The 57,052-nt window shown below is 61.4% G+C and carries 52 protein-coding genes; 29 read left to right on the forward strand and 23 right to left on the reverse strand.

Annotated elements, in window-relative coordinates:
* Positions 1-253: 253 nt before the first annotated feature.
* The 4 genes from RCCGE510_RS17335 to RCCGE510_RS17350 all read left to right on the forward strand — a co-directional run bounded on the left by RCCGE510_RS17335 (position 254) and on the right by RCCGE510_RS17350 (position 5,662).
* Entirely contained in the window at positions 254-1,201 is a 948-nt protein-coding gene (locus RCCGE510_RS17335; protein WP_007632016.1) for an ornithine cyclodeaminase family protein, read from the forward strand.
* The gene (gene hrpB / locus RCCGE510_RS17340; protein ID WP_007632018.1) at positions 1,198-3,663 is read left to right on the forward strand and encodes an ATP-dependent helicase HrpB; all 2,466 of its coding nucleotides are present in this window, start codon (positions 1,198-1,200) and stop codon (positions 3,661-3,663) included. The genes RCCGE510_RS17335 and hrpB overlap by 4 nt, the downstream gene beginning before the upstream one ends.
* A 23-nt stretch (positions 3,664-3,686) precedes the next feature.
* Complete coding sequence (locus tag RCCGE510_RS17345; RefSeq protein ID WP_007632020.1) at positions 3,687-5,015, forward strand: ActS/PrrB/RegB family redox-sensitive histidine kinase; 1,329 nt, start codon at positions 3,687-3,689, stop codon at positions 5,013-5,015.
* A gap of 68 nt (positions 5,016-5,083) precedes the next feature.
* The gene (locus RCCGE510_RS17350; protein WP_007632021.1) at positions 5,084-5,662 is read left to right on the forward strand and encodes an ActR/PrrA/RegA family redox response regulator transcription factor; all 579 of its coding nucleotides are present in this window, start codon (positions 5,084-5,086) and stop codon (positions 5,660-5,662) included.
* Positions 5,663-5,717: 55 nt separating this feature from the next.
* Here the strand turns inward: RCCGE510_RS17350 and RCCGE510_RS17355 are convergent, their stop codons facing one another.
* Positions 5,718-6,212 (reverse strand): MmcB family DNA repair protein, encoded by a 495-nt coding sequence (locus tag RCCGE510_RS17355; RefSeq protein ID WP_007632022.1) that lies wholly within the window; start codon positions 6,210-6,212, stop codon positions 5,718-5,720.
* 179 nt (positions 6,213-6,391) lie between these two features.
* Here RCCGE510_RS17355 and RCCGE510_RS17360 point away from each other — a divergent pair, with 179 nt between their 5' ends.
* The gene (locus RCCGE510_RS17360) at positions 6,392-7,075 is read left to right on the forward strand and encodes a L,D-transpeptidase (protein ID WP_007632025.1); all 684 of its coding nucleotides are present in this window, start codon (positions 6,392-6,394) and stop codon (positions 7,073-7,075) included.
* 77 nt (positions 7,076-7,152) lie between these two features.
* Here the strand turns inward: RCCGE510_RS17360 and RCCGE510_RS17365 are convergent, their stop codons facing one another.
* From RCCGE510_RS17365 to hslV, 5 genes are all read right to left on the reverse strand, one after another.
* Positions 7,153-9,324, reverse strand: coding sequence for a malate synthase G (locus tag RCCGE510_RS17365; protein WP_007632038.1), 2,172 nt, complete (start codon positions 9,322-9,324; stop codon positions 7,153-7,155).
* An 84-nt stretch (positions 9,325-9,408) separates the two neighbouring features.
* Positions 9,409-10,821, reverse strand: a complete 1,413-nt coding sequence (locus tag RCCGE510_RS17370) for a cytochrome P450 (RefSeq protein WP_007632040.1) — start codon at positions 10,819-10,821, stop codon at positions 9,409-9,411.
* 47 nt (positions 10,822-10,868) lie between these two features.
* Complete coding sequence (locus RCCGE510_RS17375) at positions 10,869-11,816, reverse strand: DUF1402 family protein (protein WP_007632041.1); 948 nt, start codon at positions 11,814-11,816, stop codon at positions 10,869-10,871.
* Between the two features lie 190 nt (positions 11,817-12,006).
* On the reverse strand, positions 12,007-13,314 hold the full coding sequence (gene hslU, locus RCCGE510_RS17380; protein ID WP_007632042.1) for an ATP-dependent protease ATPase subunit HslU: 1,308 nt from the start codon (positions 13,312-13,314) through the stop codon (positions 12,007-12,009).
* A gap of 91 nt (positions 13,315-13,405) precedes the next feature.
* Positions 13,406-13,933: an ATP-dependent protease subunit HslV gene (hslV, locus tag RCCGE510_RS17385; RefSeq protein WP_007632043.1), complete on the reverse strand. Its 528-nt coding sequence runs from the start codon at positions 13,931-13,933 to the stop codon at positions 13,406-13,408.
* A 176-nt stretch (positions 13,934-14,109) separates the two neighbouring features.
* Between hslV and hisB the strand changes: the two genes are divergently transcribed.
* Genes hisB through coaA form a run of 9 tightly spaced genes read left to right on the forward strand, consistent with a single transcriptional unit; the run spans position 14,110 to position 19,542 of the window.
* A complete protein-coding gene (hisB, locus tag RCCGE510_RS17390) occupies positions 14,110-14,718 on the forward strand; it encodes an imidazoleglycerol-phosphate dehydratase HisB (RefSeq protein ID WP_007632044.1) in 609 nt (202 codons plus the stop codon).
* A gap of 21 nt (positions 14,719-14,739) precedes the next feature.
* Positions 14,740-15,225: a DUF2628 domain-containing protein gene (locus RCCGE510_RS17395; protein ID WP_007632045.1), complete on the forward strand. Its 486-nt coding sequence runs from the start codon at positions 14,740-14,742 to the stop codon at positions 15,223-15,225.
* A gap of 2 nt (positions 15,226-15,227) precedes the next feature.
* Positions 15,228-15,878 carry an imidazole glycerol phosphate synthase subunit HisH gene (hisH, locus tag RCCGE510_RS17400; protein ID WP_007632046.1) on the forward strand — a complete coding sequence of 217 codons (651 nt, stop codon included), beginning with the start codon at positions 15,228-15,230 and terminating at the stop codon, positions 15,876-15,878.
* 52 nt (positions 15,879-15,930) lie between these two features.
* Positions 15,931-16,113, forward strand: coding sequence for a hypothetical protein (locus tag RCCGE510_RS17405; RefSeq protein ID WP_037079141.1), 183 nt, complete (start codon positions 15,931-15,933; stop codon positions 16,111-16,113).
* Positions 16,110-16,667 carry a hypothetical protein gene (locus RCCGE510_RS17410; protein ID WP_007632048.1) on the forward strand — a complete coding sequence of 186 codons (558 nt, stop codon included), beginning with the start codon at positions 16,110-16,112 and terminating at the stop codon, positions 16,665-16,667. The genes RCCGE510_RS17405 and RCCGE510_RS17410 overlap by 4 nt, the downstream gene beginning before the upstream one ends.
* A 6-nt stretch (positions 16,668-16,673) precedes the next feature.
* Complete coding sequence (gene hisA, locus RCCGE510_RS17415; protein WP_007632049.1) at positions 16,674-17,420, forward strand: 1-(5-phosphoribosyl)-5-[(5-phosphoribosylamino)methylideneamino]imidazole-4-carboxamide isomerase; 747 nt, start codon at positions 16,674-16,676, stop codon at positions 17,418-17,420.
* On the forward strand, positions 17,421-18,209 hold the full coding sequence (gene hisF, locus RCCGE510_RS17420; RefSeq protein ID WP_007632050.1) for an imidazole glycerol phosphate synthase subunit HisF: 789 nt from the start codon (positions 17,421-17,423) through the stop codon (positions 18,207-18,209).
* A 17-nt stretch (positions 18,210-18,226) separates the two neighbouring features.
* Entirely contained in the window at positions 18,227-18,550 is a 324-nt protein-coding gene (locus RCCGE510_RS17425; RefSeq protein ID WP_007632051.1) for a phosphoribosyl-ATP diphosphatase, read from the forward strand.
* Positions 18,547-19,542, forward strand: coding sequence for a type I pantothenate kinase (coaA, locus tag RCCGE510_RS17430; RefSeq protein WP_007632052.1), 996 nt, complete (start codon positions 18,547-18,549; stop codon positions 19,540-19,542). The genes RCCGE510_RS17425 and coaA overlap by 4 nt, the downstream gene beginning before the upstream one ends.
* Positions 19,543-19,563: 21 nt before the next feature.
* Here coaA and RCCGE510_RS17435 read toward each other — a convergent pair whose 3' ends face one another.
* From RCCGE510_RS17435 to RCCGE510_RS17445, 3 genes are all read right to left on the reverse strand, one after another.
* Positions 19,564-20,181: an alpha-ketoglutarate-dependent dioxygenase AlkB gene (locus RCCGE510_RS17435; RefSeq protein WP_007632053.1), complete on the reverse strand. Its 618-nt coding sequence runs from the start codon at positions 20,179-20,181 to the stop codon at positions 19,564-19,566.
* Position 20,182: 1 nt separating this feature from the next.
* Positions 20,183-20,626, reverse strand: a complete 444-nt coding sequence (gene arfB / locus RCCGE510_RS17440; protein ID WP_007632054.1) for an alternative ribosome rescue aminoacyl-tRNA hydrolase ArfB — start codon at positions 20,624-20,626, stop codon at positions 20,183-20,185.
* 111 nt (positions 20,627-20,737) lie between these two features.
* A complete protein-coding gene (locus RCCGE510_RS17445) occupies positions 20,738-22,348 on the reverse strand; it encodes a phosphoenolpyruvate carboxykinase (RefSeq protein WP_007632056.1) in 1,611 nt (536 codons plus the stop codon).
* Positions 22,349-22,684: 336 nt separating this feature from the next.
* On the opposite strand from RCCGE510_RS17445, the gene RCCGE510_RS17450 reads away from it, so the two are divergent.
* The 12 genes from RCCGE510_RS17450 to trxA all read left to right on the forward strand — a co-directional run bounded on the left by RCCGE510_RS17450 (position 22,685) and on the right by trxA (position 40,513).
* Positions 22,685-23,419, forward strand: a complete 735-nt coding sequence (locus RCCGE510_RS17450; RefSeq protein WP_007632058.1) for a response regulator transcription factor — start codon at positions 22,685-22,687, stop codon at positions 23,417-23,419.
* A 167-nt stretch (positions 23,420-23,586) separates the two neighbouring features.
* Positions 23,587-25,377 (forward strand): sensor histidine kinase, encoded by a 1,791-nt coding sequence (locus RCCGE510_RS17455; protein WP_007632060.1) that lies wholly within the window; start codon positions 23,587-23,589, stop codon positions 25,375-25,377.
* A complete protein-coding gene (locus RCCGE510_RS17460; RefSeq protein WP_007632063.1) occupies positions 25,374-25,823 on the forward strand; it encodes an HPr kinase in 450 nt (149 codons plus the stop codon). The genes RCCGE510_RS17455 and RCCGE510_RS17460 overlap by 4 nt, the downstream gene beginning before the upstream one ends.
* A gap of 150 nt (positions 25,824-25,973) precedes the next feature.
* Positions 25,974-26,375 carry a PTS sugar transporter subunit IIA gene (locus RCCGE510_RS17465; protein ID WP_003544139.1) on the forward strand — a complete coding sequence of 134 codons (402 nt, stop codon included), beginning with the start codon at positions 25,974-25,976 and terminating at the stop codon, positions 26,373-26,375.
* A 9-nt stretch (positions 26,376-26,384) separates the two neighbouring features.
* Entirely contained in the window at positions 26,385-26,660 is a 276-nt protein-coding gene (locus RCCGE510_RS17470) for an HPr family phosphocarrier protein (RefSeq protein WP_007632068.1), read from the forward strand.
* Positions 26,661-26,937: 277 nt separating this feature from the next.
* Positions 26,938-28,338: an adenosylhomocysteinase gene (ahcY, locus tag RCCGE510_RS17475; RefSeq protein ID WP_007632071.1), complete on the forward strand. Its 1,401-nt coding sequence runs from the start codon at positions 26,938-26,940 to the stop codon at positions 28,336-28,338.
* A 203-nt stretch (positions 28,339-28,541) separates the two neighbouring features.
* Positions 28,542-31,127 carry a PAS domain-containing sensor histidine kinase gene (locus RCCGE510_RS17480; protein WP_007632074.1) on the forward strand — a complete coding sequence of 862 codons (2,586 nt, stop codon included), beginning with the start codon at positions 28,542-28,544 and terminating at the stop codon, positions 31,125-31,127.
* Positions 31,124-32,635 carry a bifunctional tRNA (adenosine(37)-N6)-threonylcarbamoyltransferase complex ATPase subunit type 1 TsaE/phosphotransferase gene (locus tag RCCGE510_RS17485; RefSeq protein ID WP_007632076.1) on the forward strand — a complete coding sequence of 504 codons (1,512 nt, stop codon included), beginning with the start codon at positions 31,124-31,126 and terminating at the stop codon, positions 32,633-32,635. Before RCCGE510_RS17480 ends, RCCGE510_RS17485 begins: the two co-directional genes overlap by 4 nt.
* 13 nt (positions 32,636-32,648) lie before the next feature.
* Positions 32,649-33,380 carry a nucleotidyltransferase family protein gene (locus tag RCCGE510_RS17490; protein ID WP_007632077.1) on the forward strand — a complete coding sequence of 244 codons (732 nt, stop codon included), beginning with the start codon at positions 32,649-32,651 and terminating at the stop codon, positions 33,378-33,380.
* 3 nt (positions 33,381-33,383) lie between these two features.
* Positions 33,384-36,578 (forward strand): double-strand break repair protein AddB, encoded by a 3,195-nt coding sequence (gene addB / locus RCCGE510_RS17495; RefSeq protein WP_007632078.1) that lies wholly within the window; start codon positions 33,384-33,386, stop codon positions 36,576-36,578.
* A complete protein-coding gene (gene addA / locus RCCGE510_RS17500) occupies positions 36,571-40,122 on the forward strand; it encodes a double-strand break repair helicase AddA (protein ID WP_007632079.1) in 3,552 nt (1,183 codons plus the stop codon). Before addB ends, addA begins: the two co-directional genes overlap by 8 nt.
* A 70-nt stretch (positions 40,123-40,192) precedes the next feature.
* A complete protein-coding gene (gene trxA, locus RCCGE510_RS17505; RefSeq protein WP_003544118.1) occupies positions 40,193-40,513 on the forward strand; it encodes a thioredoxin in 321 nt (106 codons plus the stop codon).
* A 68-nt stretch (positions 40,514-40,581) separates the two neighbouring features.
* Here the strand turns inward: trxA and RCCGE510_RS17510 are convergent, their stop codons facing one another.
* The 9 genes from RCCGE510_RS17510 to RCCGE510_RS17550 form a co-directional block, all read right to left on the reverse strand.
* Entirely contained in the window at positions 40,582-41,934 is a 1,353-nt protein-coding gene (locus RCCGE510_RS17510) for a folylpolyglutamate synthase/dihydrofolate synthase family protein (RefSeq protein ID WP_192815317.1), read from the reverse strand.
* Positions 41,935-41,961: 27 nt separating this feature from the next.
* Positions 41,962-42,867 carry an acetyl-CoA carboxylase, carboxyltransferase subunit beta gene (gene accD, locus RCCGE510_RS17515; protein ID WP_007632081.1) on the reverse strand — a complete coding sequence of 302 codons (906 nt, stop codon included), beginning with the start codon at positions 42,865-42,867 and terminating at the stop codon, positions 41,962-41,964.
* Between the two features lie 141 nt (positions 42,868-43,008).
* Complete coding sequence (gene trpA / locus RCCGE510_RS17520) at positions 43,009-43,848, reverse strand: tryptophan synthase subunit alpha (RefSeq protein ID WP_007632082.1); 840 nt, start codon at positions 43,846-43,848, stop codon at positions 43,009-43,011.
* Between the two features lie 3 nt (positions 43,849-43,851).
* Positions 43,852-45,072 (reverse strand): tryptophan synthase subunit beta, encoded by a 1,221-nt coding sequence (gene trpB, locus RCCGE510_RS17525; RefSeq protein ID WP_007632086.1) that lies wholly within the window; start codon positions 45,070-45,072, stop codon positions 43,852-43,854.
* Positions 45,073-45,074: 2 nt separating this feature from the next.
* Positions 45,075-45,743: a phosphoribosylanthranilate isomerase gene (locus RCCGE510_RS17530; protein WP_007632088.1), complete on the reverse strand. Its 669-nt coding sequence runs from the start codon at positions 45,741-45,743 to the stop codon at positions 45,075-45,077.
* 204 nt (positions 45,744-45,947) lie between these two features.
* The gene (locus tag RCCGE510_RS17535) at positions 45,948-46,706 is read right to left on the reverse strand and encodes a SprT family zinc-dependent metalloprotease (RefSeq protein WP_007632089.1); all 759 of its coding nucleotides are present in this window, start codon (positions 46,704-46,706) and stop codon (positions 45,948-45,950) included.
* Positions 46,707-46,792: 86 nt separating this feature from the next.
* Positions 46,793-47,227 carry a DUF2852 domain-containing protein gene (locus RCCGE510_RS17540; RefSeq protein WP_007632090.1) on the reverse strand — a complete coding sequence of 145 codons (435 nt, stop codon included), beginning with the start codon at positions 47,225-47,227 and terminating at the stop codon, positions 46,793-46,795.
* 145 nt (positions 47,228-47,372) lie between these two features.
* A complete protein-coding gene (gene phaZ, locus RCCGE510_RS17545) occupies positions 47,373-48,650 on the reverse strand; it encodes a polyhydroxyalkanoate depolymerase (protein WP_007632091.1) in 1,278 nt (425 codons plus the stop codon).
* Positions 48,651-48,855: 205 nt separating this feature from the next.
* Positions 48,856-49,698: a fumarylacetoacetate hydrolase family protein gene (locus tag RCCGE510_RS17550; protein ID WP_007632092.1), complete on the reverse strand. Its 843-nt coding sequence runs from the start codon at positions 49,696-49,698 to the stop codon at positions 48,856-48,858.
* A gap of 344 nt (positions 49,699-50,042) precedes the next feature.
* On the opposite strand from RCCGE510_RS17550, the gene RCCGE510_RS17555 reads away from it, so the two are divergent.
* Together RCCGE510_RS17555 and RCCGE510_RS17560 are read left to right on the forward strand one after the other, a co-directional pair.
* Positions 50,043-50,327: a DUF2218 domain-containing protein gene (locus RCCGE510_RS17555; protein WP_037079144.1), complete on the forward strand. Its 285-nt coding sequence runs from the start codon at positions 50,043-50,045 to the stop codon at positions 50,325-50,327.
* Between the two features lie 45 nt (positions 50,328-50,372).
* On the forward strand, positions 50,373-50,972 hold the full coding sequence (locus tag RCCGE510_RS17560) for a nitroreductase family protein (RefSeq protein WP_007632094.1): 600 nt from the start codon (positions 50,373-50,375) through the stop codon (positions 50,970-50,972).
* 63 nt (positions 50,973-51,035) lie between these two features.
* Here the strand turns inward: RCCGE510_RS17560 and gyrB are convergent, their stop codons facing one another.
* The 5 genes from gyrB to RCCGE510_RS17585 form a co-directional block, all read right to left on the reverse strand.
* The gene (gyrB, locus tag RCCGE510_RS17565) at positions 51,036-53,471 is read right to left on the reverse strand and encodes a DNA topoisomerase (ATP-hydrolyzing) subunit B (RefSeq protein ID WP_007632095.1); all 2,436 of its coding nucleotides are present in this window, start codon (positions 53,469-53,471) and stop codon (positions 51,036-51,038) included.
* A gap of 135 nt (positions 53,472-53,606) precedes the next feature.
* The gene (locus RCCGE510_RS17570) at positions 53,607-53,984 is read right to left on the reverse strand and encodes a helix-turn-helix transcriptional regulator (protein WP_007632096.1); all 378 of its coding nucleotides are present in this window, start codon (positions 53,982-53,984) and stop codon (positions 53,607-53,609) included.
* Positions 53,981-54,547 (reverse strand): Smr/MutS family protein, encoded by a 567-nt coding sequence (locus RCCGE510_RS17575; protein ID WP_007632097.1) that lies wholly within the window; start codon positions 54,545-54,547, stop codon positions 53,981-53,983. The genes RCCGE510_RS17570 and RCCGE510_RS17575 overlap by 4 nt, the downstream gene beginning before the upstream one ends.
* A complete protein-coding gene (locus RCCGE510_RS17580) occupies positions 54,547-55,677 on the reverse strand; it encodes a murein transglycosylase A (RefSeq protein ID WP_007632098.1) in 1,131 nt (376 codons plus the stop codon). The genes RCCGE510_RS17575 and RCCGE510_RS17580 overlap by 1 nt, the downstream gene beginning before the upstream one ends.
* Positions 55,670-56,374, reverse strand: a complete 705-nt coding sequence (locus tag RCCGE510_RS17585; RefSeq protein ID WP_007632099.1) for a Tim44/TimA family putative adaptor protein — start codon at positions 56,372-56,374, stop codon at positions 55,670-55,672. The genes RCCGE510_RS17580 and RCCGE510_RS17585 overlap by 8 nt, the downstream gene beginning before the upstream one ends.
* A gap of 131 nt (positions 56,375-56,505) precedes the next feature.
* Between RCCGE510_RS17585 and RCCGE510_RS17590 the strand changes: the two genes are divergently transcribed.
* Entirely contained in the window at positions 56,506-57,012 is a 507-nt protein-coding gene (locus tag RCCGE510_RS17590) for an FxsA family protein (protein WP_037079147.1), read from the forward strand.
* Positions 57,013-57,052 lie beyond the last annotated feature (40 nt).

Below are 57,052 nucleotides of genomic sequence, written 5' to 3' on the forward strand. Positions count from 1 at the left end.
CCATCCCAAAAGTTTTTTGACAATTTTGTAACAGGCTGAAAATGAAGGGTTTTTAGCGACGCTTTCCAAAAACGACGAAATCGACCGCCCAAATGGGCGGTTTTTGAGATTCGTTTTCGCCAAATCCCCAGGAATGGCTTCGGCGAGGGAGACAAGGTCCATATGGGAAGCCTGATGCGGAATTCCAGGTGCTTGCCTATAACGCGCCTCAGTCGCTAATTTGGCGACGATAGAAGATCCGGCGGAGTGAAGAATGCTTGTCCTCGATGAAGAACAGACGCGCGCGGCCCTGCCCTGGCCGGAACTGATCGAGGCGATTGCCCGCATGTTCCAAAGCGAATGCGTGATGCCGGTGCGCCATCACCATGAGATGGACGTGCCGGGTGAGGAGAGCGCCACGCTGCTTTTGATGCCTGCCTGGGTTCCCGGACATTATGCCGGGGTAAAGACCGTCTCGGTCTTCCCTGGCAATATGCGGCGCGGCCTGCCGGCGATCTTCGGAACCTATCTTCTTTCCTCCGGCGCTACCGGCGAGATGCTGGCAGCGATCGACGGCGGCGAACTGACTGCGCGGCGGACGGCGGCGGCATCGGCGCTGGCGGCCCGTTATCTCGCCCGTGCCGACGCGGAGGAACTGCTCGTCTGCGGGACCGGTCGGCTGTCTCTCAACCTGATGTTTGCCCACGGCACGACCCGGCCCATCAAGAAGTACCGGGTCTGGGGCCGCAACCGACAAGCTGCTGAAACGATCGCGGCCGAAGCGCGGGCACTGGGGCTGGATGCCGAGGCGGTCGCAGATGCTGAAGCCGCGGCGCAGAAGGCCGATATCATTTCCTGCTCCACGCTTTCCAGCGAGCCGTTGATATCAGGCGAATGGCTGAAGCCCGGCGCCCATCTCGATCTCGTCGGCGCCTTCAAGCCCAGCATGCGCGAAAGCGACGACGAGGCGATCCGCCGCGCTTCGGTCTATGTCGATACCCGCGCCGGCGCCATCAGCGAGGCGGGTGATATCGTCCAGCCGCTGAAAAGCGGTGTGCTTAGGGAAAGCGACATCAGGGCAGAGCTTGCGGAACTGGTCAGCGGCGCCCATGGCGGGCGAGCCCATGATGAGGAAATCACGCTGTTCAAATCGGTCGGCGCAGCGCTCGAGGATCTTGCCGGGGCAATTCTTGCCTATGAGACAGTGACGGGCCGAAAGTGACGATCAGCGCATCATTGCCGGAACTTCCGGTTTCACATGTCCTGCCGGCCGTCGGTGCGGCGTTGGCTGACGAGGGACGCGCCGTTCTTTCGGCGCCGCCCGGCGCCGGCAAGACGACGCTGGTGCCGCTTTACCTGCTTGACCAAGCCTGGCGCGGCGATGGCAAGATCATTCTGCTGGAGCCGCGGCGGCTGGCAGCGCGGGCGGCGGCAAGCCGGATGGCGTCATTAATCGGCGAACAGGTTGGCGGCACGGTCGGCTACCGCATGCGCCTCGACAACCGGATATCGGCAGCGACACGGATCGAGGTGGTGACCGAGGGCGTTTTCGCCCGGATGATCCTCGACGATCCGGAACTGACGGGCGTCTCTGTCGTCATCTTCGACGAATTCCACGAGCGTTCGCTCGATGCCGATTTCGGACTGGCGCTGGCGCTCGACGTCCAATCGGCTCTGCGCGAGGATCTGCGTATCCTGGTGATGTCGGCGACCCTCGACGTCGAACGTGTGGCGGCCCTGCTCGATCATCCGCCTGTGATCGAAAGTCTGGGGCGTAGCTTTCCGATCGATATCCGGTACCGGGATCGGCCGGGCGGCGAGCGCGTCGAGGATGCGGTCACGCGGGCGATACTCGATGCCCATGCCGATGAGGCCGGCTCGATCCTCGCTTTCCTGCCCGGACAGGCGGAAATCACCCGGACGGTGGAACGGCTGCAGGGACGATTCGGAGCCGAAACACTGATTGCGCCGCTCTATGGCAATCTCAGCCAGAAGGAGCAGGATGCGGCAATCCGACCGGCCTCCAAGGGAACACGCAAGATCGTACTGGCGACATCGATCGCCGAAACCTCGATCACCATCGACGGGGTCAGGATCGTGATCGACAGCGGGCTGCAGCGTCTGCCGGTGTTCGAGGCGTCGACCGGGATCACCCGATTGGAGACGGTGCGCGTGTCACGGGCTTCCGCCGATCAGCGGACGGGCCGTGCCGGACGAACGGAACCGGGTATCGCCGTCAGGCTATGGCACCAGGGACAGACAGCGGGCTTGCCTGCCTTCACGCCGCCGCAGATCCTTTCGAGCGATCTTTCCGGGCTGGTGCTTGATCTCGCCCATTGGGGCGTTCAGGATCCAGGATCGCTTGCCTTTGTCGACCAGCCGCCGGAAACGACACTCAGGGAAGCGCGGGTGCTGCTTGGCCAGCTCGGCGCGCTCGACAAGGATGGGGCGCTGACAGCCCGCGGCAAGGTGATGCGCGATCTCGCTTTGCCGCCGCGGCTTGCCGCCATGGTCGTTTCAGCAGGCGAATCAGGGCACGCCCGGGATGCGGCATTGATTGCCGTGCTTCTGACCGAACAGGGCCTGGGCGGAACGAACATCGATATCGAGGAGCGGCTGCGACGCTTCAAGGCTGAGCGCGGCGAAAGAGCAGAGGCCTCACGGCGACTGGCGGGGCGGCTGGCGAGCGGCCTCGACACCGTTACCGCAACGGCGCCAGCGCTTGCGGGCCAGCTGCTGCTGCATGCGTTCCCGGATCGGATCGCGCTTCAGCGCGGCGGGCGCGGCCGATTCGTGATGGCGAACGGTCGGGGCGCGGAGCTACCGGAAACCGAGAGGCTGGCCGGCAGCCAGATGCTTGTTATCGCCGATCTCACCGGGCGGGCAGCGCGGGGGCGGGTATTGGCGGCAGCCGAGGTAACACGCGGCGATATCGACGCCGAGCTGCCCGGCGAGATCAAAACCGGCGATCAGATCTTTTTCGACCGGCAAAGCCGACAGATACGGGCGCGGCGGGCTACCCGGCTCGGTGCGATTGTCTTCGAAGAGACGCCCTTGCCACGGCCTTCCGGGGCCGCGGTCACCCAGGCACTGGTGGAGGGCGTGCGCGAGCTGGGGCTCGATCATCTCGCCTTCTCGAAGGAGGCCGTGCAGCTTCGCGAGCGGATCGGATTCCTTCACAGGACGATCGGCGAGCCCTGGCCCGATGTCGGCGACGATGCCCTGCTTTCGCGGCTGGACGATTGGTTCGGCCCGTTTCAGACAGAGGCCCGCGGCCTTTCCGAGATTTCCGCAGCCGGGCTGTCGAACGGGCTGCTGTCGTTGGTGCCGCACGAGGTGCAACGCGACCTTAGCCGACTTGCGCCGACCCATTTCGAAGCGCCGACCGGCCAGAGGCACCCGATCCAATATGAGGGCGAGGAGCCGGTGTTGACGATCCGCGTGCAGGAGCTGTTCGGGCTGAAGCAGCACCCGGCCATTGCCGGCGGCCGTCTGCCGCTGCTGCTCGAACTGACCTCGCCGGCGCATCGGCCGATCCAGACGACCCGCGACCTGCCGGGCTTCTGGGCCGGCTCGTGGAGAGATGTGCGTGCCGATATGCGCGGACGTTATCCCCGGCATCCCTGGCCGGAGCGGCCGGAAGAGGCGTTGCCGACGACACGGGCGAAACCGCGTGGTACATGAGCGCCATCCAAGGAGACCCCGGCATGATCGACACGCCCGGCACGATTGACAAGACGCAAAGCCTCACGCTGGAGGACAGGTACAGCAGCCGCAGGCTACGCCTGCAGACGCTGGTGCGGCTGCGCTGGCTTGCCGTCTGCGGACAGGCGCTGACGGTGTTCATCGTGGCCTTCTGGCTGAAATTTTCCTTGCCGCTGATTGCCAGCTCTTCGCTGATCGCCGCCCTTGCCTGGGTGAATTTCTACCTGACGATCCGTTATCCGCCGACCCACCGGCTGGGACCGCCGGCCGCCTTTGCGCTGCTCGGCTTCGATCTTCTGCAGCTGTGCGCGCTGCTCTTCATCACCGGCGGCCTCGCCAACCCTTTCGCAGCGCTGGTCTGCGTGCCGGTCATCATTTCGTTTGCCTCGCAGCCGATCCGTTACAGCACAGCGCTGATCGGCTTTGCGATGGGGTGCATCACGGTGCTTGCCTTTTCGCCTTTTCCGCTGCCCTGGTTCGACGGTGTCGAGATCAACGTCCATAACGTCATGCAGTTCGGGGTCTGGTGCTCGATCGCCTCGACCATGGCCTTCGCCGCCTTCTATGCCTACCGTGTCTCGCTGGAAGCGAGCCAGCTTGCCGATGCGCTGGCTGCGACCGAACTGGTGCTGCAGCGGGAAAAACACCTTTCGCAGCTCGACGGGCTGGCGGCGGCGGCCGCCCACGAGCTCGGTACGCCGCTGGCGACGATCAGCGTCGTCGCCAAGGAAATGGAGCGGGAACTCAAGGACGACGATCGTTTCCGCGAGGACGTGATGCTGCTGCGCAGCCAGAGCGAACGCTGCCGTGACATCCTGCGGCGGCTGACGACACTGTCCTCCGAAGGCGAAGCGCATATGCGCCGGCTGCCGCTTTCCTCGATGATCGAGGAGGTAGTCGCACCACATCGGGAATTCGGCATCATCTTGGAGCTGATCGAAAAGAGCCCGCGCAAGGACGAACCGGTGACCGACCGCAATGCCGGCATCATGTACGGGCTCGGCAACCTTATCGAAAACGCCGTCGATTATGCGCGGGAGAAAGTGATCGTCACAGTCGAGCATGATCACGATAAAGTGCTGATCGTCATCGAGGATGACGGCAACGGCTATGCGCCGGATATCCTGACGCGGATCGGCGAACCCTACATGACCAAGCGGCAGAAAGAGGATACGGCGGGCGGGCTCGGCCTCGGGCTTTTCATCGCCAAGACGCTGCTGGAGCGCTCGGGGGCATCACTGATTTTCGAGAATCGCGACCCGGAAAGTGCGGGCGCGCGCATCCGGATCGAATGGCCGCGGATGCTGATCGACGCAAATTCGACAAAGTGACTTTGTCGGCATAAACAGGATATAAGCGGTTGACGCAGATCGGGCGCTCAAGCGCCAGGACCAAGACGATGACAGAACAAAATCACGAAAATTTCGCCGCGGCGGATGAAGACCATATCGGTCCTGATGCCAGCCTGCTGATCGTCGACGACGATGGGCCGTTCCTGCGCCGGCTGGCCCGGGCGATGGAGATGCGCGGCTTCCGGGTGGAGACGGCCGAATCAGTGGCGGAAGGGGTTGCGAAATCGAGAGGCAGACCGCCGAAATATGCGGTGGTCGATCTCCGGCTCGGCGACGGCAATGGGCTCGACGTCATCGAAGCTATCCGCCAGCGGCGCGACGATACCAGGATCATCGTGCTGACCGGCTACGGCAATATCGCAACAGCGGTCACCGCCGTGAAGCTCGGCGCCGTCGATTACCTGGCAAAGCCCGCGGATGCCGACGACGTCTTTTCGGCGTTGACGCAGCGGCCGGGTGAAAAGGCCGAGCTTCCGGAGAACCCGATGTCGGCCGACCGGGTGCGCTGGGAACATATCCAGCGGGTCTATGAAATGTGCGAGCGTAACGTCTCGGAAACGGCGCGCCGGCTCAACATGCACCGGCGGACGCTGCAGCGTATCCTTGCCAAACGGGCGCCGAAATAAACAAGCCTGGCCGTGGTCGTTATTTAGAATCACTGCACGCTTTTGTGCGGCATGCTTAGACATCATCGACGGTATACGGCTTTCCGTTGGCCCATTCGGCCATCATCAGCCTCTGCGCGGCGGCACGTGAGAAATTGAGCGTGACAGATTTTCGCGTGGCCGGGGCCAAACGGTGTTCCGGCGCCTCGCGAATCATATGAGCGCCATAACCATCCGAGAGGAAAAGCCCGCACTCCTCGGGAAAGATGTCGAGCGGCACACCTTCGTGAGTCGCGAAGAACAACCGGTCGCAATGCTGCCTGTATTCCGGCCATTTGCGATCCACCCTGAAATCCTCGATCGAGGTCTTGATTTCGATAATCCAGACCTCGCCCTTTTCCGAAACAGTGATCAAATCCGCACGGCGGCCGCTGGCGAGCGGCAGTTCGGGCAGCACGGCGTGGCGCATTTCATGCAGTAAAATCTGCGTTCCGCGCCGCACCATCATGGCTCTGTCCGATTGCCGGCCATCGATTAACGGATTGTTATTGTAAACGCTCAAAATCGTCATGGATAACCCTAGCAGGGGCTGGCGCGTTGTTGCAAAAAAACCATGCGCTTCTAATTTGCGCCGCAGATGGATTTGTCGCGCAGCAGTAGCCTTGCAAAGCGCAAGTTAATCGAAAATAAACCATAATCAACGATGGTCGAAAGACTGTTCTCCTTGCCCCAAAACTTCAAGAGTCATCTATGCGCATCCGCAATGCATTCCCGGTATTTGGCCTGCTGACAACGCTGGCACTGGCCGGTTGCTCCTCGACATCAGACAGCGCATCCGTCGACGACAAGGGCGCAGGCCCGACGGTACAGACAGCCCAGATCTTCAATGACGCCTATGGCGTGACCAAGGATGCCGGATACTCTCTGCCGGCGATCCCGATCGACCGGGTCAAGCCGCAGTTCCGCCGCCAGGTCGTCAGCTACGAGACCACCGAGCGTCCCGGTACGATCATCGTCAACACGCGCGAGCGCTTCCTCTATTACATCCTGGCCAACGGCAAGGCGATGCGCTACGGCATCGGCGTCGGCAAGCAGGGCTTCGCCTGGGCCGGCACCGCTTACGTCGCCTGGAAGCAGGAATGGCCGACCTGGCACCCGCCGAAGGAAATGGCCGCTCGCCGCCCTGACGTCGCCAAGTATGTCGAAGACGGCATGGGCCCGGGTCTCAGCAATCCGCTCGGCGCACGCGCCATGTATCTCTTCAACGATGACGGCAAGGACACGCTGTTCCGCCTGCACGGCACACCGGAATGGGCTTCGATCGGCACGGCTGCTTCCTCGGGCTGCATTCGCCTGATGAACCAGGACGTCATCGACCTCTATAGCCGCGTCCGTCCCGGCAAGGGCACGTCCAAGGTCGTCGTTATCCAGTAAGGTAGATAGCGAATTCGGTATAAAAAAGGCCGCCGGACTGTCGTTCCGGCGGCCTTTTCGTATTCTGATACCTACTCTCAACCGGCCTGTTTCGCCTTGAGTTCAAGGCGGCGGCGATGAAGCACCGGCTCGGTATAGCCGTTCGGCTGCTCCCTGCCCTTCAGGACGAGATCGAGGGCGGCCTGGAAGGCGATCGAGCCGTCGAAATTGCCGGCCATCGGCTGATAGGCGGGATCCTGTTCGTTCTGCCGGTCGACGACAGCGGCCATGCGCTGCATCGTTTCGACGATCTGAGCCTCGGTAACGACCTTGTGGTGCAGCCAGTTCGCCATGTGCTGGGCCGAAATGCGCAATGTCGCACGATCCTCCATCAGGCCGACATTGTTGATATCGGGCACCTTCGAGCAACCAACGCCCTGGTCGACCCAGCGCACGACGTAGCCGAGAATGCCTTGGGCATTGTTGTCGAGTTCGCGCTGGATTTCCTCCGGCGTCCAGTTCGGCCGCACCGCAACCGGCACCGAGAGAATGTCGGAGAGCTTGGCGCGGGCGCGATCCTTCAGCCCCTGCTGAACCCTGGCGACATTGACCCGGTGATAATGGGTGACATGCAGGGTCGCGGCCGTCGGCGACGGGACCCAAGCGGTGTTGGCGCCGGCCTTCGGATGGGCGATCTTCTGCTCCAGCATCGCCGCCATCAGATCCGGCATCGCCCACATGCCCTTGCCGATCTGGGCATGGCCGGCCAGACCGCATTCGAGGCCGATATCGACGTTCCAGTTTTCATAGGCCGCGATCCAGGCCGCCTGGCGCATGTCGCCCTTGCGAATCATCGGGCCCGCTTCCATCGAGGTGTGGATCTCGTCGCCGGTGCGGTCGAGGAAACCGGTATTGATAAAGACGACGCGCTCGCGGGCAGCACGGATGCATTCCTTGAGATTGATCGTGGTGCGCCGCTCTTCATCCATGATGCCCATCTTGATGGTGTTGCGCGCCAGGCCGAGCGCGTCTTCGACCCGCGAGAAGATCTCGACGGCGAAAGCCACCTCTTCCGGCCCATGCATCTTCGGCTTGACCACATACATGGAGCCGGTGCGGGAATTCTTCCTGCGGCCGGCCGGGCCGATATCATAAAGCGCAATAAGGCCGGTAATGACGGCATCCATGATGCCCTCCGGCACTTCGATGCCGTCGCGGTCGAGGATCGCCGGATTGGTCATCAGGTGGCCGACATTGCGCACCAGCATCAGCGAGCGGCGATGCACCTCGAACGAGGCGCCGTTCGGGCCGGTATATTGCAGATCCGGATTGAGCTTGCGGATGAAGCTCGTTCCGCCCTTTGCCACCTCTTCCTGCAGATCGCCCTTCATCAGGCCGAGCCAGTTGCGGTAGACGACGACCTTGTCCTCGGCGTCGACGGCGGCGATCGAATCCTCGCAATCCATAATCGTCGTGATCGCCGATTCCAGCCAGACGTCGGAGATATGAGCCGGATCGGTCTTGCCGATCGCCGTCGTCGCATCGATGACGACCTCGATATGGATGCCGTTGTTCTTCAGGAGAATATGCGTCGGGGCGGCGGCATCGCCGCGATAGCCGGCAAAATGCCCGCCATCTCCAAGCATTGCCTGCTCGCCATCGGTCGATCTGATCGCGAGCGCTCCGTCCTTGACGGCAAAACTGCCGACATCTTTCCAGCTGCTATCCTGAAGCGGCACCGACATATCGAGAAAATCTCGCACCCAGGCGATGACCTTCTCGCCGCGCTTCGGATTGTAGCCCTTGCCCTTTTCAGCGCCGTCGGTCTCGGGAATGGCGTCCGTGCCATAAAGCGCATCATAGAGCGAGCCCCAGCGGGCATTGGCGGCATTGAGCGCATAACGAGCGTTCATGACCGGAACGACCAGCTGCGGGCCGGCGATCGAGGCGATCTCAGGATCGACGTTTTCGGTCGAAACCTGGAAATCCGAACCCTCAGGCAAGAGATAGCCGATTTCGCGGAGGAAAGACTGGTATTCGTCCATATCCGCAGGCGAGCCATGCCGGCGATACCAGTCGTCGATCTTGACCTGCAGCTCGTCACGTTTTGCCAGCAGCGCACGATTCCTAGGGGCGAGATCGTGAACGATCGCCGAAAAACCGGCAAAGAACCTGTCCGCGTCGACCGCTAGCCCTGGCAGCACCTCGTTGACGAGGAAATCATGAAGGACGGCTTCGACGGCAAGACCGTTCTTATCAATGCGGTTCATGCGGCATTCTCCCTGGCACGACTTTGAATGCTGCCACTTTGCCCGGCTTTCATTCACAGTCAATTCCGCAATAATTCGAAAGATTTATGCTTTTGTGGAAATTATGCGCGGCGTCACGCGCATCGGAAGCCCATTCTGTGGCTGCGTCGTCAGTTTCTGCACCGGCCAAGGATTGGTCTCGTCGGTGGAATCGAAGCGATAGCGATGCATCAGGACGGCAAGCGCAATCACCGCCTCTTGAAGCGCAAAGGTTGCGCCGATGCAGACACGCGGACCGGCGCCGAAAGGCAGGAACTGGAAGCGGCCGATAGAGCCGCGATTTTCCGGCAGGAAGCGTTCCGGCATATAGGCGCGCGGCCTATCCCAGTGAAGTTCGTGGCGATGTAACGTCCAGGGCATGACGAGCACCGTGACATCGGCCTCGATCTCGACCCGCTCACCCTTGGGGCTTGTCCAGGAATCAGCCGCTATGGCGGCGCGGTTGATGGATGGTGCCGGCGGATAGAGGCGCAAAGCCTCCTCGAAGGCGGCGCGCGTCTGCGGCATCAAATCTAGCCATTCCACCGGTTCGGCGCCAGTGGCGAGCACCGCGTCGATTTCTACTTCCATTGCCTCACGGATATGCGGGCTGTTCGATACGCAATATAGCGTCCAGGCCAACGCCCGTGCTGTGGTCTCATGCCCGGCGCCGATAAACGTCAGAATATTGTCTTCAATTTCCTCCTTCGTCAGCCCGTCAGGGCCGGCCTGTTCCAGCAGCAGGGTCAGGAAATCTTCGGGCGCGGTGGCGCGATCGGCCTTCATCTTCGTCAGCCGCGTGTCCATCGTGTTGCGGACGATAGCGCGGAATTTCTCCAGCACTTTCTGACCGCCGATGCGTGTCACACGTGGAACCCAGGACGGGGCGCGCATCAGATCCATCGGATCGACGCGGCCCATGCGATGTAGGAGATCATTGACGTCATCGGCGAAATTGCCGCTTGAGGTGACGATTTCACCGGAGAATAACGTGTCGGCGAGAATCGCGAAGGTCAGCTCGGTCATGTCGATGCTGATATCGAAAATCGCTCCCGCCTCGCCTGCGCTCTCATATTTGCCGGCATAGTCTTCAGACTGGCGCAACATCTGCCCGGCGAAGCCTTGGGCATGGCGGGGCGTGAAAACCGGCGCCACCGCCTTGCGTGATCTTTTCCAGACAGGACCTTCGGCGGTCAGAAGACCATCGCGCAGGATCGGACGCAGGACGAGCTGGCGCACATCCGACATGCGGTAATTATTGGCATTGTCGACCAGCACATGTTTGATCAGGCCGGGATCATTGACGATCAGCGTCCGCTGGCCAAAGAAATTGGTGTGGATCCAGGGCAGCGTGTAAGACGGCTCGCCCCAGAGTTCGAGCGGGTTGCGCAGGATGACGCGGATGATTTCCATCCGGCTCGGCGGCACGGTGCGCGGCAGCGGTGCCGGCGGGACGAAGGGGTCCGGACGCATGTCCATCGGAAAAGCCTTTCGGGGAAAATCGACGCTTCCCGTCAGGCGTGAAGCTAGAGCAGGCCCTTGAGTTCGTCCAGCTTGTCGTTGATCAGCCAGCCGTAATAATTCTCCTCGGGCCAGACGGTCGCGCCGGCGGAGCGGTTTTTCGCAGCAAGGGCTGCGGCGCGCTGGCGCGAGTTGCCGACATTATAAAGCGTCGCGGTCAGGCCGGGATTGCCCGAGATGTCCATGCCGGCGATCTCCTTGTAATCGTCGATCGACCGGCGGATCGAGGCGGCGACAAAGGCGAGCGAGATATCGGGATCCATGATGGACTTGTAGACGGCGCCGGCATTCTTCTCGTTCAGCTTCGGATAACCGGAGACGCGGGCAACGAGATCGGAGAGCATCAGCGCCGTCAACGGATTGACCTGGCCGAGGCCGAAGGTCTGACCGGCATAGAAGGGCTGGAAGAAGACCGCGCTGAAGCGGTTGTCGGGGAAGCTCTTGCCCCCCACGGTCTTGCCGCGGAAATCGCTTTCCCAGACATCCTCGCGGCAGGACCACAGCGTGTAGGAATCGCTCTTGCCTTTGCACTCGGCAAATTGCGGCCGCGCCACGAAGTCGTCGACGTTTTCGCCGTCATAAGCGAAGCGGAAGCTTTCTCCGGCATAGGAGGCAGCCTTGACATAATAGGATTGCAGCCGGTCGTAAGCGTCGACATTATAGGTGTGTTCGCCAACGATCGCGCCGACGACATGGATGGGATTGATGCCGTAAGCGCTGGAAACCTTGCGGATCTTGCCCATCAGCTCGCGATCGGTGGCCAGAAGCTCGTGGACCTTCTCATACTTCAGATCGAAGCTGCTCTTGGTTCCCTTGGTGCGCCGGACGGACGCGCCCGGAATATCGGGCTGCTCGGCATGACGGTTGCCAGCCGGCACCGTCTGCATTGCGAAGGCGGGCGCCGAATTCACCAGGGCAACGGCAATCAAAAGGCTTGTCAAAAGGCGTCGCACGATCCGCTATCCCGTCCGGTTCCATCGTCCTGTTTGCGATGCGGCTGACTGGACCAGAATCTTGGCCGAATAAAGCCGTAGCGGAAAACAAAACGGGCCTTCACTAAAAAGTAAAAGGCCCGCTGTCGAGAGTGGAGTTCGTCACAATCCGGTATTCACATCGGGAAAGACCCGGACCGGTGCGCCGATATCACAGAATGAAACGCGAGAGATCGGTATTCTGCGCGAGATCGCCGACATGTTCGCGCACATAGGCGGCATCGATCGTGACGGCCGTGCCGCCCCGATCCGGCGCATTGTAGGAGATCTCGTCCAGGACCCGCTCCATCACCGTCTGCAGACGGCGGGCGCCGATATTCTCGACGGAGGAGTTCAAATGCACGGCGACATCGGCAAGCGCGTCGATCGCATCGTCGGTGAATTCGAGGCTCAGGCTTTCGGTTTCCATCAACGCGCGATACTGGCGGATGAGGCTTGCTTCTGTCTCGGTCAGGATCCGGCGGAAATCCTCCTTGTTCAGCGGACGCAATTCGACACGGATCGGCAGGCGACCCTGCAGTTCCGGCAGAAGATCCGAGGGTTTGGAGACATGGAAGGCGCCGGAGGCGATGAAGAGGATATGGTCCGTCTTCACCGGCCCATATTTGGTCGAGACCGTGGTGCCTTCGACGAGCGGCAAGAGGTCGCGCTGCACGCCTTCGCGCGAAACGCCGGCGCCCATGCCGCCGTCGCGGGCGGCGATCTTGTCGATTTCGTCGAGAAAGACGATACCGTCATTCTCGGTGGAGCGAACGGCCTCGCGCTGGATCACCTCATTGTCGATCAGCTTGTCGGATTCATCGCGGATCAGGTCGCTATAGGAAGCCTTGACCGTCGTGCGGACCTTCTTGGTGCGTCCGCCCATTGCCTTGCCGAACATTTCCGACAGGTTGAGCACGCCGATATTGGCGCCCGGCATGCCGGGTATTTCGAAGCCACCCATGCCGGAACCGGCATCGGCCACCTCAATGTCGATTTCCTTGTCGTCGAGTTCGCCGTCCCTCAGCTTCTTGCGGAAGTTTTCGCGGGTGGCGGGCGACGCGGTGGTGCCGACCAGCGCATCGAGAACTCGCTCCTCGGCGCTGACATGAGCCTTGGCCTGGACCTCAGTCCGTTTCTTCTCACGCACCAGGCCGATGCCGACCTCGACCAGATCGCGGATGATCTGCTCGACATCGCGGCCGACATAGCCGACTTCGGTGAATTTGGTCGCTTCCACCTTGATGAAAGGCGCGCCGGCGAGTTTTGCCAGGCGGCGGGAGATCTCGGTCTTGCCGACGCCGGTCGGGCCGATCATCAAAATGTTCTTCGGCATGACTTCGTCGCGCAAGCTCGGGTCGAGCTGCTGACGACGCCAGCGGTTGCGCAGAGCAATCGCGACGGCACGTTTGGCATCATGCTGGCCGATAATGTAGCGGTCGAGTTCGGAAACGATCTCGCGGGGGGAAAAAGTCGTCATTGCGTGTCATTCTCCTGGCGGTCCGGAACCATCAGCGCCCGGCCGCAATTCGTCTTTGTTCGCCGCCGCGGCGGCTGGAAGGCCCCGAGGTTCAGCCTTCGACATCCAGCGATTCCACCACGATATTATGGTTGGTGTAGACGCAGATGTCGGCGGCGATATCGAGAGCGCGGCGGGCGATCTCTTCGGCCGATTTGTCGGTATCCATCAGTGCGCGGGCGGCGGCGAGCGCAAAATTGCCGCCAGAGCCGATCGCCGTCGTGCCATGCTCAGGCTCGAGCACATCGCCATTGCCGGTGATCGCCAGCGTGATCGACTTGTCGGCGACGAGCATCATGGCTTCGAGATTACGCAGGTATTTGTCGGTGCGCCAGTCCTTGGCGAGCTCGACGGCGGCGCGCATCAGCTGACCTGGATATTGCTCCAGCTTCTTTTCCAGCCTTTCGAGCAGGGTAAAGGCATCGGCAGTGGCGCCGGCGAAACCGGCGATGACTTCGCCCTTGCCGATACGGCGCACCTTGCGGGCATTGCCCTTCATGACGGTCTGGCCGAGGCTCACCTGGCCGTCGCCGGCCATCACCACCTTACCGCCTTTTCGAACTGTAATGATTGTTGTCATCAAACACCTGTCTGCCCACGACGCGGGCGTTTACGCGAGACCACATATTGGCCCTGTTGAACCCTATGTAAGTGGGCCGGCGCCGTTTGCAAATGGGCCGGCTTTTCTCCTGCCCGGCTTCTGGATATTTGCCGATGCGCCTGATAAGGAACGGCCTTATTCCGATGGAGGGCCATATGGCCGAGACTGCAGCAAGCCGTACGGGCAGCGTTTCCCGCAAGACCAACGAAACGTCGATTTCCGTCTCCGTCAATCTCGACGGCACCGGAAAATCGAAGATTTCGACCGGCGTCGGCTTCTTCGACCATATGCTCGACCAGCTTTCGCGGCATTCCCTCATCGATATGGAGATCGAGGCCAAGGGCGATCTGCATATCGACGACCACCACACGGTCGAGGATACCGGCATCGCCATCGGCCAGGCGATCTCCAAGGCGCTCGGCGAGCGGCGCGGCATCACGCGCTACGCTTCGATCGACCTTGCCATGGACGAGACGATGACCAAGGCCGCCGTCGATCTTTCCGGCCGGCCGTTCCTCGTTTGGAACGTCGCCTTCAGCGCGCCGAAGATTGGCACGTTCGACACCGAACTCGTTCGCGAATTCTTCCAGGCGCTCGCCCAGAACGCCGGCATCACCTTGCATATTCTCAATCACTATGGCGCCAACAACCACCATATTGCCGAGACATGCTTCAAGGCCGTCGCCCGCGCATTGCGCACGGCGACAGAGATCGATCCGAGACAGACGGGCCGTGTTCCCTCGACCAAGGGCACGCTCGTCTGAGCCCTTCCAGGGAGCGGCGACATGACATCAAGCTATATTTTCCTGACACCACCCGGCAGCACCAGCGCCGCGGTCAACGAGACGCGAACCATCCGCGACGGCTTCACGCTGCTCGGCTTCCTCTTCCCATGGCTGTGGCTGCTGGCCCATCGGCTTTGGCTGCCTGCGGCCGCGGCCTTTCTGCTGCAGGGCCTCGGTGGAGCGCTGATGGAAGAGCCGGGTCTCGGGCTGGCGGGAGCGGCCATCATGCTGGGCGTGAATGTAGTGGTCGGCCTCGAGGGCCAGAATTTGCGCATCCGCACGCTGGCCGCCAAAGGCTGGAACGAAGACGCGCTGATCGCAGCCGATACGATCGGCATTGCCGAGCAGGTCTATTTTTCGGACAGGCCGGCGACCGCGAATAGCGATGATGCAGTGACACCGGACTGGGACAACAGGACCCGGCCGAACCGCCCGCCTGGTCAAGCCACATCGCTTGGTCTCTTTGGTTTTGATGGAGGACGCTGACGATGCGCGTCGCGATTATCGACTACGGCTCCGGTAACCTTCGCTCGGCGACCAAGGCTTTCGAGCGGGCCGCGCGCGAGGCAGGCATCGATGCGCATATCGATCTCACCGACAGGGCAGAGGATGTTGCCGCGGCCGATCGTATCGTGCTTCCCGGTGTCGGCGCCTATGCCGATTGCCGGCGCGGCCTCGATGCCGTGCCCGGAATGGCCGAGGTGTTGATCGAGGCCGTCGAGAAGAAAGCGCGGCCGTTCCTCGGCATCTGCGTCGGCATGCAGCTGATGTCCTCGCGCGGCCTCGAGAAGACCGTGACGCACGGCTTTAACTGGATTGCCGGCGACGTCGTCGGGATGACGCCTGATGATCCTCAACTGAAGATCCCGCAGATCGGCTGGAACACGCTCGACCTGAAGCGCGACCATCCACTCTTTGATGGTATCGCGACCGGCCCGGAGGGACTGCATGCCTATTTCGTGCACTCTTACCAGCTTGCCGCCGAAAACGACGACGACGTCATCGCGACCGTTGACTACGGTGGTGCGATGACCGCCGTCGTCGGGCGCGACAACATGGTTGGCGCCCAGTTTCACCCGGAAAAGAGCCAGAAGCTCGGGCTGGCGCTGATCACCAATTTCCTGCGCTGGAATCCGTGATACCGCCGCCTTATTTCCCCTTTAAGGAAACGGCGGAACAGGAGTGCGTTCGATGCCGGCGTCGCGGAAATCAGGCAAGGTGATCTACACGTTGCGGCCTTGCAGAGAGGGCCTGCCTGCCTTTTCTGATATCAAGCTTCCCTGCGGCACGATCATTCGCCGTGTCGATGAGGCCCTCCACAGGAAGGCGCTTTCCAATGCGACCAAGGCGTTGAAAGAAAGGCTGGACCGATGACCCACGAATTCTTGGCCGGCAACGAGAATTCGCAGCTCCGCGCCAACGGGATCAACGCCGGCGACATCGCAGAAGCCGTGCTGGAATTCTATATCGAAGGCGAGGACGATCTGATCGGCCTGCTTGCCTACGCCCTCTACGAGCGACAGAAGCGTGATTTCGTTGTCAGCCATCGCAAGCGCAACGCCGGCCGTTCGCCCAATGAGGCCGAGCTGGCCGCCGTCACCAGCAACTATCTCTCGACCGACTTGCGCAACACGCTGCGTGACCGCGCCTCGCAGATCCTTTCGAGCTATGCCGAAACCTATGTGGAGGCAATGGAACCGGAGATCCGGCTGGCCGCCGTCAACAACGATGCGCTGCGAAAGGTGCGTGACATCGAAAAATCGATGAAGCGGCGCCTCGGCTTCTGGCGGCAGGTCCGGGCCGGCCTTACCATTGCTCTGCTGCTGCTTCTGCTTTTCGGCGCGGCCACCTTTGCCGCTGTCTTTTTCCACTCGGATATCGTAGATGCGTGGAATGCGCTGATGGTACCGACCACTCTACGGACGTAAGACGACATGATCCTTTTTCCCGCGATCGACCTGAAGGGCGGCCAATGCGTCCGCCTAAAACTCGGCGACATGCAGCAGGCGACGGTCTACAACACCGATCCGGCCGCCCAGGCGAAATCCTTCGAAGACCAGGGTTTCGAATGGCTGCATGTGGTCGATCTCGACGGCGCCTTTGCGGGACATTCGGCTAATGGCGATGCTGTCGAGGCGATCCTGAAGGCAACGAAAAATCCGGTGCAGCTCGGCGGCGGCATCCGCACCCTCGATCATATCGAAGCCTGGCTGTCGCGCGGGCTGCGGCGCGTCATTCTCGGCACCGTCGCCGTCAGAAATCCCGATCTGGTCATCGAGGCCTGCCGGAAGTTCCCGGGCCATGTCGCCGTCGGCATCGACGCCAAGGGCGGCAAGGTCGCCGTCGAGGGCTGGGCGGAGGCCTCCGAACTGGGCATCATCGAGCTCGCCAGGAAATTCGAAGGCGCCGGCGTCGCCGCGATCATCTACACCGATATCGACCGGGACGGCATCCTTGCCGGCATCAACTGGGCCTCGACGCTGGAACTTGCCGACGCCGTCTCCATTCCTGTCATCGCCTCCGGCGGCCTCGCCTCTCTCGACGATGTCAAACGCATGTTGGAGCCCGATGCGCAGAAGCTGGAAGGGGCGATTTCCGGGCGTGCGCTTTATGATGGTCGTATCGATCCCAGGCAAGCACTGGCGCTGATCCAGGCGAACAGGGCAAAGGAGACCGCGTAAATGACCCTTAAAGCCCGTGTCATTCCCTGCCTCGACGTCAAGGACGGCCGCGTCGTCAAGGGCGTCAACTTTCTCAATCTCGTCGATGCCGGCGATCCCGTCGAAGCGGCGAAGGCCTATGATGCGGCCGGCGCCGACGAACTTTGCTTTCTCGACATCACTGCCTCCTCGGACAATCGCGAGACGATCTTTGACGTCGTGTCGCGCACGGCCGACCAATGCTTCATGCCGCTGACGGTCGGCGGCGGGGTGCGCACCATCGCCGATATCCGCAAGCTGTTGCTGTGCGGCGCCGACAAGGTCTCTATCAATTCGGCAGCGGTCAGCAATCCCGACTTCGTCGCCGAAGCCGCCGACAAGTTCGGCGACCAATGCATCGTCGTCTCGATCGACGCCAAGCGCCGGCGGACGCAGATGGTCGGTGGCGACAATCTCAGCGCCTGGGAAATCTACACGCATGGCGGCCGCAACGCGACCGGCCTCGATGCCGTCGAATTCGCCCAAAAGATGGTAGAGCGCGGCGCCGGCGAGCTGCTGGTCACTTCGATGGACCGCGACGGCACCAAGGTCGGCTATGACCTGGAACTGACGCGGGCGATCGCCGATGCCGTGCGTGTGCCGGTCATCGCGTCGGGCGGCGTCGGCGACCTCGACGATCTCGTCGCCGGCGTCAAGGAGGGCCATGCCAATGCGGTGCTCGCCGCCTCGATCTTCCACTTCGGCACCTATACCGTCGGCGAGGCGAAGCACTATATGTCGAAGTGCGGCATCGACATGCGTCTCGACTGAACCTTGAAAGCGGACATATGAGCGGATTTTCTCTTTCCGATCTCGAAAGCATCGTCGCAGAGCGGTCGAACGCCTCACCGGAGCAATCCTGGACAGCGAAGCTGGTGGCCGCCGGCCAGCCGAAAGCGGCAAAGAAGCTCGGCGAAGAGGCGATCGAGGCCGTGATGGCGGCGGTGACCGGCGATCGCGACAACCTGACCTATGAAGCCGCCGATGTGCTCTATCACCTTTTGGTCGTATTGAAGATTGCTGAAATACCGTTAGAGAATGTCATGGCCGAACTCGAGCGCAGAACCGCGCAGTCCGGCCTCAAGGAAAAGGCCGGCCGGCAGAGTTCATGAGTATCGCGACTGAGATTATCGGGGTGCCGGAAACGTTGGATCACTTCCAGTCGGACTCCTATTCGCCCTATCACTTCTTCTCTTCCGAACAATGGGCGAAGTTCCGCGCCGACACGCCGCTGACGCTGACCAGCGACGAGGTCAAGCGGCTGCGTTCGATGGGCGACCCAATCGATCTTGACGAGGTCCGGCGGATCTACCTGTCGCTGTCGCGGCTGTTGTCGGCGCATGTCGAATCCTCGCAGATGCTGTTCGAACAGCGCAACCGCTTCCTCAGCCTGTCGGATGTGACGAAGACGCCCTTCGTCATCGGCATCGCCGGCTCGGTCGCTGTCGGAAAATCGACGACGGCCCGTGTGCTGAAGGAGCTCCTGGGGCGCTGGCCTTCCAGCCCGAAGGTCGATCTCGTCACCACCGACGGCTTTCTCCATCCGAACGCCGTGCTGCAGCGGCGAAAGCTGATGCAGCGCAAGGGTTTTCCGGAGAGTTACGACACGGCGGCGATCCTGCGCTTTCTCTCGGCGATCAAGGCCGGGCAGCCGGATGTGAAGGCGCCCAGCTATTCGCACCTCGTCTACGACGTGCTGCCGGACGAATACAAGATCGTCGACCGGCCCGACATTCTGATCTTCGAGGGGATCAACGTGCTGCAATCGCGCGACCTGCCTGCGGGCGGCAAGATCGTGCCGATGGTCTCCGACTTCTTCGACTTCTCGATCTATATCGATGCTGCGGAAGACCAGATCCACAACTGGTACGTCACACGTTTCATGCGACTGCGTGAAACTGCCTTCCGCGATCCGAATTCCTATTTCCATCGCTATGCCTCGATCAGCGACGCGGAAGCGCTCGAAATTGCCGGAGATCTCTGGGCGAACATCAACCTGAAAAACCTGCGGCAGAACATCCTGCCGACGCGGCCGCGTGCCGATCTCATCCTGAAAAAGGGCAAGGATCATCTGATCGAGCAGGTCGCGCTGCGGAAACTATAGCAGGCGATCCTTTGCTGATTATCAGTTCGAGGGATTGACGCGCCGCAGTGTCAGATTGATGCGCCCGCCATTCTTCAGCAGCGTCGAGGTCGCCGGATGAATGCGGTCGACGCCGTGGAAACAAAGCCTCCCCTCGCCGCCCAAAACGACCAGATCGCCGCTCGAAAGCTTGAAGGATAGCGTAGGATCATTGCGGTTGAGGCCGCCGACGCGGAAGAGGCAGCTATTGCCGAGCGAGATCGAGACGACGGGCGCCTGCAAATCCCTCTCGTCCTTGTCCTGATGCAGGCCCATGCGCGCTTCATCGGCGTAGAAATTCACCAGGCAGGCTTCCGGCGGATTGTCGTAACCGGCAACATCATTCCAGATATCAAGCAATTCCTGCGGCATGTCAGGCCAGGGTTTACCGGTTGCCGGATGCATCGGCTGGTAGCGATAGCCTCGCTCCTTGTCGGTCACCCAGCCGAGCGGCCCGCAATTGGTCATGCGCACCGACATCGGCTTGCCGGTCCCGGGCATGACGGGCACATAAAGCGGCGCCTCAGTGACAATAGTGCGGATCACCTCGACCAATGCCTCCTGACGCGGCCGGTCGAGGTAGCCGGGGAGATGGCGAATGCCGCTCAAGAGCCCTGGCATGTCATTCGCCTCCGCTGCCACCAGGGCGGCCGCGCATTTTCTTGACTTCCGAGCGGCCGGATTTTTCCTTCAGGCGGCGCTCGACCGAACCCTTGGTCGGCCTGGTCTTTTTGCGCGGCGGCGGCGGCGGCTTGGCGGCCTCCAGAATCAGTTCCTTCAGCCGGTCGCGCGCATCCTCTCTATTGCGGTCCTGGCTGCGAAACCGGCTTGCCTCGATCATCAGCACGCCTTCCTTCGACAGGCGGCGGCCGGCGAGCTTGACCGCATTGGTTTTGACACGATCATTGAGGGCCGGCGAATTCGGGATGTTGAAGAACAGCTGGACCGCGGTCGAGACCTTGTTGACATTTTGCCCGCCGGGACCGCCCGCCAGAACGAACTGTTCCGTCAGCTCCCATCCGGCGATGGTGATTCTGTCGTCGATATAAAGTGCGTCGCTGGCCATGCGGCGTTCTATCTCACATTGGCGGCGAATTGAAAATATCGGCCACAATCAAAGAAAACCCGGCAATCCTGCGATGCCGGGTTTCACGTGAGTCAAAGAATTTTGTTGTTCTTATTCGGCAGCGACCTTTACGCCCGGGGCCGCATCGCGGACGCCGCCGTCGACGTGACCCTCGAACTTGGCGAAGTTGGCGATGAACATCGAGACCAGCTTTTCGGCTTGCACGTCATAGGCCAATTTGTCGGCCCAGGTCGAGCGCGGATCGAGAATGCTGCCGTCGACGCCATTGACGGAGACCGGCACGGCGAAGCCGAAGTTGGTATCCGCACGGAATTCGACCTGGCCGAGTTCGCCGGTGAGAGCCGCGGCGAGAAGCGCGCGCGTCGCCTTGATCGGCATGCGCTTGCCGGTGCCGTAAGCGCCGCCGGTCCAGCCGGTATTGACCAGCCAGCACTGGACGCCGTGGCGGCCGATCAGCTCCTTGAGCAGATTGCCGTATTCGGCCGGATGCCGCGGCATGAACGGAGCGCCGAAGCAGGTGGAGAAGGTCGCTTCCGGTTCGACCACACCCTTTTCGGTGCCGGCCACCTTGGCGGTGTAACCGGAGAGGAAGTGATACATCGCCTGATCAGGCGTCAATCGGGCGATCGGCGGCATGACGCCGAAGGCATCGGCGGTCAGCATGATGATCGTCTTCGGATGCCCGGCCCGGCCGGTTTCCGAAGCGTTCGGGATGAAATCCATCGGATAGGCACAACGGGTGTTCTCGGTCAGCGAGCCGTCATTGAAATCCGGCTCGCGGCCTTCGTTCAGAACCACGTTTTCGAGCACGGTGCCGAAGCGCTGGGTCGTCGCATAGATTTCCGGCTCAGCCTCGGCCGACAGACGGATGGTCTTGGCGTAGCAGCCGCCTTCGAAGTTGAAGATGCCGTTTTCGCTCCAGCCGTGTTCGTCATCGCCGATCAATGTGCGGGCCGGATCGGCCGAAAGCGTCGTCTTGCCGGTGCCGGAAAGGCCGAAGAACACCGCCGCGTCACCGTCCGGTCCAACATTGGCCGAGCAGTGCATCGGCATCACACCCTTGGCCGGCAGCAGGTAGTTGAGCACGGTGAACACCGATTTCTTCATTTCGCCGGCATAGGAGGTGCCGCCGATCAGAACGAGACCGTTGGTCAGGTCGCAGGCGATCACCGTTTCCGAACGGCAGCCGTGGCGGGCTGGATCGGCCTTGAAACTCGGCAGATCGATGATCGTCAGCTTCGGCGCGAAGCTGGGCAGCGCTGCGGCGTCGGGGCGGATCAGCAGATTGCGGATGAACAGCGAATGCCAGGCAAACTCAGTGACGACCCTTGTCGGCAGAGCATGGCCTTCCTCGGCACCGCCGACGAGATCCTGGACGAACAGGTCCTTGCCGGCGGCGTGCGCGAGCATATCCTCACGCAGCAGCGCGAAATGTTCCGGCGAGAGCGGCTTGTTGTTGTCCCACCAGATTTCGCCATCGGTATTGCTGTCGCGAACGACGAACTTGTCGCGCGGCGAACGGCCGGTGTGCTGGCCGGTGATAGCCCGCAGCGCACCCTGAGCAGTCAGTTCGGCTTCGCCCCGGCGGATCGCTTCTTCATAGAGCGCGGCGGCGGAAAAGTTGTAGCGAACGCTGGCTGCGCCGCCCAATCCAACCATTGCCAGCTCTGTTGCCGGGTTATGAACTCCGAACATTTCCATGGCCAATTCCCTTCGCTCAGGCTTGGTGCCGTTAAACTAAGCGCGAAAATACGGGCAGGATTTTTAAAACACAAGACGCTAAATTTGATAAAATGTAGTAATATCAGATATTTAATCGATTTAAATTTATTGCTTCCATTTTAAATCGTTTTAAAAGACCGCGTTGAAACATTTGGCCGCACTACTCAAGATTGCCGGCGAATTTTGCGACAATCTTTCCCTTTATCTTTGCCACAATTTGTTCCACCTTTATCCTCCATAAGCGCATCCGGTCACTGAGACCGCCTGGGGAGAGCAAATCCGGGAGATTGCGCACTGATGACGGAGACCAACACCATGCCGACAATCGCGCTCGTTGATGACGACCGCAACATCCTCACCTCGGTGTCGATCGCACTGGAGGCCGAAGGATACAAGGTCGAGACTTATACGGATGGTGCTTCGGCGCTCGACGGCCTTCTGGCGCGGCCACCGCAGCTGGCGATCTTCGACATCAAGATGCCGCGCATGGACGGCATGGAATTGCTGCGCCGTCTGCGGCAGAAGTCGGATATTCCGGTCATCTTCCTCACCTCCAAGGATGAGGAGATCGATGAGCTCTTCGGCCTGAAGATGGGCGCCGACGATTTCATCACCAAGCCTTTTTCGCAGCGCCTGCTGGTCGAGCGCGTCCGCGCCGTATTGCGCCGCGCCTCAAGCCGTGAAGCGGCAGCCGCCGGCACCAGCCCCGCCGGGGCGCCGAAGAACGGCGCTGTGCAGCAGGCCCGCTCGCTGGAGCGCGGGCAGTTGGTCATGGACCAGGAACGCCATACCTGCACCTGGAAGGGTGAAGCCGTGACGCTTACGGTGACCGAATTCCTGATCCTGCATTCGCTGGCGCAGCGCCCCGGCGTCGTCAAAAGCCGCGACGCGCTGATGGATGCGGCCTATGACGAACAGGTCTATGTCGACGACCGGACCATCGACAGCCACATCAAGCGGCTGCGGAAGAAATTCAAGATGGTCGACAACGACTTTGATATGATTGAAACGCTCTACGGAGTGGGATACCGCTTCCGCGAAGCGGCCTGAGCCCACGCGGCGCAGCGCGACTGCATAATTGCCTAGATAGAGTTATGCAGCAGTTCTAACGTGTTACAGCCTCCTTGGCGCGTCTTTAAATGACGCGCGGCGCTGTCGGAATTGTTGAGGGCTGCGGGCCGGTTCCATCCGGCCCCGCCCTTCGAAAGGGCCAGTCGTTGGCACAGTTGGTGCAGGAAAGGGATCTCGACGATGCGGAGGGCGTGAGCACCCGTCGCGTCAAAGGCCGCCGTTGGTCGCACCCCTTCACGCTGATCCGCCGTATCTTCGGCAATGCCGTGTTTTCGAGCCTGACGCGGCGCATCCTGTTCTTCAATCTCGTCGCGCTGGTCGTGCTTGTCGGCGGTATTCTCTATCTCAATCAGTTTCGCGAGGGACTGATCGACGCCCGCGCCGAGAGTCTGTTGACGCAAGGCGAGATCATCGCCGGCGCCATTTCTGCTTCCGCGTCGGTCGATACCAACTCGATCACCATCGATCCGCAGAAGCTGCTCGAGTTGCAGGCTGGCCAGAGCATCACGCCGGTGCCGAACGACGAGGACCTCGAATTCCCGATCGATCCCGAGAAGGTCGCGCCGGTGCTGCGCCGGCTGATCTCTCCGACGCGCACACGCGCCCGCATCTTCGATGCCGATGCCAATCTGCTGCTCGATTCGCGCCATCTCTATTCGCGCGGCCAGGTGCTGCGCTTCGATCTGCCGCCGGTCGAAGAGGAGAAGCAGACCTGGAGCGAATGGTTCGCCACCCTGTTCAACAAAGCGCTGCAGCCGGGCAATCTGCCGCTTTACAAGGAAGCGCCGGGCGGTGACGGCTCGATCTATCCAGAGGTGATGAACGCACTCACCGGCGTGCGCGGCGCCGTCGTGCGCACGACCGAAAAAGGCGAGCTCATCGTTTCCGTCGCCGTGCCGATCCAGCGTTTCCGCGCCGTGCTCGGGGTGCTGCTGCTTTCGACGCAGGCGGGCGATATCGACAATATCGTGCATGCCGAGCGGCTTGCGATCATGCGCGTCTTCGGCGTCGCAACGCTCGTCAACGTGCTGCTTTCGCTGGTGCTCTCGTCGACGATCGCCAATCCGCTGCGCCGGCTTTCGGCTGCCGCCATCCGGGTGCGGCGCGGGGCCAAGGCGCGCGAGGAGATTCCGGATTTTTCTGCCCGCCAGGATGAAATCGGCAATCTTTCGATTGCATTGCGCCAGATGACGACAGCGCTCTACGACCGCATCGATGCGATCGAGAGTTTCGCGGCCGATGTCAGCCACGAGCTCAAGAACCCGCTGACTTCGCTGCGCAGCGCCGTCGAAACGCTGCCGCTTGCCAAATCCGACGATTCCAAGAAGCGGCTGATGGACGTCATCCAGCACGATGTCCGCCGCCTCGACCGGCTGATCAGCGATATCTCCGACGCCTCCCGCCTCGATGCCGAACTCGCGCGTGTCGATGCCGGTTCCGTCGACATGGAGGCGCTGTTGCGCGACCTGATCGAGGTTTCACGGCAGGTCAGGAGCACCAAGAAGCAGGTGGAGATCGAATATGCGATCGAACGCAAGCCGAACGTCAAGACGCGCTTCGTCGTCAACGGCCACGATCTGCGCATCGGCCAGATCATCGCCAACCTGATCGAGAACGCCCGCTCCTTCGTGCCGGAAAAGGGTGGCAAGATTACCGTGCGGCTGGTGCGGACACGGTCGCGCTGCGTCACCACGATCGAGGACAACGGTCCCGGCATCCAGGCGGAAAATATCGACCGCATCTTCGAGCGCTTCTATACGGATCGACCGGAATCGGAAGGCTTCGGACAGAATTCGGGGCTCGGCCTGTCGATCAGCCGCCAGATCGCCGAAGCCCATGGCGGCTCGCTGAGAGCGGAGAACATCACCGATGCCGAAGGCGGACAGGTGCGCGGTGCTCGCTTTATTCTCGCTTTGCCTGTCGATGCCGCCCCATGACGACGGCTCCGAACATCCATGCGACAGCGATCATCGTCGGCAGAACGGGGCTGCTGTTCAGCGGACCTTCCGGCTGGGGAAAATCGATGCTGGCCTTCACCTGCATGACCGAGGCACGCCGGCTCGGGCTGTTCACGGCGCTGGTCGCCGACGACCAGGTTCTTTTGTCTGAAGAGGCTGGCACGGTGATCGCGGCATGTCCGCCGTCGATCGCCGGGCTGATCGAACTTCGCGGCACCGGCATCGTCCGGCAGGATCATATTCCACGGGCGCCCATGCATTACGCCGTGCTTCCAGGCAGCGCCAGCGGTGAAGATCGCGTGCCCCCCGAAGGTGAAATCGTCAGCATCGCTGGCGGTTTTTCGCTTCCCGCATTGCGGTTGCTCACTGGCGTTTCGTCACCCCTTGCAATCCTGATGGCGAAAGCACCTGAGATCTGGCATTGAAGCCTTCCGGATTGATCAATCTGCCTTATATATTCGCATTTTTATCTTGCACTTCGGCTTTTCATGGCCAAGATGTGCCCCCACCGGTGGACGTAATTGCTGCATTGCGATATTGGGGCCACCGTTGGCGTATATGGGAGCAGTAATATCATGATCGGACTTGTGCTTGTCACTCATGGCAAGCTGGCTGAAGAGTTTCGTCATGCTGTCGAGCACGTCGTCGGTCCTCAGAAATTCATCGAGACGGTCTGTATTGGCCCCGAAGACGACATGGATCAAAGACGGCAGGACATTCTGGAAGCTGTTTCCGGTGCCGATGATGGCCATGGCGTCGTCATTCTGACCGACATGTTCGGCGGCACGCCGTCCAATCTTGCCATATCCGTCATGAGCAGCGGCCATACCGAAGTCATTGCCGGCGTCAATCTGCCGATGCTGATCAAGCTCGCCGGCGTGCGTGGCGAGAACAACATGGAGAAGGCGCTGGTCGAGGCTTCCGAAGCCGGGCGGAAATATATCAACGTCGCGAGCCGCGTGCTCAGCGGAAAATAACGGCCCTCCATGACATCGCTCTCCCGGGAACTCCTTATCATCAACAAGCGCGGTCTTCACGCGCGGGCCTCCGCCAAATTCGTGCAGATGGTCGAAACCTTCGATGCCGCCATCACCGTTTCCAAGGACGGAATGACGGTCGGTGGCACCTCGATCATGGGCCTGATGATGCTGGCGGCCAGCCCCGGCTCGAGCGTCGTCGTCTCGGCAAGCGGCAGCCAGGCCGAGCAAGCGCTAGAGGCCCTGGACCAGCTGATCCAGAACCGCTTCGGCGAAGAGATTTGAGTTCCGACAGCGATCATATAAAGATATAAAGACTTCTTTATATCTTTATTGCCTTCCTATCTGAAGCCTGCTAAACGGCGGATATGCCGTGCGCTAAAGCGCGGCGCATCGAACTTGCTTCGTGCGGACGCGCTTTAGCTCTCTGTTTTTGTGCATGTCGTTATTCCGGAACCGCTGCACACTTCCGGGCGATCTGCATGAGCACGCGGCCCATCCGTCGCGCGGCCATCTTCGCGCCTGCGCCAATTTTGAGACGTTTTTCAGCCTGGAGACCCCTATGAGCACTGAAAAAGATTATGTCGTCGCCGATCTCGGGCTTGCTGATTTCGGCCGCAAGGAAATTACGATCGCCGAAACCGAAATGCCGGGGCTGATGTCCTGCCGCACCGAATTCGGCCAGGCAAAGCCGCTGAAGGGCGCGCGCATCACCGGCTCGCTGCACATGACCATCCAGACGGCCGTGCTCATCGAGACGCTGGTGGCGCTCGGCGCCGAAGTCCGCTGGGCCTCGTGCAACATCTTCTCGACGCAGGATCATGCCGCTGCCGCGATCGCCGCCGCCGGCGTGCCTGTCTTCGCCATCAAGGGCGAGTCGCTCGAGGATTACTGGGTCTATACCGACAAGATCTTCCAGTGGGCCGATGGCGGCCTTTCCAACATGATCCTCGATGACGGCGGCGATGCGACCATGTACATCCTGCTCGGCGCCCGCGCCGAAGCCGGTGAAGATGTGCTGTCCCATCCGCATTCCGAGGAAGAGGAGATCCTCTTCGCACAGATCAAGAAGCGCCTTGCCGCTTCTCCGGGCTGGTTCACCAAGCAGCGCGACGCGATCAAGGGCGTCACCGAGGAAACGACGACCGGCGTCAACCGCCTCTATCAGCTCAGCCAGAAGGGCCTGCTGCCCTTCCCGGCGATCAACGTCAACGACTCGGTCACCAAGTCGAAGTTCGACAACAAGTACGGCTGCAAGGAATCGCTGGTCGACGGCATCCGCCGCGGCACCGACGTGATGATGGCCGGCAAGGTTGCTGTCGTCTGCGGCTACGGCGACGTCGGCAAGGGTTCTGCCGCGTCGCTTTCCGGCGCCGGCGCCCGCGTCAAGGTGACCGAAGCCGATCCGATCTGCGCATTGCAGGCTGCGATGGACGGTTATGAAGTCGTGCTGCTCGAGGACGTCGTTTCCTCTGCCGATCTCTTCATCACCACCACGGGCAACAAGGACGTCATCCGCATCGACCACATGCGTCAGATGAAGGACATGGCGATCGTCGGCAATATCGGCCACTTCGACAACGAAATCGAAGTCGCCGCGCTGCGCAATCTCAAGTGGACCAACGTCAAGCCGCAGGTCGACCTGATCGAATTCCCCAAGGGCAATCGCATCATCCTTCTTTCCGAAGGCCGTCTGCTCAACCTTGGCAATGCCACCGGCCACCCGTCCTTCGTGATGTCGGCTTCCTTCACCAACCAGACGCTGGCGCAGATCGAGCTCTTCACCAAGCCCGACCAGTATTCCAACCAGGTCTATATCCTGCCGAAGCATCTCGATGAGAAGGTCGCACGCCTGCATCTCGACAAGCTCGGCGTGAAGCTCACTGAGCTTTCCGAGGAACAGGCTGCCTATATCGGCGTCTCGCCCAAGGGTCCATTCAAGTCCGACCACTACAGATATTGATCTTATCGTTAATATCCACAAGATGTAGAAGCCGCGGCATTGACAATTGCCGCGGCTTATTTTTTGGACGCTCCCTTCCCGACGATTCCCATCCGAAGTATTGTTTTAAGACTTGATTCGTGGCGCCGGACCCTGTCCGACCGCTCCGAAAATGGGATGTCTTGTCGTAATGCGGCACATTGAAGGACGGAGACATACCGCGGATGTCGGAAATGAAAAGCAGCCTGCCCGGTCAGGCGGATGACGGCGTTCGCGCCGGTCGCCGCCCGCTGATGGCGGGCCAAGAGCACCAATCGGCAACGGCACACGAAGCCGCCAAGCCAGAGCATGGATCATTGGCGCGCTTCCTGAAAAGCTGCGCGGCCGGCACGGCGCTGGCGGCGCTGGCGCGGCCGGTTCTGGCACAGACGGAGCAGCAGGCGGCAGCTTCGGCCCACCTCTTCACATCCTCGCAGGTCGTCGGCGTTTCCGTCGTCATCGGCGTCATATCGGCAGCATTGCTTTCGACGCTGTGGCTGGTGCGCCAGCGCGGCAATCTGGAAAGCGAGAGCCGGGAAATCCGCTCGGCGCTTTCCGATGCCCAGCAGCGCATTTCGCAATACCAGGCTTTGATCGCCGACAAGAATCGGCGGATCGTCATCTGGGACGGCAACGCGCGCCCCGAACTGCTCGGCCAGCTTCCGCCCGAAACCGGCGCACCGCAGGACGGCGAATTCCTGGCCTTCGGCCTCTGGCTGAAGTCACGCTCGGCCTCCGAGCTGGAAAAGGCGATCGACTGCTTGCGCGACGGAGCACAGAGCTTCGACATGGTGGTCGAAACCATCCGTGACGAAATCCTCGAGGCGCAGGGCCGGGTTTCCGGCGGGCGGGCCTTCGTCCGCTTCGTGGCGCTCAACAATCTGCGCGCCGAGCTTGCAGAGCTCAGGATCGAGCGCGACCGGCTGATGACTTCGATCTCGGCCTTCCAGACCATGCTCGACGCGATCGACATGCCCGCCTGGCAACGCGACCCGGCGGGCCGTCTCACCTGGGTCAACCAGGCTTATGGCGAGGCAGTCGAAGCGCGGTCGCCGCAGCAGGCGATCAATGAAGGCCGCGAGATGCTGACGACCGTGGCGCGCGAACGTATTCGCGCCACAACGACGCCGGAATCACCCTTCCACGACACGATCTCGACGGTCGTGCGCGGCAACCGCACATTCTTCGACGTCGTCGACGTCAGGCTGCCCAGCGGCTCGGCCGGTATCGCGATCGACGTGTCCGACATAGAGGCGGTGCGTGCCGAGCTGGAACGGACGCTGAAGAGCCACGCCGAAACCCTCGACCATCTCGCCACGCCCGTTGCCATCTTCGACGGCGACCGCCGCCTGCAATTCTACAACCAGGCTTTCGTCGCGCTCTGGGAGCTGGATATCGCCTTCCTCGAAGGCCGGCCGGACAATAGCGAGCTGCTCGAGCGGCTGCGGGCTGCCAAGAAGCTGCCGGACCAGCTCAACTGGAAAAGCTGGAAGGAAGCTGCCCTTTCCGTCTATCGCGCGCTCGACACGCAATCCGATCTCTGGCACCTGCCGAACGGACAGACATTGCGCGTCTTCGCGACCGCCCATCCGCAGGGTGGCGCCACCTGGGTATTCGAAAACCTGACCGAGCAGGTCGATCTCGAAACGCGCTACAACACGCTGGTCAAGGTGCAGGGCGAGACCATCGACCATCTTTCCGAAGGTGTGGCGGTGTTCGGTCCGGACGGACGCATCCGTCTGTCGAACCCGGCCTTCCGCGCACTCTGGGGGATCACCGAAACCGAAGCCAAGCCCGGCACCCATATCCGCGGACTGGGCGAGGCCTGCGCGCCGTCCTATGACCGGCCGGACGGCTGGAAGGCGTTCGCGGAACTGATCACCAGCTTCGACGACGAACGCCGCTCGGGCCAGGGGACGTTGGAACTCTTCTCCGGCCTCGTGCTCGACTATGCCGTCATCCCGCTGCCGAATGCGCAGACCATGTTGACCTTCGTCAATATGACGGACAGCGTGCGTGCCGAGCGGGCGCTGACCGAGAAGAACGAAGCGTTGCGCAAAGCCGATGAGCTGAAAAACGACTTCGTCCAGCATGTGTCCTACGAGCTGCGCTCGCCGCTGACCAATATCATCGGCTTTACCGATCTGCTGCGCACGCAGGGCGTCGGGCCGCTGAACGAACGGCAGGCCGAATATATCGACCACATCTCGACCTCGTCCTCCGTTCTGCTGACACTCGTCAACGATATCCTCGACCTTGCGACCGTCGATGCCGGCATCATGCGGCTCAACTATGCGGATATCGATCTCAACGACCTGCTCGACGACGTTTCGATGCAGATCGCCGATCGCCTGCATGAAAGCGGCGTGGCGCTCGAAATCACCGCGCCGGCCTATCTCGGCTCGATCGTCGCCGATCCGCAGCGGCTGAAGCAGATACTTCTGAAGCTGCTTTCCAACGCGGCGAATTTTTCGCCGGAAGGCACCTCGATCGCGCTGGAGTGCCATCGCGAAGGCACGGATTTCGTCTTTTCCGTCAGCGATCGCGGCCCCGGCATCTCGCCTGACATGATCGCCACCGTCTTCGACCGGTTTGCAACGGGCGCGAAAAGCGGCAAACGCGGCGGCGCCGGCCTCGGCCTGTCGATCGTCGACAGCTTCGTCAGTCTGCATCATGGCGACGTGACGATCGACAGCGAGCCGGGCAAGGGCACAACCGTCGTCTGCCGTATCCCCTCGATCAATGTCCCGCATACCGCGGCTGCCGAATGACGACCAGCGACACGATCTCGCTCTTTCTGAAAGACGAGGCGGCTACATCTCGACTGGGCCAAGACCTGGCGCTGGCCTTGAAAGCCGGCGATTGCCTCGCCCTTTCCGGCGATCTCGGCGCCGGGAAATCCTCGCTGGCACGGGCAATCCTGCGCGCGATGGCCGATGACGAGGGGCTCGAGGTCCCGAGCCCGACCTTCACGCTGGTGCAGTCCTACGATCTGCGTATCCCGGTTTCGCATTTCGATCTCTATCGGCTCGGCCATTCCGGCGAATTGACCGAGCTCGGCTTCGATGAGGCCCTGGAGAACGGGATCTGTCTGGTCGAATGGCCGGAGATGGCCGAGGGCGAACTGCCGGCCGAGCGCATCGCACTGAGACTCGAACATGAGGGCAGCGGCCGCCGGGCGACGATCGAAGCCGGCGGTGCGCCGGCCTTGCGCATCCGCCGGGTCCTGGCGATCCGCGATTTCCTTGACGATGCCGGCTATCCCGATGCGAAGCGCCGCTTCCTGACCGGCGATGCGTCGTTGCGCGCCTACGAATATGTCTATCCGAACGACGCTCCACCGAAAATATTGATGGACTGGAGGCCGCATCCCGAGGGGCCGCCGGTCTATGACGGCAAATCCTATCCCAAGGTCGCGCATCTTGCGCAGAATGCCTATCCTTTCGTCGCGATTGCCGATGCGTTGCGCCAACGGGGGTTTGCGACGCCGGAGATCTACAAGGTCGACTATGAGCAGGGCATCCTGCTGATCGAGGATCTTGGCAGCCAAGGCGTGCTCGATGACGACGGACGGCCGATCGCCGAACGCTACCGGCAAAGCGTCGCCTGCCTTGCCCATCTTCATTCCATGCAGATCCCTAGGGATATCCCGGTTTCGACAACGCATACGCATCACATTCCGGACTTCGATCGCACGGCGATGAAGATGGAAGTGCAGCTTGTGCTCGATTGGCACATTGCCTGGAAGCGCGGTACACCTCCCACGGATGCCGAACGGGCGGAGTATCTGGCGATCTGGGACTCGCTCATCGACCAGCTTGCGTCGGCCGAGAAGAACCTGCTGCTGCGTGACTTCCATTCGCCGAACATCATCTGGCGCGAACAAGAAAGCGGCATCCGCAAGATCGGCCTCATCGATTTCCAGGACGCCATGATCGGCCCTACCGCCTATGACCTCGCCTCGATCGTTCAGGATGCGCGGGTGACGATCGAACCGGATCTCTTCCGGCAGCTGATGGACGATTACCTCAGCCTTCGCCGCGCCCAGGGTGGCTTCGACGAAGCCGGATTCATGAAGGCCTGGGCCATCATGTCGGCGCAGCGCAACTGCAAGCTTGCCGGTCTCTGGGTGCGGCTGCTGCAGCGCGACGGCAAATCCGGCTACCTCAAACATATGCCGCGAACGCTCGCCTATCTCCAGGTCGCACTTGAGCACGAAGCGCTTGCCCCCTTGCGCGATTGGTGCGCAAGGGCTGGAATAAGCCAAAGCGAATCATAAGTTCCGGATCAGCATGAGCATCAGACAAGCCATGGTACTGGCCGCGGGTCTCGGGACCCGTATGCGCCCGATCACCGAGACGATCCCGAAGCCGCTGGTGAAAATCGACGGCAAGCCGATGATCGACTACACGCTGGATTCGCTGGTGACCGCCGGCGTCGAACGAGCCGCCGTCAACGTTCATCACCACGCTGACCAGATGCTCGATCATCTGAAAAACTATCCTGGCCTCGACATCGTCATCTCCGACGAGCGGGCCGCACTGATGAACTCCGGCGGCGGACTGGCGAAGGGGCTGAGGCTGCTGACCCGCGACGATATCTTCGTCATGAATGCCGACCTGTTCTGGATCGGCGAACAGCCGGGGCGGCCGACGAACCTGCAGCGCTTAGCCGGATTCTTCGATGCCGAACGCATGGACATGGCGCTGCTCTGTGTGATGATCGAGGATACGACGGGTCACAACGGCAAGAACGATTTCAGCCTCGCGGCCGACGGCCGGCTGACGCGTTATCGCGACGATCCGTCCAATCCTGTCGTCTATGCCGGAGCGATCGCCATGAACCCGTCGCTGTTCGACGACGCGCCGCAGGACGCCTTCAACCTCAATATCTACTTCGATAAGGCGATCGCGCGCGGACGGCTTTTCGGCATGGTGCTCGACGGCCACTGGCTGACGGTGGGAACGCCGGAGGCGATCGGCGAGGCTGAGGAAACGATCCGTCGGTTGCGGGCGTTCGCGTGAGCCATGGCGGAGCGGCATCAGCCACGCATACTGACGATCCCGGCGGGCCTCTCCTTCCTGAAAACGCTGGCGACGACGCTTTGCGACGGCCGGCTGACGCCGCTCTTCCGGCATGAGGCCGATGATCCGCTGTCGCTTGCCAGGGTAACGATCTATCTGCCGACGCGGCGCGCCGTGCGTGTGCTGCGCTCGGAATTCGTCGACCTGCTCGGCGGCCGCTCGGCGATCCTGCCGGTCATCCGTCCTCTCGGCGAAACCGATGACGACAGCGGCTATTTCGACGAGGCGCTGCCGGCGACGATCGATCTCGCCCAGCCACTGTCGAATACCGCCCGCCTGCTGGAGCTTGCCCGCCTCATCCTCGCCTGGCGAAACAAACTGCCGGAAATCGTCCGCCACATTCATTCGGACTCACCGCTGGTGGCGCCGGCAAGCCCGGCCGATGCGATCTGGCTCGCCCGCAACCTCGCGGAACTGATCGATTCCATCGAAACCGAGGATCTCGACTGGTCCGAACTGTCGAGGCTCGATACCGGCGACTATGCCGCCTGGTGGCAGCTAACGGCGGAGTTTCTGCAGATCGCCAGCGCATTCTGGCCGGAGCGGCTGTCCGAACTCGGCAAATCCTCGCCGGCGCGGCACCGAAACGCCATCCTGCGGGCCGAAGCAACAAGGCTTTCGACGACGAAACCGACTGGGCCGATCATCATTGCCGGTTCGACGGGGTCGGTCCCCGCCACCGCCGATCTCATCGCCGCCGTGGCCAATCTGCCTGAGGGTGTGATCGTGCTTCCGGGTCTCGATCTCTCCATGCCGGAGAAACACTGGCAGATGGTGGCGCCAGAACCGGCACCCGGCCAACATGCCAATCCTGCAAGCCGAAGCCATCCGCAATATGGCCTGTCGTTACTGCTCAAGCGGCTGAAGCTGACGCGTGCCGACGTGACCCTTCTTGAACGGCCTGAGGCCGATCTCGACCGGCGCGCCGAAATCCTGTCTCGGGCACTCGTCCCGGCGGAGGCGACCAGCGATTGGGGCGCTTGGAAGAGCGACCTGCCTGAGGGCAGCCTATCTTCCTCCTTTGCCAATGTTTCGCTGATCGAGGCCGGCAATGAACGCGAGGAAGCGACCGCGATTGCCATTGCGCTGCGGCTTGCCTTGGAAAAGCCGGGGCAGGACGGCGAGAGCCGGGCAGCCCTCATCACCCCGGACCGCAATCTAGCCCGCCGGGTGATGGCCGAGCTTTCCCGTTTCGGCATCCTCGCCGACGATTCGGCCGGTACACCGCTTGCCGCCATGCCGCAGGGTACGCTGCTGCAAGTGCTGCTGGAGGCGGCGCTGCGCCCGGGCGATCCGGTGGCGATCATTTCTGTGCTCAAACATCCGCTGGCCCGCTTCGGCCTGGAACGCGGCGCATTGATTTCCGCTACCGCGGCGCTCGAACTGCTGGCGCTGCGTGGGGGCGTGGCGGAGGTGGATATCAGCAGGCTCGAGCCGCTGCTGACCCAGCAGCTTGCCGAACAGGCTAATGACAGGCACACGCCGCAATGGCGAAAAGCACTTTCGCCTGACGCCGCCGATGCGGCACACGACCTTGCCCGGCGGGTCACACAAGCGACCGAGCCGCTGGCTTCGGCACTGATCCGGCACCGGCCGGAAGATCGCGGCAGGACGGTAAGCTTCACCTTGTCCGAATGGGCGGAGCGTACCGGGCGTGCGCTCGAAGCCGTCGCGGCCGATCCGCACGGCAATCTCGCTGATCTCTGGTCTGGTGAAGCGGGAGATGCGCTCGCCGCCCTGCTCGGCGAGGTCATCGGCACTGACGGCCAGATGGAGGCCGACGGGCCGCAATGGATCGACATCATGGCAGCGCTTGCCGCCGGTCATGCGGTGAAGCCAAGGGCACTCAGTCATCCCCGCCTCTTCATTTTCGGCACGCTGGAGGCCCGCCTGCAGAGCGTCGATACGCTGATCCTCGGCGGCCTGAACGAGGGCACCTGGCCAGGGCAGACCGCCAACAACCCCTTCATTCCGCGCATGATGAAGACGGAGATCGGCCTCGAGCCGCCGGAACGGCGCATCGGCCAGCTGGCGCATGACTTCGAGATGGCGAACGGCGCGCGCCATCTGATCTATTCGCGCGCGCTGCGCCAAGGCTCGACACCGACAGTCGCCTCTCGTTGGCTGCAGCGGCTGCTGGCCCTTGCCGGAGAGGCGTTCGAAGCGGAATTGAAGGGACGCGGCAACCGGTTCCTCCAATGGACCGGCCTGATCGATCGCGGGGAGGCCCAGGCACCAGCACAGCGACCCTCGCCGAAACCACCGTTGACACTGCAGCCGAAATCCTACTCCTTCAGCGAAGTCGGCCGGCTGCGCCGGGATCCCTACGCCATCTATGCCCGCCGCATCCTGCGCCTCGATCCCGTCGATACGTTCAACCGCGATCCAGGAGCGGCCGAACGCGGAACGCTTTATCACAAGATTATCGACCGGTTCATTCGTGAAGCCCATATCGCCGGCACCCCGGATGCGGCAACGGCGATGGAGCAGATCCTTTCCGAGCTTTTCGACATGGAGCAGCTGCCGCCGCATATCGATGCCGTGTGGCGGCCGCGCTTCCGCGCGGTATCCCGCGCCTTCCTCGAATGGGAAACCGGACGGCGGCCCGGCATCCGCAAAACACTGACGGAAGTGCGTGGCGGCTTCGAATTGGAGCCGATCAATATCCGGCTTAACGGAGTTGCCGACCGGATCGACATCACCGGACCGAATGCCGCCGATATCATCGACTACAAGACCGGCTACAATCCCTCGCCGGCGCAGGCGCGCGTGCTTCTCGATCCGCAGCTTGCACTCGAAGCGGCGGCCTTGAGCGCCGGCGCCTTCCGCGATGCCGGCTGTCTGGTACCGCAAGACCTGCTCTATGTGCGGCTGCGGCCGGGGCGCCGTTTTCAAGTCGACACCGTCAACAATGAGAGCTCGGCGCGCAGCGACAAGGCGAAATCGGCGATGAATCTCGCCGAGGAATCGATCGACCAGCTGGTCAAGTTCGTCGGATTGCTGCAGTCCGGCGAGAAAGGCTTCACCTCGCGGCTCATCCCCGCGCAGCAATTCGATTTCGGCGGCGACTATGATCACCTCGCCCGCGTTTCCGAATGGTCGACAGCCGAAACCGAGGAAGGCGGCACCGATGAGTGATGTAGCGCCTCTTCCCAACGACGATGATCCCGGCGCCTGGATCGGCTGGACGACGATCCAGCAGGCGATTGCCTCGGATCCCTTGCGCTCGGCATGGGTCTCGGCCAATGCCGGCTCCGGCAAAACGCATGTGCTGACGCAGCGCGTCATCCGTCTTCTGTTGGCCGGGGCGCGGCCTTCCGCCATTTTATGCCTCACCTATACTAAGGCTGCGGCCTCCGAAATGTCGAACCGCGTCTTTGAACGGCTGGCGGACTGGGTGGTGCTCGATGATGAAGACCTTAGCCGGCGGATAACCCAGATCGAGGGGACGGCGCCTGATGGACTTAAGCTTGCCGAGGCCCGACGACTGTTTGCAAAGGCGCTGGAGACACCCGGCGGACTGAAGATCCAGACGATCCATGCCTTTTGCGAGGCGTTGCTGCATCAGTTTCCGCTGGAGGCCAACGTCGCCGGACATTTCTCGGTTCTCGACGACCGCGCGGCGGTAGCACTGCTTTCCGATGCGCGCCGGGCGCTGCTGACGGCAACCGCGCCTGAGGGAGACAGCGCGCTTGCCGAGGCGTTTGCCTATGTGCTCGATCTCGGAGACGAATCCGGACTGGAAAACCTGCTCGGCGACATCGTCGCCAATCGCAACGCCATCCGTCGTTTCACGGCAACCGCCGAACGGCAGGGTGGCGTGGAGAAGGTCCTGCGCGAAAGGCTTGGCCTTGCAGCCGTCGACACAGAAAGCCGGATCGCGGCGCAATATTGGCCTTTGCCGGCGCTTTCGGGCAGCATGCTGGAGCTTTATCTCTCGCTTGCAGACCAGAAGGGCGGCGCGAAGGCGCAGGAGGTTGCCTACGGCCTCAGGCTTTCCGGGCGGGAGCGCGATGACGCGAGGCGCGCCGAGTTTCTCGAGAAAATCTTTCTGACAGCCAAGGGCGAGCCGAAGGCGGACTCGCAATTCACAGTCAAGGCGATGCTTGCCGAAGCACCGCAGCTGGCGGGCGCCATCGCCGCTGCCCGCGCTCATGTCGCCGCAAGCCGCGACCGGCTGAAATTGATGCGGATGTACAGTGCCACACAGGCAGCGCTCGTGCTCGCCGACCGGCTGAATCATGACTACGAAGAACTGAAGAAGCAGCGCAGCCAGCTCGACTTCGAGGATCTGATCACCCGCACCGCCGACCTGCTGACGAAAAGCGGCGTCGGCCCGTGGATCCACTACAAACTCGATCGCGGCATCGACCATATCCTGGTCGATGAAGCACAGGATACCAGCCCGATCCAGTGGAGCGTCATCCAATCGCTCGCCGAGGATTTCTTCTCCGGCGAAAGCGCCCGGCCGATCGTGCGCACGCTGTTTGCCGTCGGCGACGAGAAGCAATCGATCTATTCGTTTCAAGGGGCGCGGCCTGAGCGTTTTTCCGAGGAAAGCGACCGAACGAGGCGGCGCGTTTCCGACAGCGGGCAGAGCTTTTCCTCTGTCCGACTGCCGCTTTCCTTCCGCTCGACCGCCGACGTGCTCGAGGCCGTCGACCACATTTTCAAGGAACCCGACAACGCGCGCGGCCTCAGCGCGCTTAACGAACCGGTCGTGCATCGCTCCAGCCGCATCGGACATCCCGGCGCCGTCGATCTCTGGGAGATGGTCGCGCCGGAAGCGGTGGTCAAGGAGGAAGACTGGACGGCGCCCTTCGACGCGACGCCGGAAAGCGCGCCAGCCGCAATCCTGGCGCGGCGGATCGCCCATTCGATCGGCACGCTGGTCGGGCGCGAGACGATCATCGATAAAGGCAAGGAACGCCTGATCGAAGCCGGCGACATCCTTGTCCTGGTGCGCAAACGCGACGCCTTCGTCAATGCGTTGACCCGCGCCTTGAAGCGCCGCGGCGACATTCCGGTCGCCGGCGCCGACAGACTGGTGCTGACCAGCCATATCGCCGTGCAGGATCTGCTGGCGCTCGGCCGTTTCCTGCTTCTGCCGGAAGACGATCTTTCGCTCGCCGCCGTGCTCAAGAGCCCGCTTTTCGATCTTTCCGAAGACGACATCTTTGCGATCGCCGGACTGCGCGGCGATAATGAGAGTGTCTGGCACCATCTCAAAAGCTTCGCCGCCGATGGAACCGAGCGTTTCCGCGCAGCCGTCGATAGGCTGGATCTCTTTCTCCGCCAGTCCAGGAGCCTGTCGGTTCATGATTTTTATGCGCGTGTGCTCGGCAGCCATGGCGGGCGGCGGCAATTCCTTGCCCGGCTCGGCACCGAGGTCAGCGATATCCTCGACGAATTCCTGACCTTCACGCTCGACCACGAGAACTCCGGTCTCCCCGGGCTGCAGTCCTTCATCTCGACGCTGGAGCTGGAAGCGCCCGTGGTCAAGCGCGAGCAGGACAAGGGGCGCAATGAAGTGCGGATCATGACGGTGCATGCCTCCAAGGGTCTTGAGGCACCGATCGTTTTCCTCGTCGACGGTGGTTCGAAGGCTTTTACCCATACGCATCTGCCGAAGCTTCGTCTGATCGAGACCGATGCCGACGAGCCGCCGATGCCCGTCTGGGTTCCTGTCTCCAATCTCGCCAATTCGCTGACGCAGGACGATGCGACGCGCATCCAGATGCTGGCGGAAGAAGAATATCGCCGATTGCTCTATGTCGCCATGACGCGTGCCGCCGACCGGCTGGTGGTCTGCGGCTATCGCGGCGTGCGGGAGAATAGCGACACCTGGCATATGATGATTTCGACGGCACTGCGCGACGATCATCCGCTGGTGGAGGCGACCACATTCTCCAGTCCCGATGGCGAATGGCCGGGTATCAAATGGCGCGTGCCGCGGGTGGAGCGACGTTTCGAACGCACCGACCGCAGCCAGGAGCGCGACAGCGTGGAAACCCTGCCGGAGGGTCTGTTGCGGCCATTGCCGCCGCAGGCCGGGCTGCCCCGGCCGCTCAGTCCCTCCGGCGCCGGGACGATCATCGATGAAGACCAGGGGAACTTGCTCGTCGTTTCGCCGTTGTTCGGCGAAAGGCGGCGCAGCGATCGTTCGATGGAGAAAGGCAGGCTGATCCATCGCATGCTGCAGGCGCTTCCCGAAATTCCCCTTGGCGAACGGCCTGATGCCGCAGGCCGCTATGCCGAGCGTGCGGCTCGGTTCTGGCCGGAAGCCGAACGGCGCAAACTTGTCGATTCGGTTCTGAAACTATTGGACGAGCAAGGTCTGCAGGCCGTTCTCGGTGCGCAGGCCCAGCCCGAGGTCTCGATCATGGGCACATTGACGCTCGAAGGCAGGCGCTATGCCGTCTCCGGCCGCATCGACCGGCTTGCCGTCCTCGCCGATCGCGTCGTCATTCTGGATTACAAAACCAACCGGGTGCCGCCGACGACAGCGGAGGCCATCCCCTTCGCCCACCGGGCGCAGCTGGCGATCTATCGCGAGATCCTGGCGCCGCTTTATCCTGACAAGCGTATCGATTGCATGCTTGTCTATACCGAGAACGCCTCGCTCTATACGCTGAGCGAAAAGGCGCTCGGTTTGGCGCTTGCAGCAGTCAAGACAAAGTGAAATACCGGACATTGAAAATTCGGCGCCGCAGCATCACATGTGGTTCAACACCGAGATAAAGGAGCAGCCCATGGCTACCGTGAAAGTCGATATCAACAACTTCCAGTCGGAAGTTCTGGAATCCGCAGAACCCGTCGTCGTCGATTTCTGGGCCGAATGGTGCGGCCCGTGCAAGATGATTGCGCCGAGCCTCGAGGAAATCGCCGTCGAGATGGAAGGCAAGGTCAAGGTGGCCAAGCTGAATATCGATGAGAACCCGGAACTCGCCGCCCAGTTCGGCGTGCGCTCCATTCCGACCCTGGCAATCTTCAAGGGCGGCGAAGTCGCCGATATCTCCGTCGGTGCCAAGCCGAAGACCGCGCTTTCGAACTGGATTTCGAGCGCCGCCTGATATCGCTTAATTTAAATCGCATTGACGAAAAAGCCCGGCGTCGACCGGGCTTTTTCAATTTGCGACCGTCATTTCGGCGGCGTGCCGTTGTCGGAGAGCACATCGCCGACGAGATAGAGAGAGCCGCCGATGAGGATGCGCGGAGGTAAACCCTCCGGATCGAGCACGGCTTTTATGGCTTCCAGCGCATCGCCGACCGTCGACATCGGTTCGGCAACCAAGCCGGCGTCATAAGCCGCATTCGACAATATCACCGGGTCGATTACCGCTTCGCTGCCCCGGATCGGCACACAGAAAACCTTCTCGACCAAGCCGGCGAAGGCCTTGAAATAGCCGACCGGATCCTTGGTATTGATCATGCCGGTAATGAGGAAAAGCGGCCGAGACTGGCGTTCCTCGAAATTGGCCATGGCTTCGGCGATCACTTCGCCGGCCCCAGGATTGTGCCCGCCGTCGATCCAGATCTCGGCGCCGGCCGGTGCATGCGGCAGCAGCCGGCCTTCGCTCAGACGCTGCAGCCGGCCCGGCCATTCCACAGAACTCATCGCCTTTTCCATCATCGCCTCGGTGACGGTGAAACCCGCCGCCTTGACGGCGCGAATGGCGGCGGCGGCATTGGCATATTGGTGGCGACCGGGAAGACGCGGCAGCGGCAGGTCCGCAAGGCCGAACTCGTCCTGATAGACCAGGCGGCCATATTCCTCGTGCGCCATGAAATCCTGGCCGAAGACGGCGCTTGGGCAATGCAGCCGTTCGGCCGTCGCCATCAGCACGTCGAGCGCTGCGTCATATTCCTGATGACCGATGACAACGGGAAATCCCGGCTTCATGATGCCGGCCTTTTCGGCGGCGATCAGTTCGACCCGGTCGCCGAGATAGGGCTGGTGATCCAGCGAGATCGGCATGATCACCGAAACGGCCGGATCGGAAATGACATTGGTGGCGTCGAAACGGCCGCCGAGACCGACTTCGATGATCGCCGCATCGGCCGGCTGTTCGGAAAACAGGATGAAGGTGACCGCCGTCAGGATTTCGAAGACGGTGATGTGCTGTCCTGCATTGGCATCGGCCACACGCCGCAGGGCCTCGGCAAAGACGGCGTCATCGACAAGCTGCCCGCGCCCGCCCTTGACGCCGATGCGATAACGTTCGTGCCAATTGACCAGATGCGGCGAGGTGTGGACATGAGCGCTGTAGCCGCCGGCTTCCAGCAGAGCGCGGCAGAAGGCGGTGACCGAGCCCTTGCCGTTGGTGCCGGCGACATGGATCACCGGCGGCAGTTTCCGGTGCGGATTGCCGAGCCCGTCGAGAAGACGGGTGATGCGATCGAGAGACAGATCAAAACCCTTGGGATGCAATCCCATGAGCTTTTCGATCTCCTGTGCTGCCTCACTCACCGCGGTTTGGCCCCTGGGTATCAATTCGGCACCCCGCCTGCTTGTCGGTTATCAGGCGCTCGCCGCCAAAGCGATCGCGCCACTATTCATGTCGTTTGCCGCCGAAACCGGCTTCTTCGTCAGGATCTTCAGGAGGCGCGCCAGCGTTTCCGGGATATCGTGACGTTTGACGACCATATCGACCATACCATGCTCCAGCAGGTATTCGGAGGTCTGGAAGCCTTCGGGCAGTTTTTCACGCAGCGTCTGCTCGATGACGCGCTTGCCGGCAAAGCCGATTTCGGCGCCGGGCTCGGCCAGATGGATATCGCCCAGCATGGCATAGGAGGCGGTGACGCCACCTGTGGTCGGATTGGTCAGGACGACGATATAGGGCTGGCCGGATTCCTTGAGCAGGTCGAGGGCAACAGTCGTGCGCGGCAGCTGCATCAGCGACAGAATGCCTTCCTGCATGCGCGCGCCGCCGGAAGCGGGGAACATCACCAGCGGGCACTTTTCAGAGGTCGCACGCTCGAAAGCCTTGACGATCGCCTCGCCGGCGGCCATGCCGAGCGAACCGCCGATGAAGTTGAATTCGTGCACCACCGCCACGAGTTTCAGTCCCTGCACCTTTCCGACGCCGGCGAGGATGGTATCCTCCTGCTCGGTCTTCAGGCGGCTGTCGCGCAGGCGATCGCTATATTTCTTCGAATCGCGGAACTTCAGCGGGTCCTGGGCGACCTTCGGCTGCGGCAGCGATTCGAACTCGCCATTGTCGAACAGATCGATCAGGCGGGCCTTGGCCGGCATCTTCATGTGATAACCGGAGGCCGGAATGACCCACTTGTTGCCTTCGAGATCCTTGTGGAAGACCATCTCGCCGGTCTCCGGGCACTTGATCCAGAGGTTCTCCGGCACTTCGCGACGGCCCAGCATGGAATTGATCCGCGGGCGAACGTAGTTGGTGATCCAGTTCAACTCGAATACTCCTGATTGACGAAAGCGCGTCGCGATCTTTCAGATCGCTTGCCAGGCTTTAGGTCTTTGGTTTCCCGCATGTCGTTGCCGCAAAACCGCTGCACACTTTGCGCGACATTGCTTTGCTCCAATGTGGGCAAACTATTCGGCAGCAACAAGGCGCGCCGCACGTGTTCCCGTCGAAAGGCCGCGGACCAGCGTGGCAACGGCCTGAACGGTGTCGGCCGTTGCCTTGCCGTCACTCGTCAGGCTGGTCGCGACCTGATTGACGATCGCGGTGCCGACGACGACGCCGTCGGCCGAACCGCCGATGACCTTTGCATGTTCCGCCGTCTTGACACCAAAGCCGACGCAGACGGGCAGTTTGGTGTGCTGCTTGATGCGCTCGACCGCGCCGGAAACCAGCGACGGATCAGGCAGCGCCGAACCGGTGATGCCGTTCATCGAAACGTAGTAGACGAAGCCGGAGGTGTTCTTCAAAACCTTCGGCAGGCGCTTCTCATCCGTTGTCGGCGTCGCCAGGCGGATGAAATTGATGCCTTTGCGGATCGCCGGAATGCAGAGTTCGTCATCCATCTCCGGCGGCAGATCGACAACGATTAGACCGTCGATGCCGGCAGCAATCGCGTCGTCGAGAAACTTTTCGACACCATAAATATAGATCGGATTGTAGTAGCCCATCATCACGATCGGCGTCGCACCATCGGTTTTGCGAAAATCGGCTGCCAGCTGCAACGTCTTCTTCAGCGTCTGGCCGCCCTTCAGCGCGCGCTGACCGGCGAGCTGGATCGCCGGGCCGTCGGCCATCGGATCGGAAAAGGGCATGCCGAGCTCGATGATGTCGGAGCCCGCCTCCGGCAGCGCCTTCATGATGCCGAGCGAGGTGTCGTAGTCAGGATCGCCGCCCATGAAATAGGTCACAAGCGCCGGACGGCCCTCGGCCTTCAGCTCGGCAAAGCGTTTGTCCATGCGTGCGGTCATGTCTTACAGTCCCATTCCCAGAATCTTGCCGACGGTGAAGATATCCTTGTCGCCGCGGCCGGAGAGGTTCATCAGGATAATCTCATCCTTGCCCATCTTCGGTGCGCGCTTGATCACCTCAGCAATCGCGTGCGAGGGCTCGAGCGCCGGAATGATGCCTTCGAGGCGGGTCAAGGTCTGGAAAGCCTCCAGCGCTTCGTGATCCATGATCGGTACATAGTCGACACGGCCGGTATCGTTCAGCCAGGAATGCTCGGGACCGATGCCGGGATAGTCGAGACCGGCCGAAATCGAATGGCCTTCCTTGATCTGGCCGTCGCCATCCTGCAGCAGATAGGTGCGGTTGCCGTGCAGCACGCCCGGCGAACCGGCGGTGATCGACGCGCAATGTTCGTCGCCCTGCAGGCCCTTGCCGCCGGCTTCGACGCCGACGATCTTGACGGTCGGATCATCCAGGAAGGGATGGAAAATGCCGATCGCGTTCGAACCGCCGCCGACGGCAGCGATAACGAGATCCGGCAGGCGGCCTTCGGCTGCCAGCATCTGCTCTTTCGCTTCGGTGCCGATCACCGACTGGAAATCGCGGACCATCTCCGGGTAGGGATGCGGACCGGCTGCCGTTCCGATCAGGTAATAGGTATCCTCGACATTGGTGACCCAGTCGCGAAGCGCCTCGTTCATGGCGTCCTTCAGCGTGCCGCTGCCCGCGGTGACCGGTTTGACTTCGGCGCCAAGCAGCTTCATGCGGAAAACGTTCGGCGCCTGACGCTCGACGTCTGTGGCGCCCATATAGACGACGCAGGGAAGGCCGAAGCGGGCGGCAACGGTGGCGGAGGCAACGCCGTGCTGGCCGGCGCCGGTTTCGGCGATGATCCGGGTCTTGCCCATTCGCTTGGCGAGCAGGATCTGGCCGATGCAGTTGTTGATCTTGTGCGAACCGGTGTGGTTCAGCTCCTCGCGCTTGAAATAGATCTTAGCGCCGCCGAGTTCGGCCGTCAGCCGCTCGGCGAAATAGAGCGGGCTCGGGCGACCGATATAATGGGCGCCGAGATGCTTCAATTCGGCCTGGAATGCCGGATCGTTCTTCGCCCTGTCCCACTCGTCCTGCAGATCGAGGATCAGCGGCATCAACGTTTCGGCAACGAAACGACCACCATAAATGCCGAAACGGCCATCTTCATCGGGGCCGGAGCGGAAGGAATTCGGTTTAGGCGTCTCGTTCACTCTCAACTCCCTGAGGCCATGACAGGCGCATCCGCCTCTTCGACCGCATCGAAAAGTTCATCGATCATTGCGACGCTCTTCACGCCAGGCGCGGTTTCGACACCCGAGGAGACGTCGATACCACGTGCCGTGGTATTCGCCAGCGCATCCGCGACATTGTTCTTGTTCAGCCCGCCTGAGAGCATGTAGTCGATGCTGCCGTCGAGCCAGCTAAGAAGGCTCCAGTCGAAGGAAACGCCATTGCCACCCGGCAATTCGGAACCCTTCGGCGCTTTTGCATCGAAGAGGAAACGATCGGCGATGCCGATATAGGCCTCGACGCGCTTCAGATCATCGGCCGTGCGCACCGAAAATACCTTCATGACAGGCAGACCATAAAGCGCCTTTATGGTCAGCACATGTTCGGGGCTCTCGTTGCCGTGCAGCTGCAGAATATCCGGCTTCAACAGCGAGACGATCTCGTCCAGATCGTCATTGGTGGGATCGACGACGACGGCGACGATCTTCGCCTTGCCGCGCGCGGGTTCGGCAAGCTTTGCTGCCAGGTCCGGCTCGACATAACGCGGGCTCTTCTCGAAGAAAATAAAACCGATATGGGTCGCGCCGCGCTTCAGCGCGCGATCGACAGCGTCGGGCGTCGTCAAGCCGCAGATTTTGATATCCGGTTTCATGGCAGCGAAGTGACACGAAATGCGTCGAGAGTCGAGCCAATTTGCATGGAAAGCTGCATTTAGAGCGGCTTTCGGCTACGCGCGTCGCGATCTTTCAGATTCGCTCCTCGCGCTTTAGCTCCTTGTTTTACGCATGTCGTTTGCGGCAAAAGCGCTTAGCGCTTTGTCCTGGCAAAACCGCTGCACACTTTTGCGCGACATGCTCTAGTCGAAATCAATGGCATGCAGCTGGCTGCCGTGCCGCTTCAACCAGGATTTTGCCTCCTCCATGCCCGGGCAAAGCTTGCGGCAGAGCGCCCAGAAGTGCGGGCCATGATTCATTTCCTTGAGGTGGGCGACTTCATGGGCGGCGAGATAATCGATCACCGAAGGCGGCGCCATGACGATACGCCAAGAAAAGCTCAGATTCCCCTCCGACGAGCACGAGCCCCAGCGGCTGCGGGTATCCTTCATCGAGATCGAGCGGATCGGCGCCCGGATCGTTCCGGCATGTATCGTCGCCAGCCTTACGAGGTCGGCGCGCGCCTCCTTCTTGAGAAAAGCCGCGATGCGCCGTCCGACATGTTCGGGCATGCCGCTGACGCGCAGCACCGGACCGCCGTCTATCAAAACCGCCTCCGTCAGCCCGCGTAAGCTGCCGCTATGCCGGATGCGATGGGAAACACCACGAAAGAGAATTTCGCCGCCGTCGCACAGGCCGGCATCGGTCGAAAACTTGGCAAGTTTGGTGAGCAGCCACCCCTGGTGCCGATCGAGAAAGGCATTGACCTCGCGCGCCGCAAGACCTTTCGGCACCGTCATCTTCAAAGCCCGGCCGCCTGGCTCTATGCGCAAGGTGATGCGCGTCGCCCGGTCATGCTGCTTGATGGTCAGCGGCATGAGCCGGCCAGCCACGTCCAGCGTCCGCGTTTCGGGCGGAGCCGGATTCCGGGCTTTCGGCCTTGTCTTCAGAAGCGAGAACATGGTTGTTTCTATCCGATTCGCCGTGGGAACGGACATAGAAAAACCGGCATCGGAAGATGCCGGTCATCAATTCAGCTTTCAGGCCATCATGGCGTCTGGTATTCGGCGACCGGGCCGTTGTCGTCGCGCTTGGCGTTCCTGCGGTCACGCATGAAGCGATCGAACTCATCCTGATCCTTGGCGCGGCGAAGTTCGCGCATATAGGCGTCGAATTCCTCGCGCATTTCATCGAGCTTGCGGCGCTCTTCCTCGATCCGGTCGATCTCGGCCTTGCGCCAGTCGTCGAAGGCGACGTTGCCAGTCGAGAAGTGCGGGCGGTGGCGGCCGTTCGGACGGCGGCAGGAGGCAAAGAAGCCATCGGTCGCCTGGTTGACGTCACGCTTGAAGCCGCGCAGACGGTCGCCGAAGATGATGTAGGCAAGCATGGCAAGACCCAGAGGCCAGAAAACCATGAAGCCGAGAATCATCAGGGCAATGGTAGCCGGAGTCCAATCCGGTCGAAGCAATGCTGACTGGTTCATCGTGCGGGTATCCCTCGCTTTCCGCGCCCGGCAGGATACCGGGTGCTGAAATCGATGTGGTTACCGCAACAACGGCCTTCAAGACGATTGCCCGCGAAATCGAACAAGGCCTTGAATCCGTTTTGCTAATTCAGCCGTTCCTGATTCAGGCGGTGCGGCCGCCCTTGATGACCCGGCGTACTGGGGTCTTTGAGACAGAACGGGAATGCTCCCGGACAAAATTAATGATGCGCGGCGCGATTTCGCGGCGGAACCGCGAGCCGTTGAAAACACCATAATGGCCGACATCCGGCTGCAGATAATGCATGCGCATATCTTCAGGAATGTTTACGCAGATGGTCTGCGCCGCCTCTGTCTGGCCGACCCCTGAGATATCGTCATTCTCACCCTCGACGGTCAGAAGCGCCACCTTGCGAATTGCCGCCGGATCGACGCGTTTGCCGCGATGCATCAGTTCGCCCTTCGGCAGTGAATGCTTGATGAAGACCTGCTCGACCGTCTGCAGGTAAAATTCGGCGGTCAGATCCATGACGGCGAGATATTCGTCGTAGAAATCGCGATGTCTTTCCGGTTCGCCGTCGTTCTTCACGAGATGCATGAAGAATTCCTTGTGGGCGACGAGATGACGGTCGAGATTCATCGACATGAAGCCCGAAAGCTGCAGAAATCCTGGATAGACCGGACGCATGAAGCCCGGCTGCGGCCAGGGCACGTTCATGACGACATTGTCGGAGAACCACTGCAGCGACCGCTCCTGGGCGAGCTTGTTGACCGCCGTCGGGTTGATGCGTGTGTCGATCGGGCCACCCATCAGCGTCATCGACGCTGGTGAAAGCGGATCATTGGCTTCCTCCATCACCGCAGCGGCGGCCAGCACCGGAACGGAAGGCTGACAGACGGCGATGACATGCGTGTCCTGACCGAGGAAATGCAGCATCTCAATGACATAGTCGACATAATCGTCGAAATCGAACGTGCCTTCGGTCATCGGCACCATGCGAGCGTCGATCCAGTCGGTAATGTAGACATCGGCGCTCGGCAGCAGCGCCTCCACCGTGCCGCGCAATAGCGTGGCGTAATGGCCGGACATCGGCGCGACGATCAGGATGCGCGGATCATTGCCGCGGGCGCGCGAATCGTTGCGGGCGAAATGCAGGAGATTGCAGAAGGGCCGCGACCAGACGATCTCTTCGCGGACGGCAACCGTCTGATCACCGATCGTCGTCTGCTTCAGCCCGAATTCCGGCTTCCCATAGCGTCGCGTCGTGCGTTCGAACATTTCGAGACTTGCCGCCACCGTGCGACCGAACGGCGTGTGGGAAAGCGGGTTGAGCGGATTGGCATAGGCAAACCGCATGATATCGGCCGCGGCGCGAAACGGCGCCATGGCGGCATGGTTCAATTCATAAAGCTGATAAAACATTGGAAGGCGCCACCTTTCTCTATCGAAAAGATGACGCCGATTGAGGGGCATCGGATCTTTCCGTTACGCGGGCACGTAACGCAGACTAACAGTTTTTTGTTGCACAGCAACATGGACGAACCAGACCCGCACAAGAAATGCCGGAGAATTGATCCCCGGCATCATAATCAACGTGAAAACTTAAGTTTCTCAGCACGAAGCGTCGTTAACGATCCGCTATGAAGGTCTGCTTCTGCGTGCCGAGACCTTCGATGCCGAGTTCGACCACGTCGCCGGCCTTGAGATAACGCGGCGGTTTGAGGCCCATGCCGACGCCCGGAGGCGTGCCGGTCGAGATCACGTCACCGGGATGCAGCGACATGAACTGGCTGAGATAAGAGACGAGGAAAGCAACGCCGTAAACCATCGTCTTCGATGAGCCGTTCTGCATCTTCTGGCCGTTGACCGTCAGCCACATGCCGAGGTTCTGCGGCTGCTGAATTTCGTCCTTGGTGACGAGCCACGGGCCGATCGGGCCAAAGGTGTCGCAGGATTTGCCCTTCGTCCATTGCCCGGACCGCTCGGTCTGGAAAGCGCGCTCGGACACGTCATTGGAGACGCAATAACCGGCAACGTAATCCAGTGCCTCCGCTTCCGTTACATATTTGGCAGTCTTGCCGATGACGACGCCCAGTTCGACTTCCCAATCGGTCTTTTCCGAACCGCGGGGAATGAGGACATCGTCGTTCGGTCCGACGATTGCCGATGTTGCTTTCATGAAGATGATCGGCTCGGGCGGAACGGTGGCGCCGGTTTCGGCAGCATGATCCGAATAATTCAAGCCGATGCAGATGAATTTGCCGGTGCCGGCGACGCAGGCGCCGATGCGGCCGGCGCCGAGTTCCGGAAGGCTCTTCGGATCGATCGCCGCTATTCTTGCCAGGCCTGCCGGCGTGATCGCCTCGCCGCCGATATCGGCGACGTGACCGGACAGATCGCGGATCTTGCCATCGGCATCGAGAAGTGCGGGTTTTTCATTGCCTGCTTTGCCAACACGCATCAGCTTCATGGAAATTCCTCCTCATCGAAAAACGGATTTGCAGCCACCTATGAACGAATTATTCACCGGTGTCATTACGGCTTTGCCGCGAAGCGGTACGGCTTTCGTTGAATTCGGAGCGATTTCGGCTCAAACCATATGAATCGCGCCATCATGCCCTAAAATTTCCGCAGGATCAGGACCGACGGGACCGATCTTTGGCGGGTCCTTGAACTACCGCTTGCTTTTTATGCATGTCGTAAGCCGCTTTTGTGACGGCAGTCTGTGCACCCAAACTGCGACGACGCTGCGCTTGCCAAGCCGATGACGCAGGAAATATGACTCCGCTATACGAAGATGACGTGGAGTTCGAAATGCATCTGTCGAAGGCCGTCGTGCGGACGCAACATGCAAGCCGCTACCTGCAGCAGCTCTGCAAACATTGGAGCCACAAGTCCAGTGTCGATTTCGATCCGCACAAAGGCCGGGTGCCGTTCAGCGATGCGGCCGAAGTGATGTTTGCCGCCGACGATGCGGCACTGACCATGACGCTATCCGTCGCCGATCCTTCGCAGCAGCAGAGGATGCAAGATGTCGTCGCCGATCATCTGAAGCGCTTTGCCTTCCGCGAAGAGCTCGACATCGACTGGATCGATTAGGTCGAGCCCCGATCTCAATTTTTGTCCCCAAACCTTGGAACAAGCATGACGAAAAGCAATAGCCGCGAATCCCAATATCCGATCGACCCGATGTTTCTCGATCGTTGGTCGCCGCGCGCCTTCACCGGCGAAAGCATTGAAGAGGCGCAGCTGCTCAGCTTGCTCGACGCCGCCCATTGGGCGCCGTCCTCGTCCAATCACCAGCCCTGGCGCTTCATCTATGCGCTTAAGGGTTCGGAGCATTGGGAGAAATTCCTGGCATTGCTCGTCGATGCCAACCAGGAATGGGCCAGGAATGCATCGGCGCTGATCTTCGTCGTGTCGCGCGCCTTCACCGGCGCTGCCGGTTCTGCTGAGGAAAAGCCGAGCTACACCCATTCCTTCGATGCAGGGGCTGCATGGGGGCATCTGGCGCTCCAGGCACGCCTATCCGGTTTCTATGCCCACGGCATGGGCGGCATCAAACATGAAGAAATCCGGCAGAGTTTCGCCATTCCCGAGGGATACCGGGTCGAAGCCGGCGTCGCCGTCGGCCGACTGGCCGACAAAAGCGTTCTTTCCGAACGCAATCAGGCGCGTGAATTCCCCAGCCAGCGTAAGCCGCTGTCCGAGGTCGCCTTCAACGGCCGTTTCATCGCGAGCTGAGCTAAGCACGAAAACGCAAAACCCGCCGTCTTCGGACGGCGAGTTTGCTTGTAAAAATAATAATCAGATATCGAGGTTTGCGACGCTTAGCGCGTTTTCCTGGATGAACTCGCGCCGCGGTTCGACTTCGTCACCCATTAACCGGGCGAAGAGGCCGTCGGCATCGGTGGCGTCGGGGACCTTGACCTGCAGCAGCGAGCGCACATTCGGATCAAGCGTCGTTTCCCAGAGCTGCTCGGCATTCATCTCGCCAAGACCCTTGTATCGCTGCATGGTCAGGCCCTTGCGGCCAGTGGCAAAGATTGCGTCGAGCAAGGCACGCGGGCCTGAGATCTCGACGTCGCCTTCGCGGCGGTGCAGCGATGGCGGCGTCTGGTAGATTTCCTTGAGACGCGAGGTCAGCTGGTCGATGTGCCGGGCATCCGAAGAGCCGATCAACGCCATATCGAGCACAACGATTTCCCTGACGCCGCGGACCATGCGTTCGAGGCGCAGACCGCCATCGCTGGCCAGATCGCCCTGCCAGCCGCGTTCGGTTTCCTCGGCGATGATGTCGAGACGGCTTGCGACCTCGCTCGTCAATGCCTGCGCTCGGGCCCGGTCGCTGACGAGTTCCGCATTGAGGGCACCGGCGATCGCTGCCTGTTCGACGGCGGAACGATTGTAACGCGAGTGGAGATTGTCGAGCAAAGCGCGCATGCGCAACGCATCAAGGATGACCTCGCGCAGATCCTGGCCGGTACGAACCTCGCCGCTGCCAAGTTTTAACGCCGCATCTTCCAGGCCCTGGCTGATCAGATATTCCTCCAGCGCCTTTTCATCCTTCAGATACTGCACCGACTTGCCGCGCGAGACCTTATAGAGCGGCGGCTGGGCGATGTAGAGATGGCCGCGCTCGATCAGTTCGGGCATCTGGCGGAAGAAAAATGTCAGCAGTAGGGTGCGGATATGGGCGCCGTCGACGTCAGCATCCGTCATGATGATGATCTTGTGGTAGCGCAGCTTTTCGACGTTGAACTCGTCCTTGCCGATGCCGGTGCCGAGCGCGGTGATCAGTGTGCCGATTTCCTGGCTCGACAGCATCTTGTCGAAACGGGCCCGCTCGACATTGAGGATCTTGCCGCGCAGCGGCAGAATCGCCTGGTTTTCGCGTGAGCGGCCCTGCTTGGCCGAGCCGCCGGCAGAATCGCCCTCGACGAGAAAGACTTCGGATTTTGTCGGATCACGCTCTGAGCAGTCGGCGAGCTTGCCGGGCAACGACGCGATGTCGAGTGCGCCCTTTCGGCGAGTCAATTCGCGGGCCTTGCGGGCCGCTTCGCGTGCGGCGGCTGCCTCGACGACCTTGCCGACGAGAATTTTGGCTTCGCTCGGATGCTCTTCGAACCAGGTGCTCAGCGCCTCGTTGACGAGACTTTCGACAACAGGGCGGACTTCCGAGGAAACCAGCTTATCCTTGGTCTGCGACGAGAATTTCGGATCGGGCACCTTGACCGACAGCACCGCCGTCAGCCCTTCGCGGCAATCCTCGCCCTGTAGCGTCACCTTTTCCCTTTTGGTGATGCCGGAACTGTCGGCGTAGGATACGACCTGGCGCGTCAAAGCCGCCCGGAAACCGGCCATATGGGTGCCGCCGTCGCGCTGGGGGATGTTGTTGGTGAAGCAGAGCACGTTCTCGTGATAGCTGTCGTTCCACCACATCGCGACTTCGACGGTGATGCCGTCCTTTTCGCCATGGATGGCAACCGGCTTGTCGACCAGCGACTTCTTGGCGCGGTCGAGATAGGCCACGAAAGCCTCGAGGCCGCCGTCATAACGCAGCTCTTCCTGCTTGATATCGGAATGGCGCTTGTCGGTCAGCAGAATACGCACGCCTGAATTCAGGAAGGCGAGCTCGCGAAGACGATGCTCCAGCGTGCCGTAATCGAACTCCGTCATCGTGAAGGTGCCGGTGCTCGGCATGAAGCTCACTTCCGTGCCGGTCTCATTGGGCGCTTCGCCGGTGACCTTGAGCGGCGCATCGGCCACGCCATGGGTGAAGCTCATTTCATGGATCTTGTCGTGGCGGCGGATCTTCAGCTTCAGCCAGACGGACAGCGCGTTGACGACCGAGACGCCGACGCCGTGCAGGCCGCCGGAAACCTTGTAGGAATTCTGGTCGAATTTGCCGCCGGCATGGAGCTGCGTCATGATGACTTCGGCCGCCGATACGCCTTCGCCGGTATGAATGTCCGTCGGGATGCCGCGGCCGTTATCGGTGACCGTTACCGAGCCATCCGGATTGAGCGTGACGGTGACGATGTCGGCATGGCCGGCAAGCGCCTCGTCGATCGCGTTATCGACGACTTCATAGACCATGTGATGAAGGCCGGAGCCATCGTCGGTATCGCCGATATACATGCCGGGACGCTTGCGCACCGCATCGAGGCCCTTCAGAACCTTGATGGAATCTGCGCCATATTCGGTGCTTACGCCGTTTTCCGTCGCGGATGTATCGCTCATTCTGTCGAGATTTTCCCTGTTGTCGTAAAGCTGCGGCGCGCCTTGCGAATCACCGGCTTTCTTCACTTTCGTATATAGGTTTTTTGAACCCACTTCCCAATGGCAAGCCCCCAAAACAAGGCATAAAACAGGGGATTATGACGCTTTTCCGTCGCCTTTGCCGTCATTTTCGAGAAGAGCCGATAGCCGGCCTATCTCTGCACTGTCAAGGTTGCGAATCCGCCGCGCCAGTCGGTTGGCAAATTCGGTATATTCCGGAGGCAGGCCGGAGGTGTCGATCACCACGCGCGGGTCGGACGAGCGGGCGAGCAGAAACAGTTCCTCGGCTTCATCCCAGATGATGTTGAAATAACCGGCGATGCGCTGCAGCAGATCGAATGTCGGCAGACCGCGCTTCCCATGTTCGAGCGCCGAGAGATAGGCGGGAGAAACATTCAACGCTTCCGCCATCTCCTTCTGCGAGACACCCTTGCGCGCTCTCAGCCGGCGAACCGCCTCCCCAAACGGAGTCATGGTCTTTCCCCATGCCGCCGCGACAGGCGAATGTAGAGCGCGCCCTCACCGCCATGATGCTGTGCGGCCGCCTCATAGGACGAGATCAGGTAGCGGAACTCCGGCTTCGAGAACCAGAGGGGCACGGCTCGCTTCAGGGCGCCGGCGCTGCCCATAGAACTGCCTTTACCGGTGATGACCAGGACATGACGCATGCCGCGCTCGTGGGCGCGGATCAGGAAATCGAGAAGGATGACATGGGCCTCGCTCTGCACCAGCCCATGCAGATCGATCCGCGCTTCGAGCGCCAGCCGGCCCTTGGCGATCTTGCGCTTGACCGGCTTTTCCAGCGGATGGTGCACCCCGGCCGGCGGTTTCGACGTCAGTGGTACCGTCGGCTGCGGCGGCATGGGCGGGGTGGGTGTCTGTTTTTGCTGTTCCCGTTCAGACGCTGCTTCGGCTTCGGCAAGAAACGCATCGAGCTCGGTCAAGTCACCAGCCTTGCCGGGCATCGGGCGCGTGCTGCGGGCAACCTTGCCCCAGAGGATCCTCTCATCCGCGCTGAGTTTGCGATCCTTGGCCATCAGTCGAATCTTCCGGCGGCGGCCTTGGGAATAAGGATGGCGAAGTCAGCATCGTTGCGGACGGTGCCGGCCCTTTCTCCCGCCATATCCCCTGAGCCGGTGAAGATATCGCCGCGGGCCGGCCCGACGATTGCCGAGCCGGTGTCGAGCGCCAGCATCAGCCGGCGGAAGGGCCGACCCTGGCCGAGAGGGGTGTCGAGATGGGTCAGGCTTTCGGCGCGGATGAAAAAGGGAAAGCCGAACGTATGGATCATCCGGTCGACGGCAAGCGAGCGCCCGGCGAGAAGCGGCACCTTGGCGGCTGCGATTGGACCTGTCTCAGGATCGGCAACGGGCGCTTCGCGAAAGAAGATGTAAGAGCGGTTATGCCACAGCACTTCGTCGACGCGCTTAGGATTGCGCGCCAGCCAGGCCCGGATCGTCTGCATCGAGATGTCGGCGCGATCAATCTCGCCTCGGTCGATCAGCAGCTTGCCGATCGCCGAGAAGGGATGGCCGGCCTTTGCCGCATAGGTGATGCGGCCGATACGGCCATCGCCGTAACGCAAGCGGGCTGCACCCTGCACATGCACGAAGAAGACATCGACCTTCGACTTCGCCCAGGCGATTTCCAGGCCGCGGCCGTCGAGGATACCTTGATCGATGGCGCAGCGGTCCGGATAGGCGGTGATGCGACCCTCCTGCAGACGGCCGAAAGCATAGGACCTGTCGAGCCCGGCGGGGCGATTGCTGTCGTCGAGATCGACCAGGTCGTCCGGGCGCCGGTAGAAAGGGAAACGGAAAACCGCGTCCGGCCGCTCCGACACCTCGATATCAGGTTCGTAGAACGCGGTGACGAAACCGGAATTGCCATCGCTGCGGCGGATCAGGAAGGGCCGACAATGGGTCTCGAAAAAGGCGCGCGCCGATAAGGGCGATGACGGCGTGAAATCTTCGGCGGCCACCAGCAGCGGAAGCAGGTCTTCCGAGCTCAGGCCAAGCGAACCGGTGCGGTAGGGTTTGACATCGGTGATCTGCCGCCGGCAGCTTCGCATGACTTCAAAAAGGCCGGAAGGATCATCATCCTTCCAGCCTTCCAAATTGTCGAAGCTTATGGCCTGCAGGACGAAGTCCGATGCGTGGTCACTCATGTTCCGATTCGGTCGCCACGAGTTTCCAGTTCGGATCGCGCGAGCGGGTGTCGCGGGCGAAGGTCCAGAGGTCGTTGACCTCGGCGACGTTTTCGGCGTCGCCTTCGATCAGCACGTCCGCCTTGTCGTAGGTGGCCGATATCAGCTGGCTGATGATACGAACGGTGATCTGTGCTTCGCTGCCCTTCGTCTCCGCATGGGTGAGTTCGGCCTTGTCGATGCCGACGAAGGTGGACTTGACCTTCTCGCCCCGCGCTTCGCGCTCGCCGATCGCCGCATCGAACCCCTCATAGACTTCGCGGGACAATAAGTTTTTCAGCGTTTTCCGGTCGCCATCCGCAAAGGCCATGACGATCATTTCGTAAGCCATGCGGGCGCCGTTGAGAAATTCCTTCGGGCTGAAGGCGGGATCGGCCTTGTTCAGCGCGCGAAGCGATTCGTTGAGCGGTGTTCCGGGTGCGGCGAAGGCGTCGATGGCGGCGAAGCGATCCTCATCCTCCGTCGTCGCGTCGCGGCGCGGCAGCGTCACAACCTTGCCGGCATCGGCGGCTTCGGCCGGAGCCGCATCCCGCGGCGTATAGAGATCGCGCGGCGGCTTCTCATTTCCTGTGCGGCGCCCGAGCACGGCGCGGAGCTGAAAGAAAATCAGCACAGCCGCCACCAGGAAGAATAATGTGATGAAGTCGTTCGAACTCATATCGTATCGCAGCCACCGTTAACATCTCTGATTTGTACTCCCATATAGTCTGCCTATACAGATGATTCAAATGATGGCTGGCATCTTCGCCAGCGCCAAGAGGAGACCGGCAGGCCCGGGACATGACGACCATGCGTTTTTCGATCCTGCCAGCTTTCATTCTGCTGCTGCCACTCGCCGAAATTGCCGGTTTCGTCGTCGTCGGCCGGGCAATCGGATTGTGGCTGACGCTCGCGCTCGTGATGCTGGGCGTCGTTCTCGGGATGGCGCTGCTGCGCCGGCAGGGCATCGGTATTTTGCGCCGCATGTCAAGCGAAGGACGAAACGGAGTGATGCCGGGCCGCGACCTGTTGCGGCCGGCGATGAACGTCATCGCCTCGCTGCTGCTGATCGTCCCCGGCTTCCTCACCGATATCATCGCGATCCTTATTCTCATCCCGCCGGTGCGCGAGTTCGTCTGGCGGGCGATCGCCAAACGCTTCGTGGTCGTCAATGCCAAGGGAGGTTTTTCCACTGGTCCGCAACCCGATTTCCGCGACCGCAAGCCGAACTCGAAGGTGGTCGATCTCGACGACGAGGACTATCATCGGGAGCCGAACCGCAACTCGCCGTGGTCCGGCAAACATCTCGGCGATTGAGGCGCTTCGGCCGATCAACCGCGGCAGGCGCCCAGGGTTG

Source organism: Rhizobium sp. CCGE 510, assembly GCF_000292525.1.
In the GTDB taxonomy this organism is placed as follows: domain Bacteria; phylum Pseudomonadota; class Alphaproteobacteria; order Rhizobiales; family Rhizobiaceae; genus Rhizobium.

Bases quoted from the DNA above. Each gene is read 5' to 3' on its own strand.
- RCCGE510_RS17335 (WP_007632016.1), top strand. From the start codon at position 254: ATGCTTGTCCTCGATGAAGAACAGACGCGCGCGGCCCTGCCCTGGCCG.
- RCCGE510_RS17345 (WP_007632020.1), top strand. From the start codon at position 3,687: ATGATCGACACGCCCGGCACGATTGACAAGACGCAAAGCCTCACGCTG.
- RCCGE510_RS17350 (WP_007632021.1), top strand. From the start codon at position 5,084: ATGACAGAACAAAATCACGAAAATTTCGCCGCGGCGGATGAAGACCAT.
- RCCGE510_RS17355 (WP_007632022.1), bottom strand. From the start codon at position 6,212: ATGACGATTTTGAGCGTTTACAATAACAATCCGTTAATCGATGGCCGG.
- RCCGE510_RS17360 (WP_007632025.1), top strand. From the start codon at position 6,392: ATGCGCATCCGCAATGCATTCCCGGTATTTGGCCTGCTGACAACGCTG.
- RCCGE510_RS17365 (WP_007632038.1), bottom strand. From the start codon at position 9,324: ATGAACCGCATTGATAAGAACGGTCTTGCCGTCGAAGCCGTCCTTCAT.
- RCCGE510_RS17370 (WP_007632040.1), bottom strand. From the start codon at position 10,821: ATGGACATGCGTCCGGACCCCTTCGTCCCGCCGGCACCGCTGCCGCGC.
- hslU (WP_007632042.1), bottom strand. From the start codon at position 13,314: ATGACGACTTTTTCCCCCCGCGAGATCGTTTCCGAACTCGACCGCTAC.
- hslV (WP_007632043.1), bottom strand. From the start codon at position 13,933: ATGACAACAATCATTACAGTTCGAAAAGGCGGTAAGGTGGTGATGGCC.
- hisB (WP_007632044.1), top strand. From the start codon at position 14,110: ATGGCCGAGACTGCAGCAAGCCGTACGGGCAGCGTTTCCCGCAAGACC.
- RCCGE510_RS17395 (WP_007632045.1), top strand. From the start codon at position 14,740: ATGACATCAAGCTATATTTTCCTGACACCACCCGGCAGCACCAGCGCC.
- hisH (WP_007632046.1), top strand. From the start codon at position 15,228: ATGCGCGTCGCGATTATCGACTACGGCTCCGGTAACCTTCGCTCGGCG.
- RCCGE510_RS17405 (WP_037079141.1), top strand. From the start codon at position 15,931: ATGCCGGCGTCGCGGAAATCAGGCAAGGTGATCTACACGTTGCGGCCT.
- RCCGE510_RS17410 (WP_007632048.1), top strand. From the start codon at position 16,110: ATGACCCACGAATTCTTGGCCGGCAACGAGAATTCGCAGCTCCGCGCC.
- hisA (WP_007632049.1), top strand. From the start codon at position 16,674: ATGATCCTTTTTCCCGCGATCGACCTGAAGGGCGGCCAATGCGTCCGC.
- hisF (WP_007632050.1), top strand. From the start codon at position 17,421: ATGACCCTTAAAGCCCGTGTCATTCCCTGCCTCGACGTCAAGGACGGC.
- RCCGE510_RS17425 (WP_007632051.1), top strand. From the start codon at position 18,227: ATGAGCGGATTTTCTCTTTCCGATCTCGAAAGCATCGTCGCAGAGCGG.
- coaA (WP_007632052.1), top strand. From the start codon at position 18,547: ATGAGTATCGCGACTGAGATTATCGGGGTGCCGGAAACGTTGGATCAC.
- RCCGE510_RS17435 (WP_007632053.1), bottom strand. From the start codon at position 20,181: ATGCCAGGGCTCTTGAGCGGCATTCGCCATCTCCCCGGCTACCTCGAC.
- arfB (WP_007632054.1), bottom strand. From the start codon at position 20,626: ATGGCCAGCGACGCACTTTATATCGACGACAGAATCACCATCGCCGGA.
- RCCGE510_RS17445 (WP_007632056.1), bottom strand. From the start codon at position 22,348: ATGGAAATGTTCGGAGTTCATAACCCGGCAACAGAGCTGGCAATGGTT.
- RCCGE510_RS17450 (WP_007632058.1), top strand. From the start codon at position 22,685: ATGCCGACAATCGCGCTCGTTGATGACGACCGCAACATCCTCACCTCG.
- RCCGE510_RS17460 (WP_007632063.1), top strand. From the start codon at position 25,374: ATGACGACGGCTCCGAACATCCATGCGACAGCGATCATCGTCGGCAGA.
- RCCGE510_RS17465 (WP_003544139.1), top strand. From the start codon at position 25,974: ATGATCGGACTTGTGCTTGTCACTCATGGCAAGCTGGCTGAAGAGTTT.
- RCCGE510_RS17470 (WP_007632068.1), top strand. From the start codon at position 26,385: ATGACATCGCTCTCCCGGGAACTCCTTATCATCAACAAGCGCGGTCTT.
- ahcY (WP_007632071.1), top strand. From the start codon at position 26,938: ATGAGCACTGAAAAAGATTATGTCGTCGCCGATCTCGGGCTTGCTGAT.
- RCCGE510_RS17480 (WP_007632074.1), top strand. From the start codon at position 28,542: ATGTCGGAAATGAAAAGCAGCCTGCCCGGTCAGGCGGATGACGGCGTT.
- RCCGE510_RS17485 (WP_007632076.1), top strand. From the start codon at position 31,124: ATGACGACCAGCGACACGATCTCGCTCTTTCTGAAAGACGAGGCGGCT.
- RCCGE510_RS17490 (WP_007632077.1), top strand. From the start codon at position 32,649: ATGAGCATCAGACAAGCCATGGTACTGGCCGCGGGTCTCGGGACCCGT.
- addB (WP_007632078.1), top strand. From the start codon at position 33,384: ATGGCGGAGCGGCATCAGCCACGCATACTGACGATCCCGGCGGGCCTC.
- addA (WP_007632079.1), top strand. From the start codon at position 36,571: ATGAGTGATGTAGCGCCTCTTCCCAACGACGATGATCCCGGCGCCTGG.
- trxA (WP_003544118.1), top strand. From the start codon at position 40,193: ATGGCTACCGTGAAAGTCGATATCAACAACTTCCAGTCGGAAGTTCTG.
- trpA (WP_007632082.1), bottom strand. From the start codon at position 43,848: ATGACCGCACGCATGGACAAACGCTTTGCCGAGCTGAAGGCCGAGGGC.
- RCCGE510_RS17530 (WP_007632088.1), bottom strand. From the start codon at position 45,743: ATGAAACCGGATATCAAAATCTGCGGCTTGACGACGCCCGACGCTGTC.
- RCCGE510_RS17535 (WP_007632089.1), bottom strand. From the start codon at position 46,706: ATGTTCTCGCTTCTGAAGACAAGGCCGAAAGCCCGGAATCCGGCTCCG.
- RCCGE510_RS17540 (WP_007632090.1), bottom strand. From the start codon at position 47,227: ATGAACCAGTCAGCATTGCTTCGACCGGATTGGACTCCGGCTACCATT.
- phaZ (WP_007632091.1), bottom strand. From the start codon at position 48,650: ATGTTTTATCAGCTTTATGAATTGAACCATGCCGCCATGGCGCCGTTT.
- RCCGE510_RS17550 (WP_007632092.1), bottom strand. From the start codon at position 49,698: ATGAAGCTGATGCGTGTTGGCAAAGCAGGCAATGAAAAACCCGCACTT.
- RCCGE510_RS17555 (WP_037079144.1), top strand. From the start codon at position 50,043: ATGCATCTGTCGAAGGCCGTCGTGCGGACGCAACATGCAAGCCGCTAC.
- RCCGE510_RS17560 (WP_007632094.1), top strand. From the start codon at position 50,373: ATGACGAAAAGCAATAGCCGCGAATCCCAATATCCGATCGACCCGATG.
- gyrB (WP_007632095.1), bottom strand. From the start codon at position 53,471: ATGAGCGATACATCCGCGACGGAAAACGGCGTAAGCACCGAATATGGC.
- RCCGE510_RS17570 (WP_007632096.1), bottom strand. From the start codon at position 53,984: ATGACTCCGTTTGGGGAGGCGGTTCGCCGGCTGAGAGCGCGCAAGGGT.
- RCCGE510_RS17575 (WP_007632097.1), bottom strand. From the start codon at position 54,547: ATGGCCAAGGATCGCAAACTCAGCGCGGATGAGAGGATCCTCTGGGGC.
- RCCGE510_RS17580 (WP_007632098.1), bottom strand. From the start codon at position 55,677: ATGAGTGACCACGCATCGGACTTCGTCCTGCAGGCCATAAGCTTCGAC.
- RCCGE510_RS17585 (WP_007632099.1), bottom strand. From the start codon at position 56,374: ATGAGTTCGAACGACTTCATCACATTATTCTTCCTGGTGGCGGCTGTG.
- RCCGE510_RS17590 (WP_037079147.1), top strand. From the start codon at position 56,506: ATGCGTTTTTCGATCCTGCCAGCTTTCATTCTGCTGCTGCCACTCGCC.